This window comes from Pseudonocardia nigra (assembly GCF_019396355.1).
GTDB classification, from domain to species: Bacteria; Actinomycetota; Actinomycetes; order Mycobacteriales; family Pseudonocardiaceae; genus Pseudonocardia; species Pseudonocardia nigra.
In genome coordinates, this window is the sequence record NZ_JAHKRK010000027.1 from 1 (window position 1) to 54,740 (window position 54,740).

Annotated in this window: 46 protein-coding genes; 16 read left to right on the top strand and 30 right to left on the bottom strand. The window is 73.5% G+C overall.

What is annotated here, in order from left to right; translation table 11 throughout:
• Positions 1-84: 84 nt before the first annotated feature.
• The 3 genes from cydD to KME75_RS09780 are packed head-to-tail and all read right to left on the bottom strand — an operon-like array spanning position 85 to position 4,239.
• On the bottom strand, positions 85-1,785 hold the full coding sequence (gene cydD, locus KME75_RS09770; RefSeq protein WP_219414263.1) for a thiol reductant ABC exporter subunit CydD: 1,701 nt from the start codon (positions 1,783-1,785) through the stop codon (positions 85-87).
• A 10-nt stretch (positions 1,786-1,795) separates the two neighbouring features.
• The gene (gene cydB, locus KME75_RS09775) at positions 1,796-2,785 is read right to left on the bottom strand and encodes a cytochrome d ubiquinol oxidase subunit II (protein WP_219414264.1); all 990 of its coding nucleotides are present in this window, start codon (positions 2,783-2,785) and stop codon (positions 1,796-1,798) included.
• 14 nt (positions 2,786-2,799) lie between these two features.
• On the bottom strand, positions 2,800-4,239 hold the full coding sequence (locus KME75_RS09780) for a cytochrome ubiquinol oxidase subunit I (RefSeq protein ID WP_219414265.1): 1,440 nt from the start codon (positions 4,237-4,239) through the stop codon (positions 2,800-2,802).
• 326 nt (positions 4,240-4,565) lie between these two features.
• Between KME75_RS09780 and KME75_RS09785 the strand changes: the two genes are divergently transcribed.
• The 5 genes from KME75_RS09785 (at position 4,566) to KME75_RS09805 (ending at position 11,554) form a co-directional block, all read left to right on the top strand.
• Positions 4,566-6,488 carry a methylmalonyl-CoA mutase family protein gene (locus KME75_RS09785; RefSeq protein WP_219414266.1) on the top strand — a complete coding sequence of 641 codons (1,923 nt, stop codon included), beginning with the start codon at positions 4,566-4,568 and terminating at the stop codon, positions 6,486-6,488.
• Positions 6,485-8,659 carry a methylmalonyl-CoA mutase gene (scpA, locus tag KME75_RS09790; RefSeq protein WP_219414267.1) on the top strand — a complete coding sequence of 725 codons (2,175 nt, stop codon included), beginning with the start codon at positions 6,485-6,487 and terminating at the stop codon, positions 8,657-8,659. The genes KME75_RS09785 and scpA overlap by 4 nt, the downstream gene beginning before the upstream one ends.
• Entirely contained in the window at positions 8,659-9,645 is a 987-nt protein-coding gene (gene meaB, locus KME75_RS09795; protein WP_219414268.1) for a methylmalonyl Co-A mutase-associated GTPase MeaB, read from the top strand. Before scpA ends, meaB begins: the two co-directional genes overlap by 1 nt.
• Positions 9,646-9,820: 175 nt before the next feature.
• On the top strand, positions 9,821-10,624 hold the full coding sequence (locus KME75_RS09800) for a metal-dependent hydrolase (protein ID WP_219414269.1): 804 nt from the start codon (positions 9,821-9,823) through the stop codon (positions 10,622-10,624).
• Positions 10,625-10,696: 72 nt separating this feature from the next.
• On the top strand, positions 10,697-11,554 hold the full coding sequence (locus tag KME75_RS09805; protein ID WP_308282670.1) for a DUF1932 domain-containing protein: 858 nt from the start codon (positions 10,697-10,699) through the stop codon (positions 11,552-11,554).
• Between the two features lie 17 nt (positions 11,555-11,571).
• Here the strand turns inward: KME75_RS09805 and KME75_RS09810 are convergent, their stop codons facing one another.
• The 23 genes from KME75_RS09810 to KME75_RS09920 form a co-directional block, all read right to left on the bottom strand.
• Complete coding sequence (locus KME75_RS09810; RefSeq protein WP_219414270.1) at positions 11,572-11,766, bottom strand: hypothetical protein; 195 nt, start codon at positions 11,764-11,766, stop codon at positions 11,572-11,574.
• A gap of 162 nt (positions 11,767-11,928) precedes the next feature.
• On the bottom strand, positions 11,929-13,137 hold the full coding sequence (locus KME75_RS09815) for a CehA/McbA family metallohydrolase (RefSeq protein ID WP_219414271.1): 1,209 nt from the start codon (positions 13,135-13,137) through the stop codon (positions 11,929-11,931).
• Position 13,138: 1 nt separating this feature from the next.
• Positions 13,139-14,248, bottom strand: coding sequence for an ABC transporter ATP-binding protein (locus KME75_RS09820; RefSeq protein WP_219414272.1), 1,110 nt, complete (start codon positions 14,246-14,248; stop codon positions 13,139-13,141).
• A complete protein-coding gene (locus KME75_RS09825; RefSeq protein WP_219414273.1) occupies positions 14,248-15,069 on the bottom strand; it encodes a carbohydrate ABC transporter permease in 822 nt (273 codons plus the stop codon). The genes KME75_RS09820 and KME75_RS09825 overlap by 1 nt, the downstream gene beginning before the upstream one ends.
• Complete coding sequence (locus KME75_RS09830) at positions 15,066-15,989, bottom strand: carbohydrate ABC transporter permease (protein ID WP_219414274.1); 924 nt, start codon at positions 15,987-15,989, stop codon at positions 15,066-15,068. The genes KME75_RS09825 and KME75_RS09830 overlap by 4 nt, the downstream gene beginning before the upstream one ends.
• On the bottom strand, positions 15,961-17,379 hold the full coding sequence (locus KME75_RS09835; protein ID WP_219414275.1) for an extracellular solute-binding protein: 1,419 nt from the start codon (positions 17,377-17,379) through the stop codon (positions 15,961-15,963). The genes KME75_RS09830 and KME75_RS09835 overlap by 29 nt, the downstream gene beginning before the upstream one ends.
• A 67-nt stretch (positions 17,380-17,446) precedes the next feature.
• Positions 17,447-19,528 (bottom strand): alpha-mannosidase, encoded by a 2,082-nt coding sequence (locus KME75_RS09840; protein WP_219414276.1) that lies wholly within the window; start codon positions 19,526-19,528, stop codon positions 17,447-17,449.
• Positions 19,465-20,202, bottom strand: a complete 738-nt coding sequence (locus KME75_RS09845; RefSeq protein ID WP_219414277.1) for a glycoside hydrolase family 38 N-terminal domain-containing protein — start codon at positions 20,200-20,202, stop codon at positions 19,465-19,467. The genes KME75_RS09840 and KME75_RS09845 overlap by 64 nt, the downstream gene beginning before the upstream one ends.
• Before the next feature lie 98 nt (positions 20,203-20,300).
• Positions 20,301-21,590: a TRAP transporter large permease gene (locus tag KME75_RS09850; RefSeq protein ID WP_219414278.1), complete on the bottom strand. Its 1,290-nt coding sequence runs from the start codon at positions 21,588-21,590 to the stop codon at positions 20,301-20,303.
• The gene (locus KME75_RS09855; protein ID WP_219414279.1) at positions 21,590-22,153 is read right to left on the bottom strand and encodes a TRAP transporter small permease; all 564 of its coding nucleotides are present in this window, start codon (positions 22,151-22,153) and stop codon (positions 21,590-21,592) included. Before KME75_RS09855 ends, KME75_RS09850 begins: the two co-directional genes overlap by 1 nt.
• Positions 22,150-23,232 carry a TRAP transporter substrate-binding protein gene (locus tag KME75_RS09860; protein WP_219414280.1) on the bottom strand — a complete coding sequence of 361 codons (1,083 nt, stop codon included), beginning with the start codon at positions 23,230-23,232 and terminating at the stop codon, positions 22,150-22,152. The genes KME75_RS09855 and KME75_RS09860 overlap by 4 nt, the downstream gene beginning before the upstream one ends.
• A gap of 59 nt (positions 23,233-23,291) precedes the next feature.
• Positions 23,292-24,509 carry a CaiB/BaiF CoA transferase family protein gene (locus tag KME75_RS09865; protein ID WP_219414281.1) on the bottom strand — a complete coding sequence of 406 codons (1,218 nt, stop codon included), beginning with the start codon at positions 24,507-24,509 and terminating at the stop codon, positions 23,292-23,294.
• Complete coding sequence (locus tag KME75_RS09870; RefSeq protein ID WP_219414282.1) at positions 24,509-25,699, bottom strand: acyl-CoA dehydrogenase family protein; 1,191 nt, start codon at positions 25,697-25,699, stop codon at positions 24,509-24,511. Before KME75_RS09870 ends, KME75_RS09865 begins: the two co-directional genes overlap by 1 nt.
• Positions 25,700-25,795: 96 nt before the next feature.
• The gene (locus tag KME75_RS45750; protein WP_219414283.1) at positions 25,796-26,524 is read right to left on the bottom strand and encodes an IclR family transcriptional regulator; all 729 of its coding nucleotides are present in this window, start codon (positions 26,522-26,524) and stop codon (positions 25,796-25,798) included.
• Positions 26,525-26,683: 159 nt separating this feature from the next.
• Complete coding sequence (locus KME75_RS09880; RefSeq protein WP_219414284.1) at positions 26,684-27,412, bottom strand: ferredoxin reductase; 729 nt, start codon at positions 27,410-27,412, stop codon at positions 26,684-26,686.
• A 29-nt stretch (positions 27,413-27,441) separates the two neighbouring features.
• Complete coding sequence (locus KME75_RS09885; RefSeq protein ID WP_219414285.1) at positions 27,442-28,050, bottom strand: sulfite oxidase-like oxidoreductase; 609 nt, start codon at positions 28,048-28,050, stop codon at positions 27,442-27,444.
• Between the two features lie 28 nt (positions 28,051-28,078).
• Entirely contained in the window at positions 28,079-29,050 is a 972-nt protein-coding gene (locus KME75_RS09890) for a hypothetical protein (RefSeq protein WP_219414286.1), read from the bottom strand.
• 24 nt (positions 29,051-29,074) lie between these two features.
• Positions 29,075-29,584, bottom strand: coding sequence for an NUDIX hydrolase (locus KME75_RS09895; protein ID WP_308282671.1), 510 nt, complete (start codon positions 29,582-29,584; stop codon positions 29,075-29,077).
• Positions 29,560-30,336: an LLM class F420-dependent oxidoreductase gene (locus tag KME75_RS09900; RefSeq protein ID WP_219414287.1), complete on the bottom strand. Its 777-nt coding sequence runs from the start codon at positions 30,334-30,336 to the stop codon at positions 29,560-29,562. Before KME75_RS09900 ends, KME75_RS09895 begins: the two co-directional genes overlap by 25 nt.
• Before the next feature lie 69 nt (positions 30,337-30,405).
• Positions 30,406-32,550 carry a putative bifunctional diguanylate cyclase/phosphodiesterase gene (locus KME75_RS09905; protein ID WP_308282672.1) on the bottom strand — a complete coding sequence of 715 codons (2,145 nt, stop codon included), beginning with the start codon at positions 32,548-32,550 and terminating at the stop codon, positions 30,406-30,408.
• A 133-nt stretch (positions 32,551-32,683) separates the two neighbouring features.
• Positions 32,684-33,073: a hypothetical protein gene (locus tag KME75_RS09910; RefSeq protein WP_219414288.1), complete on the bottom strand. Its 390-nt coding sequence runs from the start codon at positions 33,071-33,073 to the stop codon at positions 32,684-32,686.
• Positions 33,074-33,164: 91 nt separating this feature from the next.
• A complete protein-coding gene (locus tag KME75_RS09915; RefSeq protein WP_219414289.1) occupies positions 33,165-33,545 on the bottom strand; it encodes a nuclear transport factor 2 family protein in 381 nt (126 codons plus the stop codon).
• Positions 33,546-33,555: 10 nt separating this feature from the next.
• Complete coding sequence (locus KME75_RS09920; protein WP_219414290.1) at positions 33,556-36,114, bottom strand: DEAD/DEAH box helicase; 2,559 nt, start codon at positions 36,112-36,114, stop codon at positions 33,556-33,558.
• A 152-nt stretch (positions 36,115-36,266) separates the two neighbouring features.
• Between KME75_RS09920 and KME75_RS09925 the strand changes: the two genes are divergently transcribed.
• From KME75_RS09925 to KME75_RS09955, 7 genes are all read left to right on the top strand, one after another.
• On the top strand, positions 36,267-37,769 hold the full coding sequence (locus KME75_RS09925; RefSeq protein ID WP_219414291.1) for an ATP-dependent DNA ligase: 1,503 nt from the start codon (positions 36,267-36,269) through the stop codon (positions 37,767-37,769).
• Between the two features lie 75 nt (positions 37,770-37,844).
• On the top strand, positions 37,845-38,606 hold the full coding sequence (locus tag KME75_RS09930; protein WP_219414292.1) for a beta-phosphoglucomutase family hydrolase: 762 nt from the start codon (positions 37,845-37,847) through the stop codon (positions 38,604-38,606).
• Positions 38,603-40,963: a glycoside hydrolase family 65 protein gene (locus KME75_RS09935; RefSeq protein WP_219414293.1), complete on the top strand. Its 2,361-nt coding sequence runs from the start codon at positions 38,603-38,605 to the stop codon at positions 40,961-40,963. Before KME75_RS09930 ends, KME75_RS09935 begins: the two co-directional genes overlap by 4 nt.
• A gap of 96 nt (positions 40,964-41,059) precedes the next feature.
• A complete protein-coding gene (locus tag KME75_RS09940) occupies positions 41,060-41,416 on the top strand; it encodes a TraR/DksA family transcriptional regulator (protein WP_308282673.1) in 357 nt (118 codons plus the stop codon).
• A 73-nt stretch (positions 41,417-41,489) separates the two neighbouring features.
• Complete coding sequence (locus tag KME75_RS09945) at positions 41,490-42,551, top strand: DNA topoisomerase IB (RefSeq protein WP_219414294.1); 1,062 nt, start codon at positions 41,490-41,492, stop codon at positions 42,549-42,551.
• 78 nt (positions 42,552-42,629) lie between these two features.
• A complete protein-coding gene (locus tag KME75_RS09950; RefSeq protein ID WP_219414295.1) occupies positions 42,630-43,211 on the top strand; it encodes a type 1 glutamine amidotransferase domain-containing protein in 582 nt (193 codons plus the stop codon).
• A gap of 39 nt (positions 43,212-43,250) precedes the next feature.
• Entirely contained in the window at positions 43,251-43,805 is a 555-nt protein-coding gene (locus KME75_RS09955) for a DUF6328 family protein (RefSeq protein WP_219414296.1), read from the top strand.
• Positions 43,806-43,815: 10 nt separating this feature from the next.
• Here KME75_RS09955 and KME75_RS09960 read toward each other — a convergent pair whose 3' ends face one another.
• Together KME75_RS09960 and KME75_RS09965 are read right to left on the bottom strand one after the other, a co-directional pair.
• A complete protein-coding gene (locus KME75_RS09960) occupies positions 43,816-44,298 on the bottom strand; it encodes an SRPBCC family protein (RefSeq protein ID WP_219414297.1) in 483 nt (160 codons plus the stop codon).
• Between the two features lie 40 nt (positions 44,299-44,338).
• Positions 44,339-45,106, bottom strand: coding sequence for an RNA polymerase sigma factor SigF (locus KME75_RS09965; protein WP_219414298.1), 768 nt, complete (start codon positions 45,104-45,106; stop codon positions 44,339-44,341).
• Positions 45,107-45,238: 132 nt separating this feature from the next.
• On the opposite strand from KME75_RS09965, the gene KME75_RS09970 reads away from it, so the two are divergent.
• A complete protein-coding gene (locus KME75_RS09970; RefSeq protein WP_504739505.1) occupies positions 45,239-47,590 on the top strand; it encodes a HelD family protein in 2,352 nt (783 codons plus the stop codon).
• A 16-nt stretch (positions 47,591-47,606) separates the two neighbouring features.
• Here KME75_RS09970 and recQ read toward each other — a convergent pair whose 3' ends face one another.
• A complete protein-coding gene (gene recQ, locus KME75_RS09975) occupies positions 47,607-49,496 on the bottom strand; it encodes a DNA helicase RecQ (RefSeq protein ID WP_372452577.1) in 1,890 nt (629 codons plus the stop codon).
• Between recQ and KME75_RS09980 the strand changes: the two genes are divergently transcribed.
• On the top strand, positions 49,489-50,667 hold the full coding sequence (locus KME75_RS09980; RefSeq protein ID WP_372452578.1) for an acyl-CoA dehydrogenase family protein: 1,179 nt from the start codon (positions 49,489-49,491) through the stop codon (positions 50,665-50,667). The two genes, recQ and KME75_RS09980, sit on opposite strands and share 8 nt — an antisense overlap.
• A gap of 45 nt (positions 50,668-50,712) precedes the next feature.
• Positions 50,713-51,699: a helix-turn-helix transcriptional regulator gene (locus KME75_RS09985; protein ID WP_219414299.1), complete on the top strand. Its 987-nt coding sequence runs from the start codon at positions 50,713-50,715 to the stop codon at positions 51,697-51,699.
• On the opposite strand, the gene KME75_RS09990 is transcribed toward KME75_RS09985, so the two are convergent.
• Complete coding sequence (locus tag KME75_RS09990) at positions 51,602-52,915, bottom strand: HNH endonuclease signature motif containing protein (RefSeq protein WP_219414300.1); 1,314 nt, start codon at positions 52,913-52,915, stop codon at positions 51,602-51,604. The genes KME75_RS09985 and KME75_RS09990 overlap by 98 nt on opposite strands.
• 764 nt (positions 52,916-53,679) lie before the next feature.
• On the opposite strand from KME75_RS09990, the gene fgd reads away from it, so the two are divergent.
• Positions 53,680-54,684 (top strand): glucose-6-phosphate dehydrogenase (coenzyme-F420), encoded by a 1,005-nt coding sequence (gene fgd / locus KME75_RS09995; protein WP_219414301.1) that lies wholly within the window; start codon positions 53,680-53,682, stop codon positions 54,682-54,684.
• The last annotated feature ends 56 nt before the right edge of the window (positions 54,685-54,740 follow it).

The following is a 54,740-nucleotide window of genomic DNA, read 5'->3' on the forward strand; positions in this document are numbered from 1 at the left end:
CCGTGAGGGGCGGGGGCGTGGCCGCCGCACACACCGCCGGCGGTGTGTGCGGAGGCTCCACGATGTGTGCCGTGCCCGTGTCCTTCATCGCGACGCCCCCTCCGCCACCCGGCCCGCCTCCAGGTGCACCGTCTCGTCGGCCAGCTCGGTCCAGCCGGCGTCGTGCGCGACGATCACGCCGGTGCGCCCGCGCAGCAGCCGGGCGACCCCGGCGCGGACGGCCGCGGCGTGTTCCGGGTCGAGGTGCGCGGTCGGCTCGTCGAGCAGCACGAGCGGCGCGTCCTCGTGTTCCTGGCGCAGGAACGCCCTCGCCAGGGCCACCCGCTGGCGCTGCCCGGCCGAGAGCCGCCCGCCGCGCTCGCCGAGCCGGGTGGCGTAGCCGTCCGGCAGCGCCATGATCATCTCGTGGGCCCCGGCCAGCCGGGCGGCGCGCTCCACGGCGGCGTCGGAGGCATCCGGCGCGCCGAGCCGGATGTTGTCGGCCACCGACGTGTCGAACAGCGCGGGCCGCTGGGGCAGCCAGGCGATGCGGCGGCGCCAGTCGTCGGGGTCGAGCTCGCGCAGGTCCACCCCGTCCACGAGGATCCGGCCCGCGGTGGGCTCGGCGAACCGCAGCAGCAGCGTCAGCAGGCTCGACTTGCCCGCTCCGCTGCGCCCGGTGACGACCGTGGTGGCGCCGGGCCGCAGCGCCAGGTCGACGCCGGACAGCGCGGGGCCCGACCGGTCGGGGTAGGTCAGCGCCACGCGGTCGAACCGGATCGAGGGCGACGCGGGCACGGGCACCGGGTGACTCGGGGCCGGGGCCCGGGTGGGGCGTTCGAGCCGGGCGAAGACCTGCTCGGCCGCGGCCACCCCCTCCATGCTCGCGTGGAACCGCGCACCCACCTCGCGCAGCGGCAGGTAGGCCTCCGGGGCGAGGATCAGCACAAGCAGCGCCGTCTCCAGGTCCAGCTGCCCGTACAGCAGGCGCAGCCCGACCTCCACGGCCACCAGCGCCACGGCCAGCGTCGCGAGCAGCTCCAGCACGAACGCCGACAGGAACGCCACCCGCAGCGTCGCCATCGTCGCGGCGCGGTGCTCGTCGGTGACGCGGCGGATCAACTCGGCTGTGCTTACCCACCCCGCCGGCTCCGCCGTCTGCCGTCCCCCTTGGGCCTTGGCCCGGCGGAAGATCGCCAGCGTCGGCAGGCCCTCGACGACGTCGAGGAAGTGGCCGCCGAGCCGCTCCAGCAGCCGCCACTGCCGGCGCGTGCGGGCCTGGGTGTGCCAGCCGACGAGCGCCATGAACAGCGGGATCAGCGGCAGCGTCACGGCGATCACGGCCGCGGAGATCCAGTCGGCGCGGGCCACCACCACGAGCGCGGCGACCGGCACGAGCGCGGCCAGCACGAGCTGCGGGAGGTAGCGGGCGACGTAGTCGTCGAGTGCGTCGAGGCCGCGGGTCGCCAGGGTGACGAGCTCGCCGGCGTCGGTGCCGGTCGGGTCGCTCGCGGCCACGTGCCGGACCAGTCGGCGGCGCAGGTCGGACTTGACGGCGGCGGCGCTGCGCAACGCCGCGGTCTCGGCGCCGTACGCGAGTGCGGTCCGGGCGAGCGCGATGAGCGCGACGGCCCCGATAGCGGCGCCCACGGCCTCGCCCGCCGTCGCCCCGGCGACCACCCGGGCGACGAGCCACGCCTGCGTCAGGATCAGCGCGGTGAGCCCGGCGCCGCAGGCGACCGTGACGACCAGGTGCACGCGCACCGCGCGGGTGCTGCGGACCAGCCGCGGGTCCAGCGGCTTCACGATGCGGCCCTCATGACGCGACATGCTCGCGGGTGACGCGCTTGCGGAACACCCAGTAGCTCCACGCCTGGTACGCGATCACCAGCGGCAGGAACGCGGCGCCGATCCAGCTGAGCACGCCGAGGGTGTACGGGCCCGACGCCCCGTTCGCGATCGTCAGGTCGAACGCCGGGGACGTGAGCGAGGGGAGCACCGCCGGGAACAGCGACCCGAACAGCGTCACGGTGAACGCCGCGATCGCGACGGCGGTGGCGACGAACGCCCACCCCTCCCGGCGCCGCGCGGCGAGGACCGTGCCCGCGAGCAGCGCGGCCACGGCCACCGCGGCTGCCGCCCAGGGGCCGCCGTGCTCGGCCTCGGTCCAGAACAGGAACCCGGCGACGGCCGCGAGCGCGACCGGCCCGGCGGTGCGCGCGATCGCCCGGGCGCGGTGCCGGACGGGGCCGTCGGTCTTGAGCCCGAGGAACACCGCCCCGTGCAGGGTGAACAGGGCGAGCGTCGCGAGCCCGCCGATCAGGGCGTAGGAGTTGAGCAGGTCGGTCAGGCCCGAGGTGACCACGCCGTCGGCGCCCAGCTCCACGCCGCGCACGATGTTTCCGAACACCACGCCCCAGGCGAACGCGGGCACCGCGCTGCCGGCGAGGATCGCGACGTCCCAGCGGGCCCGCCAGCGCGGGTCGTCGACCTTGCCCCGGTACTCGAACGCCACGCCGCGGCCGATCAGCGCCAGGATGATCAGCAGGATCGGCAGGTAGAAGCCGCTGAGCGTGGCGGCGTACCAGGCGGGGAACGCGGCGAACATCGCGCCGATCGCGGTGATCAGCCAGACCTCGTTGCCGTCCCACACCGGGCCGATCGCGTTGATCATCACGCGCCGGTCGGCGTCGTCGCGGCCGAGCACGGGCAGCAGGATCCCGACGCCGAAGTCGAAGCCCTCCAGGACGAAGTAGCCGGTCCACAGGACCGCGATGGCGACGAACCAGACGGTGGGCAGGTCCACGGCGGGCTCCCTGGCTAGTAGCTGAAGGACGGGACGCGGTCGGGGTCGGCCTCGCGGTCGTAGGGCAGGACGTGGCCGGGGCCGGCCTTGACGTAGCGCCACAGCAGGCGCGCCTCGACGACGGCGAGCACCCCGTAGATCACGGTGAACGTCGTCAGCGAGAAGGCCACCTCGCCGAGGCTCACGCCGGGGGAGACGCTCGCCGCGGTGAGCAGCTCGCCCACCACCGTCCAGGGCTGGCGGCCCATCTCGGTGAGGATCCAGCCGGCGATGTTGGCTGCGAGCGCGGCGGGCAGGGCGGCGACGGCGACCCGGTACATACAGCGCTGCTCCGGCAGCCGGCCTCGGCGGGTGAGCCATAGCCCGGCGACGCTCACCGCCACCCCGGCCAGCCCGAGGCCGATCATCAGCCGGAACGCCCAGTACAGGACGGCGACGTTGGGCACGTAGTCCCCGGGCCCGAACTGCTCGGTGAACCGCTCCTGCAGCTCGACCACGCCCTCCACCTCGCCCGAGAAGGAGTCGGTGGCGAGGAAGCTGAGCAGGTAGGGGATCTGCACGTTGACGTGGTTGCGGCTGCCCTCGACGTCGCCGACGGCGAACAGCGAGAACCCGGCGGGCTGCTCGGTCTCCCACAGCGCCTCGGCCGCCGCGAGCTTCATCGGCTCGTACTCGGCCATGAGCTGGGCCTGGTGGTGGCCGGACAGCGCGACGAGCACGCCGGCCACGGCGGTCGTGACGAACCCGGCGCGCAGGGTCCGCCGGAAGAGCTCGTGCTCCTCGGCCGGACCGTCGTCCTTGCCGTCCCGGGCCCGCAGCAGCTTCACCGCGCTCACCGCCACGACGAACAGCCCGGCCACGACGAAGGACGCGCCGATGACGTGCAGGTAGGTCGACCACGCCTGGTCGTTGGTGAGCACCGCCCAGATGTCGGTGAGCCGCGCCCGGCCGGCTGTGTTGTGGACAGATGATGGCTCGTCGACGGTGAACCCGACCGGGTGCCGCATCCAGGCGTTGGCGGCGAGGATGAAGTAGGCCGAGAGATTCGAGCCGATCGCGGCCGCCCAGATCGTCGCGAGGTGCACGCGGCGCGGCAGCTTGTCCCACCCGAAGATCCACAGCCCGATGAACGTGGACTCCAGGAAGAACGCCAGCAGCGCCTCGAGCGCGAGCGGCGCGCCGAATACGTCGCCGACGAACGTGGAGTAGGTGCTCCAGTTCATCCCGAACTGGAACTCCTGGACGATGCCGGTGACCACGCCCATGGCGAAGTTGATCAGGAACAGCTTCCCGAAGAACTTCGTGGCGCGCAGGTACTCGACCTTGCCGGTGCGGTGCCACGCGGTCTGCAGCGCGGCGACGACCACCGACAGCCCGATCGTCAGCGGCACGAACAGGAAGTGGTAGATCGTCGTGATCCCGAACTGCCAGCGAGCCAGATCCAGGGCGTCCAAGCAGCGCCTCCGCTCAGCGAACTTCTACGGCCTGTAGTAGTTCTACCGTATGTAGAACATTGATGGGGGGTGGGGTGTTCCGGATCTCGCCCCCGGGGGCGCACTGCGGCGGCCCCCTCGCGCACCTCGATTCGCCGGACGCACCCAGTCGACGGGGAGCGCGCGCCCGGAAATGGCACGTGAGCCGAGAAGTGGTGCGGCCGGCCGCCGGAGGTGCCTGGCATCACGTCCGCGAGCCGGGGTGATCAGCTGCCTCCCTCACTAAACTCCCCGGCAACCTGACCCGCACGGGCAAAGCAGCCGCGGGGGCGCGGAGGAGTCTCGGCATGAACACGGCGAAGGTCGACGGCGCGGCACTCGACGACACCGCGCCTCCCGAACCGGAGGAGCTGGCACTGGCGAGCGGGTTCCCGCCCGCCACCCGGGACGCGTGGGCCGGCCTCGTCGACACGGTCCTGCGCCGGTCCCGCCGCATCGGCGAGGACGCCCCGGCCGGGGCGGGCGTCGAGGCGCTCACCAGGTCCACCCCGGACGGCATCCGCGTTGCGCCGCTCTACACCGCGCAGGACGTCCCACAGGTCGCCACCGGCGTGCCGGGGCAGGCGCCGTTCGTGCGCGGTGGCCGGGCGAGCGGCGCCGCGCCCGACGGCTGGGACGTGCGGCAGCGCCATGCCGAGCCCGACGCCGAGGCCGCACGGCGGGCGGTGCTCACCGACCTGGAGAACGGCGTCTCCTCGATCTGGCTCGCCGTGGCCGACGGTGGCACGGCGGTCGCCGACCTGCCCGCCGTGCTCGACGGCGTGCACCTGCAGATGGCGTCGGTCGTGCTCGACGCGTCCGCGGCTCCGGCGGAGGTCGAGACCGAGGCGGCCGGGGCGTTCCTCGCCCTCGCCGCCGACCGGGGGATCCCCGCGGCCGAACTGCTCGGCACGCTCGGGCTCGATCCCATCGGCCGCCGCGCGCGCACCGGCACCGGCCCGGACGTCGACGTCGTGGTGCCGCTCGCCCGGCGCGTCGCCGCGGAGTTCCCGCAGGTCCGCGCGATCGTCGTGGATGCGTTGCCGGTGCACGGCGCCGGGGCCTCCGACGCGCAGGAGCTCGGCTGGTCGCTGTCGGCGGGGCTGGAGTACCTGCGCGCGCTCATCGGTGCCGGGCTCGACGTCGCCACCGCCGCCCGGCTGCTGGAGTTCCGCTACGCCGCGACGGCCGAGCAGTTCCCGACGATCGCGAAGCTGCGCGCCGCGCGGCGGCTGTGGTCGCGGGTCACCGAGGTCTGCGGCGGCACCCGTGGACCGGGAGCACAGCCCCAGCACCAGCACGCCGTGACCTCGCCGGTCATGCTGAGCCGCCGCGACGCGTACGGGAACCTGCTGCGCGGCACGGTCACCGGGTTCGCCGCCGGGGTGGGCGGCGCCGACGCCGTCACGGTGGCGCCGTTCGACGCCGCGATCGGGGCGTCCGAGCCGTTCTCCCGCCGGATCGCGCGCAACACCCAGAGCCTGCTGGTGCAGGAGTCGCACCTGGCGCGGGTCATCGACCCGGCGGGCGGGTCCTGGTACGTCGAGTCGCTCACCGCCGAGCTGAGCGCGGCGGCGTGGGCGTTCTTCCAGGAGATCGAGGCCGCCGGCGGCGCGGTCGCGGCGCTGGACGCCGGCCTCGTCGCCGAGCGGGTCGGTGCCGTGCGGGAGCGGCGCGCACGTGCGGCCGCCACGCGGAAGGCGCCGGTCACCGGGGTGAGCGAGTTCGCCGACCTCGACGAGCCGGGCGTGCCGCGCCGCCCGCTGCCGGAGGCGCCCACGGGCGGGCTGCCGGTCTTCCGTCCCGCGGCGGCGTACGAGGCCTTCCGCGACCGGTCCGACGCGATCCTCGCCGCGACCGGGGCGCGTCCGCGTGCGTTCCTCGCCACGCTCGGTCCCCTGTCCGCGTACAGCGCGCGCGCGGGCTTCGCCCGCAACGTGCTGCAGGCGGGCGGGATCGCCGCGCCCGAGGCCGGTCCGACCGAGACGGCCGGGGAGGTCGCCGCCGCGTTCGCCGCGGCCGACACCCCCGTCGCCGTCCTGTGCGCCACCGACTCCCTGTACGCCGAGCGCGCCGGGGAGACCGCGGCCGCACTGCGCGAGGCCGGGGCGCGGCTCGTACTCCTCGCCGGGAAGGCGGAGGTCCCCGGCGTCGACGGACATCTCTTCGCCGGCTGCGACGCCCTCGCGGCGATCGGCACCGTGTACGACGCTCTGGAGGACCGGTCATGACCGACACAGGACGACTGCCGGACTTCACCCAGGTGCCGCTGCTGGGCGAGCGGACCCCGTCCCAGGAGTGGGCGGGCGGCCCGCCGACCTGGGAGTCGCCGGAGGGCATCGCGATCCCGCCGCTCTACACGGCGGCCGACCTCGCGGGGCTCGACTTCCTCGACGGCTACCCGGGGATCGCCCCGTACCTGCGCGGGCCGTACCCGACGATGTACACCTCGCAGCCCTGGACCGTGCGCCAGTACGCCGGGTTCTCCACCGCGGCGGAGTCGAACGCGTTCTACCGGCGCAACCTCGCGGCCGGGCAGAAGGGGCTGTCGATCGCGTTCGACCTCGCGACGCACCGCGGCTACGACTCCGACCACCCGCGGGTGGCGGGCGACGTCGGCATGGCGGGTGTGGCGATCGACTCGATCTACGACATGCGGCAGCTGTTCGACGGCATCCCGCTGGGCGAGATGTCGGTGTCGATGACGATGAACGGCGCCGTGCTGCCCGTGCTCGCCCTCTACATCGTGGCGGCCGAGGAACAGCGCGTGCCGCACCAGAAGCTCACGGGGACCATCCAGAACGACATCCTCAAGGAGTTCATGGTCCGCAACACCTACATCTACCCGCCGCAGCCGTCGATGCAGATCATCTCCGACATCTTCGCGTTCACCTCGCGCGAGATGCCGAAGTTCAACTCGATCTCCATCTCCGGCTACCACATCCAGGAGGCCGGGGCGACCGCCGACCTCGAGCTCGCCTACACCCTCGCCGACGGCGTGGAGTACCTGCGGGCGGGGATCGACGCCGGGCTGGAGATCGACGCGTTCGCGCCGCGGCTGTCGTTCTTCTTCGGCATCGGCATGAACTTCTTCATGGAGGTCGCGAAGCTGCGGGCCGCCCGGCTGCTGTGGGCGAAGCTGGTGAAGCAGTTCTCGCCGCGCGAGGACAAGTCGCTGTCCCTGCGCACGCACTGCCAGACGTCCGGCTGGTCGCTGACCGCGCAGGACGTCTACAACAACGTGATCCGCACCTGCGTCGAGGCGATGGCCGCGACGCAGGGCCACACCCAGAGCCTGCACACCAACGCGCTCGACGAGGCGCTCGCGCTGCCCACGGACTTCTCCGCGCGCATCGCCCGCAACACGCAGCTGCTGCTGCAGCAGGAGTCGGGCACCAGGGACGTCATCGACCCGTGGGGCGGCAGCTACTACGTCGAGCGGCTCACCTACGACCTGGCGCGGCGGGCCTGGGCCCACATCGAGGAGGTCGAGCGCGCGGGCGGGATGGCGCAGGCGATCGACGCGGGCATCCCGAAGCTGCGCGTCGAGGAGGCCGCGGCGCGCACGCAGGCCCGGATCGACTCCGGGCGCCAGCCCGTGATCGGGGTGAACACCTACGTCGTCGACTCCGACGAGCAGATCGAGGTCCTCAAGGTCGACAACGCCGGCGTGCGGCGCGAGCAGCTGGAGAAGCTGGAGCGGCTGCGCGCCGAGCGGGACGCCCGCGAGGTCGAGGACGCGCTGCAGGCACTCACCGATGCGGCGGCGCTCATCGCGGAGGGCTCACCGCGCTCGCAGGAGCAGAACCTGCTGGCGCTGTCGGTGGCCGCGGCGCGCGCGAAGGCGACGGTCGGCGAGATCTCCTCGGCGCTGGAGAAGGTGTTCTCGCGCCACTCCGGCCAGATCCGGATCATTTCCGGGGTGTACTCCTCCGAGGCCGGGTCGAGCCCGGCGATCGACCGGGCCCGCGAGCTGGTGGACGCCTTCGCCGCCGAGGAGGGCCGCCAGCCGCGGATCCTCGTGGCGAAGATGGGCCAGGACGGGCACGACCGCGGCCAGAAGGTGATCGCCACCGCGTTCGCCGACCTCGGCTTCGACGTCGACGTGGGCCCGCTGTTCTCCACGCCCGCCGAGGTGGCGCGTCAGGCCGTCGAGGCCGACGTGCACGTCGTGGGCGTGAGCTCGCTGGCCGCGGGGCACCTCACGCTGGTGCCGGAGCTGCGGGAGGAGCTCGCGACACTGGACCGCCCGGACATCATGATCGTCGTCGGGGGCGTGATCCCACCCGCCGACCACCCGGCGCTCGAGGAGGCGGGCGCGGCGGCCGTGTTCGGCCCCGGCACGGTGATCGCCGAGGCCGCGGTGGACCTGCTCGGCAAGCTGCTGGCCCAGGCCGGCTAGTGGCACGCGAGGTCGACATCCCCGCGCTCGTCAAGGGCGTGCTCGACGGGTCGCGAGGGGTGCTGGCGCGGGCGATCACGCTCGTCGAGTCGCACCGGCCCGACCACCGGGTGGCGGCGCAGCAGCTGCTGATGGAGCTGCTGCCGCACTCCGGTGGTGGGAAGCGGGTGGGGATCAGCGGGGTGCCCGGCGTCGGCAAGTCCACGTTCATCGAGGCGCTCGGCACCAGGCTCACCGGGGACGGGCACCGGGTCGCGGTGCTCGCCGTCGACCCGTCGTCCAGCCGCACCAGGGGCTCGATCCTGGGTGACAAGACCCGCATGGCGACGCTCGCGAACGACGAGAACGCCTTCGTGCGGCCCTCGCCCAGCGCGGGGACGCTCGGCGGGGTCGCCCGGGCCACCCGGGAGACCATCGTGCTGATGGAGGCCGCCGGATACGACGTCGTGCTCGTCGAGACCGTCGGCGTGGGGCAGTCCGAGGTCGCCGTGGCCGGGATGGTCGACACGTTCCTGCTGCTCACGATCGCCCGCACCGGCGACTCGCTGCAGGGGATCAAGAAGGGCATCCTCGAGCTGGCCGAGGTCGTCGCCGTGAACAAGGCCGACGGGCCGCACGAGGGCGACGCGCGCGCCGCGGCGCGGGAGCTGCGCGGCGCCCTGCGGATGATCACACCGGCGGGCGCGTCGTGGCAGCCACCGGTGCTGCCGTGCAGCGCGCAGACCGGCGCAGGCATGGCGGAGGTGTGGGCGGCGGTGGAGGAGCACCGCGCCACGCTCGACGCGGCGGGGGAGCTGGCCGCGCGCCGCGCCGACCAGCAGGTGCAGTGGATGTGGGCCACCGTCCGCGACCTGCTGATGGACCGCCTGCACGCCGACGGCGCGGTCCGCGCCGCGATCCCCGACCTGGAGCGCGAGGTCCGCGGCGGCGAGCTCACCCCGACCCTGGCGGCGCAGCAGCTGCTGTCGCACCTCGGCCTCGTCTGACGCGCCGACGCGCCGACGCGTCGCTCGCCGTGCTCGGCCGGGGCCGATCGAGTGCCAGGAAAGCCACGTTCCTGTCACTCGACGACAGCAACGTGGCTTTCCTGACATCTGACGCGCTCACCCGCCCGGCGCGGCGCGCGCTCACTCGAACAGTTGATCGTTTACGGTCCGTCGTGTGCTCGGGGTCAGTCATGCCACGTCCGGGGCGGCCCTGGGGCTCGCCGTCGCCGGGTTCCTGCCGCACCTGGTGGCCGTGCAGCCGAGCGCCGGGAGCGTGCTGACGTTCGCGGCGGTGTCCGCGGGTGCGGCGCTGTTGCCCGACCTCGACCACCCGTCGTCGGTGGCGACCCGCCGCTTCTCGGTCGCCTCGTGGGTGGCCTGCCACGCCGTGCGCCCGCTGTCCGGGTTCGTCTACGACCTGACGCGGGCCCGCCGCGACACCGGCAAGGGCACCCACCGCGGGCTGACCCACACGCTGGTCGCCGCCGTGCTGCTCGGTGCGGCCATCAGCCTCGCCTCCGCGCGATGGGGCACCCCGGTGGTGGTCGGCACGCTGTTCGTCTGCCTCGCGTTGGCGATCAAGGGCCTGGACGCGCTCGTGCCGGGTCCGCCGTCGCTGGTGATCGCCGCCGGGCTGACGTATGCGGTGGAGGAGTTCGTGCCCGGCGGCACCGCGGGCACGGCGGGCTGGCTCGGGACCGCCGTCGCCCTGGGCATGATCGTGCACTCCCTCGGGGACGCGATCACCGAGTCGGGCGCCCCGCTGCTGTGGCCGATCCGCATCCGGCACCGCCGCTGGTATCCCATCGGCAGCCCGCGGCCGCTGCGGTTCCGCACCGGTGGCTCGGTGGAGGCGTGGGTGGTGGCGCCGGCGCTCACGGTCGCCACGCTGGTGCTCTCCGTCGTGGCGGTGCCGGGGGTGTGGCCGTTCGTGCTCGACCTGCGCGCCCACGTAGAACGGCTGCTCGCCGGGGCATGATCGCGGTGACGCCCGGTCGGCCCTCGGCGCGGTGCGGACCACGATCGGTGGCGGTTGACGCAGAATGGCCGGGTGATCAGCGACGCCCCCGTGCCGTCCCGTCCGGTCATCGGGGTACTGCACCCCGGCGCGATGGGGGCCGCGCTCGGCGCGGCCCTGAAGCCCCGCGCCGGTGGGGTGATCTGGGCGGCCGCCGGGCGCAGCGTCACCACCTCCAAGCGCGCTGAGCTGGCCGACCTGATCGGCGTGCCGGACGTCGCCGAGCTCGCCCGCCGGGCCCACGTGATCATCTCGATCTGCCCGCCCCATGCTGCCCGCGACGTCGCCGAGCAGGTGGCCGCGGCGCTCGCCGACCGGCCCGACCGCCCGCTGTACGTCGATGCGAACGCGGTCAGCCCGGCCACCGTGAACGGCATCGGCGAGCTGCTCGGCGCCGACCGGGTCGTCGACGGCGCCGTCATCGGGCCCCCCGCGTGGGAGCCGGGGCGTACCACGCTGTGGTTGTCCGGGGCGGCTGCGGAGACCGTTGCCGGGCTGTTCACCGGGTCGCCGTTCACCGCGGAGGTGCTCGGCGCGGAGCTCGGCGCCTCGAGCGCGCTCAAGGCCTGCTTCGCGTTGCAGAGCAAGGCGATGCCCGCCGTGTGGCTCGCGATCGCGGCCGCGGCACAGGCCCACGGTGTGGAGGACGCGCTACGCGACCAACTGGCCCGCGAGGGCGTCGACTACGCCGCCGCAGTGGACACCGTGACGGCGCGCGCCGGCGCGAAGGCGTGGCGCTGGGCGGGGGAGATGGACGAGGCGGCCGACGCGATGGCCGCCGTCGGCGTGCCGGACGGGTTCTCCCGGGCCGCCGCGGCGATCTACCGGAGGCTGGCCGAGGACGACCCGACCGACCGGGCGAACCCGTGGGGGCTGCGCGGCGGGCGGTGAGCCGCCGGGCGAGGGCCTCAGTCGGCGGTGGAGTGGCCGGCGGGCTCGGAGTGCTCCCAGCCGCGGTTGCCGGTCTCCCAGCCGCGGTTCGTGCTGCCCCAACCCCGGTTCGACGTGGGGTCCTCGGCGGCCATCGCCGCCGATGCGCCGGCGACGAGCACGGCGCCGACGACGGAGACGAGGACCGCTGCTACGACTGACCTGCGCTGCATGCCGACAGCTTGGCGGGCCGGTGCCGGTTCGTCGCCGGATCGCGCCGGAAGCCACCCGAACGTGTCACGCAGCACCACCTGATCGCGAGAGGTGACTACGGCGAGCCGTGCGCCGCCCCCGCGTCGTGCCGGGTCGCGCAACCCACCCACCCGGCCCGGGGCTCACGCCGTCAGGGCGACCACCGCGTTGTCGGGGGTCTCCAGCCGGTGCGGGCCCGGCCGGGCCGGGAACGACCGGCGGTCGCCGAGCACCACGCGGCGCGCGCCGTCGGGGTCGACGAGGTAGGTGCCGTCGGCGTCGACCGCGACCAGTTCGTCGCCCACCCGCAGCAGCACGGGGGCGTCCCGTCCGGCGCTGATCGCGACCCGGCCCGCGGCAATCCCGGCGAGCACGTGAGCGCCGCCGTCGCCGTCGTCCCCGCACTGCACCCACGTCGTCGGCCCGCCGAGGGGTCGGCCCTGGGCGGGGGAGTGGAAGTCGCTCCCCCCGAGCGGGACGAGCGCAGGGTCCCAGGCGAGCCACCACGCGAGCGGCCCGCCCCACCGGCGGTCGAGCCACGTCCAGTGCCAGACCTCGGCGAACCGCGGCCGCCGGGTCATGGGCTGGCGCCACGCGTAGTCGCTCGCGAGCGGGTGGTTGACCGACAGCAGCCCGCCGCGGCGCTCGGTCTCGGCCAGCCAGTCGTCGGCGGGAGCGCGGAAGTCGATCCAGCCGATGTCGCCGAACGCGTTGGCGTGGCCGGTGTCGCGGGTGACCTCCTGGCCCGCCAGCAGCGCCACCCCGGCCCGCCGGGCGGCCGCGGGCAGTTCGGGGTGGTGGCTGACGGTGTTGTGGTCGGTGACCGCGAGGAAGTCGAGCCCGGCAGCGGCGGCGCGGCAGGCGAGCTCGTCGACGGTGAGGGCGCCGTCGGAGTGCACGGTGTGACTGTGCAGGTCGCCCGCGAGCCACCGCAGGCCCGGCTCGGCGGGCAGCGCCCGCTGCGGCGGCCGCGCGGGGACCGGCGGGGCGACCGGCGGCTCCGGTGGGGTCGCGGGCACGGCGTCCACGACCACCTCGTAGGGCAGCCCGTCGGCCGGGACGCGGTGCAGCCCGAGGCACACGTGCCAGGTGCCGGGCTCCAGCGGCCCGGGCAGGTAGCCGGGCGTCGCCCAGCCCGCTGCCACGGTGAACGTCTCGCGCGCGCCACCCGACCAGCCGCGGAACCCGGTCGGTCCGAAGCACCCCAGGTCGAGCACCCCGTCGGTGCGGTCGAAGTCGAGCCGGACGGTCAGCGCGTCGGTCCCCGCGGGCACCTCCACCGGCAGCAGCGGGTAGAGCTGGGCGGCCCGGTCGTCGACGGTGAACCGGCCGCGATGGACGGCGAGGGCCATGTCAGCTGCCGGTCAGCGCCGGCTCGGGCTGCGCGCTGCCCACCAGCTCGCCGTCCCCCGCGCGGTAGAGCAGCACCCGCTCGGGGGCGGCGACGGCCCACCCGCGCGTCCCGGGCTCCGGCTCCTGCCCCTCCGGCACCGTGACCTGCACGATGACGTCGTCGCCCGCGTCGAGCGACACCAGAGCCCCTACGCCCATGTTCTCCACGATCGCGACGACGCCCTCGATCCCGCCCGCCGTGGGCTCGGCGCGCAGGGTCAGATACTCCGGGCGCGCGGCGAACACGACCTTCTCCCCGTCCCGGACGTGCCCGCGGGCGGAGTCCGGCAGCGGCAGGACCGCGCCGGCCACCGTCACGGTGTCCCGGTCGACCGCCGCGTCGAGGAGGTTCATCGGGGTGGAGCCGATGAAGCCCGCCACGAACGTGCTGGTGGGCCGCTGGAAGACCTCCTTCGGCGTGCCGATCTGGCGGATCCGGCCCGCCTGCATCACGGCCATCCGGTCGGACATGGCGAGCGCCTCGGCCTGGTCGTGGGTGACGAACACCGTGGTGACGCCGAGGTCGCGCTGCAGCCGCTTGAGGAACGTGCGGGCCTCCAGCCGCAGCCGGGCGTCGAGGTTGGACAGCGGCTCGTCGAACAGGAACACCTGCGGGTGGCACGCCACGGCCCTGGCCAGCGCGGCGCGCTGCTGCTGGCCGCCCGACAGCTGTCCCGGGCGGCGCTCCAGCAGACCGCCGAGGCTCAGCCCCTCGGCGGTCTCGTCGGCCTTGGCGTGGCGCTCGGCCTTGGCGACCTTCTTGATGCGCAGCGGGTAGGCGATGTTGTCGCGCACGGTCATGTGCGGGAACAGGGCGTAGTCCTGGAACACCATCGCGACGTCGCGGTCCCCCGGAGCCAGCCGGGTCACGTCGCGGCCGCCGATGGTGATGCTGCCGCCGGTCACGGTCTCCAGGCCGGCGATCGACCGCAGGAGGGTGGTCTTCCCACAGCCCGACGGCCCGAGCAGCGCGAAGAACTCGCCGTCGGCGATCGTCAGGTCGAGGGAATCGACCGCCCGGACCCCGCCCGGGTACTCCTTGACCAGCTGGTTCAGCACGATGTCGGCCATCAGCGCTTGATCCCTCCGTGGAAGCGGAACCCGTAGCGCCGGTTGACGAAGACGTACATCGCGACGACCGGGATCGAGTACAGCAGCGAGAACGCCGAGATGAGGCCGAGGTTCGCCTGGCCGCCCTCGGTGTAGAAGGTGTAGAGCACCACGGCGGCCGGGGACTTCTCCGGGCTGCGCAGCAGGATGAACGGGGTGAGGAAGTTGCCCCACACGTTCACGAGCGTCCACACCGCGATGGTCGCGAGCCCGGGCCGCACGGTCGGCAGCACGATGTCGCGCAGGATCTGCAGCGGCCCGGCGCCGAACACCCGCGCCGACTCCTCGTACGAGCGCGGCGTGCCGTCCATGAAGTCCTTCATGATGAAGATCGCTGCGGGCAGCAACCCGCCGGACAGCACGAGCACCACGCCGAGCTGGGAGTCGATCATGTTCAGCTCGAACATCAGCAGGAAGATCGGCACCATCGCCGCCGTGCCGGTGACGATCGACGACAGCAGCAGCAGTACGTAGAGCAGCCCGTCGCGGCCCGGGATCCGCACCCGCGACAGCGCGTACGCCGCCAGCGCACCGAGCGCGGTCACCAGCACCATGCTGGCCACCGCGAGCAGCACCGAGTTGGCCAGCGACGTGAGCGCGTATGGGTTCTCCAGCAGGCCCGCGAAGTTCTCCAGCGTCCACTCCGGCAGCGACGCGGTGAGTGTCGGGGTGCGGTCGAACGGGGCGAACAGCAGCCACAGCACCGGGATCGCCATGAACGCCGTGATGAGCGCGATCAGCACGTAGAACGCGATGCGGCCGACCATCTGTCGGGGCGTCACGAGGAGCGCTCGCGCAGCAGCCGCAGGTACACCACGGCCATCACCAGGTTGATCAGCAGCATGATCAGCGAGATCGCGCTGCCCAGGCCGAGCTCCCCGTTGGAGATCGCCGTCTGGTAGACGAACACGGGCAGGATCTCGGTCTGCCCGTTCGGCCCGCCCGCGGTGATGAGATACGGGCCGAAGTCGTTGAACGTCCAGAGGCTGATCAGCAGCAGGTTGGTGAGGATGTGGCCCCGGATGTGCGGGAACACCACGTCCCGCAGCTGCTGCCACCCCGATGCCCCCGACATCCGCGCCGTCTCCAGCTGCGAGGGCGGCACCGCGTTGAGGGCGGCGCTGAACAGCAGCATCGAGAACGCCGTGCCGCGCCAGGTGTTGAAGATGATGATCGACAGCATCGGGTACTCGAGCAGCCACGCCATGCCGGGCGTGCCCAAAAGGGCGTTGAGCGTGCCGGAGTCGCGGTCCAGCAGCGCGATCCACAGGAACGCGATCACGGAGCTGGGCAGGATCCACGCCAGCATCACCAGCGACTCCACGACCGTGCGCACGGTGCGGGGCAACCCGCGCATCGTCCAGGCCAGCACGAAGCCCAGGACGGTCTGCCCGATCACGGCCGAGCCGATCACGTAGATCAGCGTCAGCCACAGGGAGTGCAGGAAGTCCGGGTCGGTGAGCGCGGTGGCGTAGTTGTCCAGCCCGACGACCTCGGGCCGGGCGGCCGCGATGCCGGTGAGCCGGTAGTTGGTGAGCCCGAGGTAGAGCGTCCACAGGGCCGGGAAGACGAGGAAGACGCCGACGAGCGCCAGCCCCGGCGCGACGAACGCCGTGGCCCGGATGCGGCCCAGGCCTGCGGCGTCCGTCGCGACGGAACGGGCGGGGGGAACCTCAGCCGGAGGTGATGTCGTCAGCGCCACCGAGCGCACCTTCCAACGCCGTGCGGTACTGCTGCGCCGCCTGCTCCGGTGCGGTGCCCGAGACGACTGCGGCCGTCGCCTCCTGCAGCGCCTGCGACACCTGCGGGTACACCGCGAGGCCCGGCCGGTAGGCGGTGATCGGCAGGACCTCCTCGGCGACGAAGCTCAGCATCGGGTCGCCGCTCAGCACCTGGGCGTTGACGTCGTCGCGCTGCGTGATCCGGGCGTTGTCGCCGAGCAGGGCGGTCGTGGCCTCGGCCGAGTTCATGAGCTCCAGCAGCCGCCAGGCCTGCTGCGGGTACTCCGTGCCCGGGTTGATCGCCCGCATGCCGCCACCGGACATGCTCACGAAGTCCTGGCCGTCCAGGCCGGCGCCGGGCTGCTGCGCGGGGATCTTGGCGTAGCCCACGACCTCGTCGCGGTTCGGCATCGGCGCGATCCCGGCCGTCGGCTCGACGACCGATCGCCAGAAGTAGTCGCTCTCCAGCAGGATCCCGATCCGGCCCGCGGCGAACTCCTGGAAGGACTTGTCGCGGCCCTGCGCCTCCTGCTGCAGCAGCGGGTCGCCCAGGCCCGTGCTGTAGATCTGCTGGTAGAGCCCGAGCACGTCGCGCAGGGCGGGGGTGTCGCCCAGCCACTTCCCGTCGGCGTAGAGCGGCGAGCCGGTACCGGCCAGCAGCGGCAGCACGCCCTGCATCGTCGTCGCCTCGCCCATCGCGGTGCCCGCGTTGAGCTGGATCGGGGTGACGTCGGGCAGCTGCCCGAGCGCCGTGGCGGCGTCGAGGATCTCCTGCCAGCTGGTGGGCTGCCAGTCGGTGGGCAGGCCGGCGCGGGCGAACAGCTCCTTGTTGTAGAACAGCACCCGCCCGTCGGTGCCGGTCGGCACCCCGTAGCGGGTGTCCTCGAACGAGGCGAGCTGCTCGACGGCGTCGGGGATCTGCTCCCAGCCGTCCCACGACGTGGCGGCCTCGCCCACGAGCTCCTCGAGCGGCTGGATGTAGCCGGCCTGGGCGAACTCGCCGACCCAGATGCCGTCGAGGGAGACGACGTCGGCGCCGCCGCCGGTGCGCATGTCGAGGGCGAGCTTCGTCTTGAACTGCTCGTCGTCGACGCCGGAGGGCTCGAACGTGACGGTGGCCTGCACCCCCTCGTCGGCCATTCGTTTCGTGAACTCCGGGATCACGTAGTTGACGATCCAGTCGGCCTCGGTGGCGTTCTTGCCGCCCTGCGCCGCATTGGCCGCGATCGTCAGGGTGACGGTCTCGGCGTCAGCGTTGCGCTGCGGATCGCCGCCGCCACCCGCGGAACCGCCGTCGGCGCAGCCGGTGAGCGCGAGCGCGGAGACGGCGCCGAGCGCGAGGATGGATCGTGCTGTTCTGCTGGGTGACATCACAGGTCCTCGTTGACGAGTATGTACTGGCGCGATCATGTCATGACGTACTGAGGAGCGATAGCGCCTATCGCTCCAGCCGGACGGTGGCGATCTCCCACGGCCGCAGCGGTAGGGCAACGCGGCCGTCGGCCGCATCGAGTACGGCGCCGGGCCGGCCCAGCAGGTCCACCGAGCTCGCCGCGCGGAACGGGCCGTGCAGCACCGCCGTGGTGGGCTCGGGCGTCTGGGCGACGACGCGGGCCTCCAGGGCGTCGCCGCGACGTCGCAGGCTGGTCAGCCGGGCGCCCTCGACGGTGACCCCGCGGTGGCTTCCCAGCGCTCCGCGCGGCGCGGCGAGCCCGGGCACCACGTGCAGGGGGTGCAGGAAGCGCTCGGCCGCACCGACGAGGTCGTCGTCCGCCCAGTCCCCGGCGTGCGGGAGCACGGCGAGGGAGACGGTGGTGGTGCCGATCATCTGGGCCAGCGGTGTGGGGAACTGCCCACCGGCCGGCTCCTCGCGGTAGGGGTGCACGTTGCGGCTCATGAGGCCGGTGCTGCGCAGCACGGTGAGCGCGAGCGCGCCGTCCAGCAGCTCGTACTCGCTCGCCTGCGCGAGCAGCAGTCCGGCGCCGCCCGCGTCGACGAACCCGTGGGCCGGGAAGGTCGGGATCGGGTGCTCCCCGGACGGTCCCCCTTCCGCCGTCGGGCCGCGCTCGACCACCGCGAACTGGCCTTCGGCGTGCGAGACGGTGGCCGGGCGGGCGGTGGGGACGTGCAGCCGGACGCGGTGGTCGGCACTGCGGTTGTCGATCGTGAGGTCGAGGCGGACGAACGGCTCGCCCGCGCGCAGCTCGACCCGCATCGCGACGCGGGCGGGCTCGGTGGCCGCGGAGCGGGCGTCGCGGTCCCAGTCCATCCCCGCGGGCCACGCGTACGCCCGGTCGACGCTGATCGCGGCGCGCAGCGGCCCGCCGTCGGCGGCGCCGATCGCCACCGCCGTGGGGGAGTCGACGAGCGGGTCCGTGCCGGGCGGGCCGTAGTTGTAGGTGTCGCCGCGGTCGCCGCCGTCGACGATCCGCCCGACGCCGTCGAGCCCGGTGCCGTCGGCCGCTGTCACGCGCAGCGTCCCGTCGTCGTGCACGGCGACGGACACGAGGCCGTTGTCGAGCGTCCGGCCGTCGACGCGGACGGGGTGAGGCACCGGCTCGTCGGCTGCATCATCGGCGGGGACCGGCCGCACGGACGCCCAGCCCAACGCGGGCGCGTCCACGAGCCCGGTGAGCACCCGGCTCTCCCGGGCGAGCAGCCGGACCGTCCACGTGCCGGTGTCGGTGACCGCAGCGAACGCAGCCCGCACCGCGTCCACGTCGAAGGGCTCGTCGCCACCGTGACGGGCGAGGTCGAACTCCAGCAGCCGCCGGTCCCCGTCCACCCGCCAACTGGCGATCTCGCTGCCGAACAGTTCGCGCCCGTGGATGCGCGGGAAGAACGTCGGCAGCGCCGCCGCGTCGATCTCCTCCTCGTGCAGCAGCTCCGCCGTGCGGCTCTCCACCTGCGCGGGCAGCCGGCGGCCGTCGGGCAGCTCCAGGGCCACGCCGCTCCAGCCGGCCGGCACCTCGACGTCGAGCGTCACCAGGTCGGTGCGGTCGGCGGGCGTCGGGTTGACCACGACCACCGCGTCGCGAGGCACGGTCCGGGCGAGCCGGCCGACGACCCGGTCGCGCACGGCCTGGCCCAGGTGCTCGGCCTCGGAGATCCGGGCGAACACCTGCACCGCGGTGTCGTCGACCCCGCAGCCGGTCACCGAGTCGTGCCCGGAGGCGTCGACCAGCCGCCACCACGCCATGTCGAGGAACCGGGAAGCGGAGCTTGCGGAGCGCTCATCAGCACCGTGCCACTCGGCCGACCACAGCGCGGCGAACGGCTCGGCATAGCGCTCCACCATCCGCTCCGCGCGGGCCATGGCCTGCTTGAGGTGCGGCCGCACCGAGATCACGCCCGGGAGGATGTTGGCGGCGGCGTGGCTGCGCAGCTCGCCGCGGACCTCGACCAGGCCGGTGGTGCCGGGGTCGCGCCCGGCGATGTGGTCGGCGAGCGTGGTGATCAGCATGCGGACCGGGGCGTCGTCCTCCTCCAGTCCGGCGACGAGCGCGACCAGCGAGCGCACCGGGGCGGAGTGGTCGGTGCGTACATGCCGAGCACCGGCTGGTCGCCGAACCGCGGCCGCAGCGCCGCCTCCAGCGCGGCGGCCCGTTCGGCGAACCGGGCCGGGTCGGCGAAGAGCGACGCGGCGTTGCCGTAGCCGCCCGCGAGGTACTCGACGCGCACCGCGCTGCCGTCCGGCGCGGTCCAGGCGAACGCGTGCCCGTCGACACCCGCCGGGACGCCGCGCCACAGGCACGCGTGCGCGAGACCGGCGCGGGCGAGGATCTGCGGCATCTGCGCGCAGTGCCCGAACTCGTCGGGCAGGTAGCCGACGGGCATGACGCCGCCGAGCGCCTCCGCGCGGGCCCAGCCCAGCTCCAGGTTGCGCACGATGTTCTCGCCGGAGACGAGGAACTCGTCCAGCAGGATCTGCCACGGCCCGACGGCCAGCTGCCCCCGCCGCACGAGCGCGGCGACCCGGTCGCGGTTCTCCGGGCGCACCTCCAGGTAGTCGTCGACGGCGGCCATCTGCCCGTCGAGGGTGAAGTGGAACCGCGGGTCGGACTCGGCCCGGTCGAGCACCTCGTCGAGCAGGTCGACCAGCCGGATTCGGAAGCGCTGGAAGGGCTCGTACCACTCCCGGTCCCAATGGGTGTGCGGGACGAGGTGGATGGTCGGCTCGGTCGTCCGGGTCATGGCTCCGGGGCCCGCCTCTCGACGTGATCACTAGGTCAGGACAAACCTAATGATCAGTCAGAGCCGTGTCGATGGCGCCGTGTCGATGGCGTCGGACGTCAGCTCGTCATCGTCTGCGGCAGCCACAGCACCAGCTGCGGGACGAACGTGAACAGCAGGACCACCACGAGCATCGCCACAACGAACGGGACGACCCCGCGGAACACCTGGTCGGTGGGGTGGCGGGTGGCCCGGGCGACGATGAAGACGTTGAGCCCGAGCGGCGGGGTGACCAGGCCGATCTCGGCGAGCAGCACGACCATCACCCCGAACCACACCGGGTCGTAACCCAGCTGCTCGATCACCGGCAGCACGATCGGCACGGTCAGCGCGAGGATCGCCATCTGATCCATGAACGCCCCGAGCACCAGGTAGACCAGGGCGATCCCGAGGAACACGACCGTGGCGGGCGCGGGGATCGCGGCGACCGCGTCCACCACCGTCTCGGTGATGCGGGTCAGCGTGAGCACGTAGCCGAAGACGTGCGCCGCGGCGATGATCAGCAGGATCATCCCGCTGGAGCCCAGCGCGTCCAGCAGCGCGGCCTTGATCCGGGCCGCGTCGAGCCTGCGCCGCACGAGCCCGATCGCGAGTGCCCCGGCCGCGCCCAGGGCTGCGGCCTCGGTCGGCGTCGCCAGGCTGAGGTAGATGCTGCCCGTGACGAGCGCGAACAGCACCGCCACCGGGCCCACCGTCGTGAGCGTGCGCACCTTCGTCAGCACCGGGTGCCGCTCGCCGCGCGGCGCCAGCTCCGGCCGCAGGCGCACGAGCAGCAGCGTGGTGACGACGAGCGCGACGGTGACGAGCACGCCCGGGAGGAAGCCCGCGATGAGCACCTGGCCCACGCTCTCCTCGGCGAGCACGGCGTAGAAGACCAGGATGATGCTCGGTGGCACCATCGCCGCGAGCGTGCCCACCACCGCCACGAGGCCGCCCGCCAGCCGCGGGTCGTAGCCGCGGCGGGTCATCTCCGGCACCGAGGTGGACGCCAGGGTGGCCGCCGCCGCGGTGCTGGAGCCCGAGATCGCGGCGAAGACCGCGCCCGAGACCGTGGTCGCCACCCCGAGCCCGGCGGGCGTGCGCCCGACCCAGATCCGCGCCGCGTCGAACAGCTCGCCCGCCACCCCGCTGCGCAGCACGAACTGCGCCATCAGGATGAACAGCGGGATCGGCGCGAGCGAGTAGGCCGAGATCGCGGTGTGCGGGGTGGTCTCCATGACCCCGAGCACCAGCTCGGGGCCGCCGTGCAGCAGCAGGCCCACCACCCCGGCGATGCCGATCGCGAAGCCGACCGGGACCCGGACCAGCAGCAGCACCAGTAGCAGGGCGATGACGAACGCCGCGAGCATCAGACGGTCTCCTTCACGGCGTCCGCGGCCGGGTCATCGGCGGTGTCCGGGTCCTCGGGCGGCTCGGTGGGGCGCACGGCCAACGTGTGCAGCAGGCGCACGAGCAGCACGATCCCGCCCAGCGGGACCATCACCGTCGAGGTCCACACCGCCCAGGACAGCTCGGCCCCGCCGGGTGGGGGGACGTCGCCCCCGGCCCACGCCCGGTAGGTGAGGACGATGCCGCCCCAGGTGAGCGCGGCGACGAACAGCAGCGACAGCACCGTGCCGGCCGCGGTGCACCAGCGCTGCGCCGCGGCCGGCAGCGCCCGGTACAGCACGTCGATCCGCACGTGCGCTCCCGCGCGCACCGTGTAGGGCAGGCCGAGGAAGAAGAACCCGATCAGCAGGTAGTCGCTGATGAACCCCAGCCCCCAAGACAACGGTGCGGAGAACACGTAGCGCAGGGCGACCTCGAGCACCATCAGCGCACCCAGCAGGAGCAGCGCGGCCGCGGCGACCGCGGCGAGCGCGTCCTCCACGCGGCGCAGGCCCGCGTCGACCACGTCCCGGGCGGGCGTCATCGCGGGTCCTCCGGCAGCTCCCGCAGCGCGGCGAGCATCGCGTCGAGCACGGCGCGGCCGGGCAGGCCCAGCCGTTCCATGTCGGCCACCCACTGCTCGCGGACCGGTGCGACCGCCTCCTGCCATCGCTGCTGCTCCTCGGGTGTCAGGGTGTGGAACCGCATGCCGCCCGCCGCGAGCTCCTCGCGCGACCCCGCGTTCTCGTCGTCGATCGCGCGGCAGAGGTGCCGGGTGGTGTCCCGGCCGGCCTGGGCGAGCGCCGCCTGCAGGTCGGCGGGCAGCTCGTCCCACGCCTGCGTGCCGATGGAGTAGGTGATCGTGAAGCTGCCGAGCTGCGCGCCCTCCGTGGAGTGCGTCGCGGCCTCGTCGAGCCGGTAGGGCAGCGCGCTCATCGGGCCGAGCACGGTGCCGTCGACCGTCCCGCGGGAGATCGCCTCGTACATCTCGGTCACCGGCATCGCCACCGGGGCCGCACCGAGCATCCGGACCGTGCGGTCGATCGCCCCGCCGGAGGAACGCAGCTGCAGGCCCGCGACGTCCGCCGGCTCGGTCACCGCCCGTCCCCCGCCGGTCATCACCTCGTAGCCGGGGATGACCCCGACCAGCAGGGGACGCAGCCCGTCGGGGGCGAACTCCACCTCGTGCAGCACCCCGCCCTCGGCCAGCAGCGACTCGACGGCCAGCGAGCCGCGGCAGGACGTGCTGCTCATGCCGGGCAGGTCCGCCACCCCGGACAGCGGGAGCTGGGAGGCGACGTAGCCGGGGGAGACCATCGCGACGTCGACCACCCCCGACCGCGCCAGGCTCACGAAGTCCTCCGCGGCCCCGAGCTGCTCGGACGGGAAGTACTCGAACCGCACCCGGCCGCCGGTGAGCTCCCCGACCCGCTCCATGAAGAAGCGGGCGCCCTCCCGGGAGACCGGGTGTGTCGTCGGGAACGAGTCGGCGAGCACGAGCATGACGCCGCCCGGCGGCCCCTCCCGGCCGCCGCCAGCCGCGCACGCCGTGGCCAGCGCGAGGGTGACGGCGCACAGCGCCGCGCCCGCGCGGGCGCGCCATGCGGTGCGGGGACGGGCCATCGTCGGCTCTCCTTCGAACGGACGTCGTCGCGGGTGCTGCTCAGGAGCCCCGGTGCTGCTCAGGTACCCGCGCCCGGTTCGGACGGCAGTGGCGCCAGCGCGATCCCGTCGCGCACGAGCGCGTCGATCTCGGCGGCGTCGTACCCGTGCCGGGTCAGCACCTCGATGGTGTCGGCGCCGTGGTCGGGGGGTGCGGAGCGCACCGAGCCGGGCGTGCGGTCGAGCTTGATCGGGATGCCGACGCCGCGGTAGCCGTCGTGCTCGACCACCATCTCCCGGTGGCGCACCTGCGGGTCCTGCAGTGCGGTGGGGACGTCGTGCACGGCCCCGGCGGGGACGCCGCGCGCGAGCAGCGCGGCCCCGAGCGCCGCGCACTCCCACCGCGCGATCGGGACGGACAGCAGCGCCCGCAGCTCGGCGACCGCGGTCACCCGGTCGGCGTTGCTGCGGAACCGCGGGTCGTCGGCGAGCGCGGGCAGCCCGAGCACCTCGACGAGCGCCCGGAACTGCCGGTCGTTGCCGACCCCGATGAACAGCGGGCCTTCCTGCGCCGCGAACGTCTCGTACGGGGCGACCGTCGAGTGCGCCGACCCGGTGCGGCGCGGCACGGTGCCGTCCGCGAGCCAGGCCGTCGAGTGCGGGTGCAGCAGCGTCACTGCGGTGTCCAGCAGCGCGCAGTCGACGAGCTGGCCGCGGCCGGAGCGCTCCCGCTCGCGCAGCGCGAGGAGCACGCCGCCGAACGCGTGCAGCCCGGTGACGATGTCGGCGATCGGGACCCCGATGCGCAGTGCGGGCCCGTCCGCCTCGCCGTTGACGCTCATCAGCCCGCCGTGGGCCTGCGCCACCGCGTCGTACCCCGGCGCCCCGCCCAGCGGCCCGTCCGTGCCGAACCCGGTGATCCGGCACCGGACCAGCCGGGGGAAGCGCTCGGCGAGCAGCTCGTCGGGGAACCCCCAGCGGGCGAGCGTGCCCGCCTTGAAGTTCTCGATCATGACGTCGGCGTCGGCGAGGAGCCGCTCGAGCACCTCGTGGGCCCGCGGCGAGCGCAGGTCCAGCGCGATCGCCGACTTGTTGCGGTTGATTCCAGTGAAGTACGCGCTGGTGCCGGGGCGCACGAACGGCGGGCCCCAGGCGCGGGTGTCGTCGCCGGCGGGCGCCTCGACCTTGACCACGTTGGCACCGTGGTCGGCGAGCAGTTGGGCGCAGTAGGGGCCGGCGAGCACGCGGGACAGGTCGACGACCCGCAGACCGGCGAGCGCTCCCGTCTCCCCGGCCATCAGTACGACCTCGGCAGGTCGAGCACGTGCTGGGCCACGTAGTTCAACACCATCTCCTGACTGACCGGCGCGAGCCGGAGGATCCGGGCCTCCCGGAAGTAGCGCTCCACGTGGTACTCCCGGGCGTAGCCCATGCCGCCGTGGGTCTGGATGGCCTGGTCGGCGGCCTGGAAGCCGGCGTCGGCGCAGAGCCACTTGGCCATGTTGGCCTCCCGCCCACAGGGCAGTCCGCGGTCGTAGCGCCAGGCCGCCTGGCGGGCCATGAGCTCGGCCGCGTCGAGCCGGGTGACGGCCTCGGCGAGCGGGAACGCCACGCCCTGGTTCTGCCCGATCGGCCGCCCGAAGACCACGCGCTCGCGGGCGTAGCGCGCCGCCCGCCGGATCGCGGCGCGACCGATGCCGAGTGCCTCGTGGGCGAGCAGGATGCGCTCCGGGTTGAGCCCGTCGAGCAGGTAGCGGAAGCCCTCGCCCTCCTCGCCGACGCGGGCCCGCGCCGGCACCCGCAGGTCGTCGAGCAGCACCTCGAAGGAGGCGACGGCGTTGCGGCCCATCTTCGGGATCGGGCGCAGCTGCACGGTCCCGGCGTCGCGCCCGGAGTCGAGGTCGACCAGGAATAGCGACATCCCATCGGTCGGCTTCGCGACCTCGTCGCGGGGGGTGGTGCGGGCGATGAGCACCATCTTCTGCGAGTCGCCCGCCTTGGTGATCCAGACCTTCCGGCCGCGGATCACGTAGTCCGCGTCGTCACCAGCGCCGTCGCGGCGGGCGAACGTGGAGATCCGGGTGGTGTCGGTGCCCGCGTCGGGCTCGGTGACGCCGAAGCAGACGTGCAGCGAGCCGTCCGCGGCGGCGGGCAGGATCTCCCGGCGCAGCTCCTCGCTGCCGTGCTTGACGATCGTGTTCAGCCCGAAGATCGTCAGGTGCATCGCGCTGCACCCGTTCATGCCGGCCCCGGACGCCGCGACCTCCTCCAACAGCAGTGACGCCTCGAGGATCCCGAGGCCCCCGCCGCCGTACTGCTCCGGGATCGCGATGCCGAGCCAGCCGCCCTGGGCGAAGGCGTCGTAGAACTCGCGCGGGAACTCGCCGCGCGCGTCCCGCTCGGCCCAGTACTCGTCGGGGAACCGGGCGGCGAGGTCGCGCACCGCCTTGCGCAGGGTCTGCTGGTCCTCGGTCAGCGCGAAGTCCATCCATCCACCGTCCGTATATACGAATAGCAACGCGTATTTACGCACGCCGAGGGTAGTCGGCGACGCGGCCGAGTCAAGGGCACGCGACTGAGGCCGCTAACCGCGGAGCTCGACGGCGAGCTCCGCGACGACGCCCGGCAGCAGGGCTGCGACCTCGTCCAGCCGCCCGCCCAGCCGCGCGGACGGGCCGGCGACGGCGACGCACCCCACCGCGTGGCCGCCCACGAGCACCGGGGCGGCGGCCGCGCTCACGTCGGGCACCGTCTCCCCGCGGTTGAACGCCACCCCGTCGCGCCGGACCCGATCCAGCTCCGCGCGGACGCGCTCGACGTCGTGCGCGGGCAGGTGCTCGGCGAGGTAGCGGCGCAGGGCCGCGGGGGCGCTGTGGGCGAGGAAGCACTTGCCCGAGCTGGTCGGGTAGAGGGGGCGGCGGGTGCGCAGCGGCGCCGAGTACCGGATCAGCTGCGACGACTCCGCCACGTCGGTGTAGACCACCGAGTCGCCGACCCGGGTGCACCACATGACGGTCTCGTCGAACGCCGCGCGCAGCCGCTGGATCCGCGGCCGCACCACCTCGAGCGCCGTCGTGGCCGGCGGGGCCAGCAACGCCGACACGGCGGGCCCGAGCCGGTAGGTGCCCTCCTGCTCGCGGAGGTAGCCGTCCGCGACCAGGCCCTTGACGAGCCCGAACACCGACGACTTCGGCGCGTCGAGCAGCTCGGCGAGCGCACCCAGCCGCACGCCGTCGCGCTGGCGGGCGACGGCCTCCAGGATCGAGGTCACCCGGCGGACGGTCCGGTGCTCCTTCGGCGCCGAGCCGGTCACAGCTGTTCCTTCCGCGGGCACGCCGCGACTCTAGAGCGCGGGGCGCCGGTCGGAAGCGGGCGACTTGCACGCGGATTCCCGGCGACTCGCGGAACTTCCGCGAGTCGCCACACCTCGACACGCGAGTCGCCCGTTCTGGACGGGTGAGTCGCCCGTCGCCTACCCGGACGGGCCGAACCGCTCGACCCGAATGGACTCGACCGGCACGCCGACCTCCTCCAGGGCGGCGGTGGCGGCGTCGGCGAAACCCGGCGACCCGCAGACGAAGACGTCCTCGCCGCCGCGGACGAACGGGGCGAGGTCGGCCGCGGCGAGGCGCCCGACCGCGCGGCCCGCCCCGGGCGGGGCCTGGCGGGTGTAGACGACGAGCGTCTCGGGGCCGGGCAGCTCGTCGGCGTAGTACAGGTCGGCGGGGGAGCGGGCGGACACGACGAGGCGGACGAGGTCGGGCCGGCCGGTGCGGCGGGCGTGGCGCAGCATCGCCATCAGCGGCACCACGCCCGATCCGCCGCCGACGAGCAGCGCGGAGCTCGTGCCGTCCCACGCGAAGAAGCCGCCGATCGGGCCGCGCACCTCCAGCTCGTCGCCGGGGACGACCACCTCGTGCAGGAACTCCGACACCTCGCCGTCGGCGAGCCGCTCGACGGTCAGCTCGATCTCACCCGTCTCCTCCGGGGCGGAGGCCACCGAGTACGAGCGGGTCGCGGAGTAGCCGTCGGGCGCGGTGAGGCGCAGCGCGTAGTACTGGCCGGGCAGGTGCGGGCGCGGCTCGGGCAGCGCGAGGCGGAACGTGCGCGCGGTCGGCGTCTCGTCGCGCACGGCCAGCACGCGCGCGGTCTGCCAGCGCAGGGTCCTGCGGTGGGTGGCGCCGCCGGGGGTCAGGGTCATCGGTCTCGGTCTTCGCTTCGCAGCGTCGCTCAGTCGCCCTGGTAGCGCTGCTCGGCCCACGGGTCCCCCCGGTCGTGGTAGCCGTTGCGTTCCCAGAACCCCTGCTCGTCGTGGTCGAGCAGGCGCAGCCCCGACACCCACTTCGCGCTCTTCCAGAAGTACAGGTGTGGCACGAGCAAACGGGCCGGGGCGCCGTGCTCGGTGGTGAGCGGCTTGCCGTCGGCGTTCCAGACGACCCACGCCTTCCCGCCGGTGACGTCGGCCAACGGCAGGTTCGTGGTGTAGCCGGTGTGCGAGACGGCCACCACGTGCGTGGCGCTCGGCAGCGGGCCCGCGGCCGCGAGCAGGGTGTCGACCGACACGCCGTCGAAGGTCATCCCGAGCTTCGACCACGTCGTGACGCAGTGGATGTCGCCCTCGTACCGGGACGGGGGCAGGGCGTGGATCTCGTCCCAGGTCCAGGTCACCTCGCGCTCGACGAGGCCCTCCACGGTGAACGTCCAGCGGTCGGTGGGGATCCGGGGAGTCGCCTCGGCGTGCAGCACGGGCCACTCGTCACGGGCGTCGTACTGGCCGGGCGGCAGCCGCGGGTCGCGGTCGCGGCCCCGCCCGACGAAGCCTCGGGTGATGGGGGACATGATCTCGTGAAGGTCGCGCCGGCGCCTTTCATTCCCGCCGCGTCGGACGCCGGGCGCCGAGCCAGCCGAGCGCGGCGGCGATCGCGTCCTCGGCGAGCGCCCCCGGCCGGTCCGATCCGAGCCGGCGCTCCGCGGCGGCGCGCAGCCGGACGCCCAGCACCGAGGTTGCGGCGGCACCGGCGACGCCCACCAGCGCGGGGAGCCCGGGATCGTGCCCGTCGCGCCGGGCGACGGCGGCGGCGGACGTCGCGCCCAGCGCCACACGCGGCAGCACCGCGGGTGGACTCAGCCTGCTCGGCGTGGCCGGGTGCTTGTCGACGGCCACCTCGCCCGCCGCCGCGAGGCCGGTGAGCGCCTTACCCGGGCCCGTGCCCAGCCGGGAGGCCACGGGCCCCCGGTCGTCGCGGTCGGAGGTGAACGCGACGGCCGTGATTCCCGCCGTGCCGCGCGACCCGGTGGCCGCCCCGAGCGCCGCCGCCCGCAGCAGCATCGCCGGGCTGGTGGCGGGCACCGGTTCCCGGCTCTCGGCTACCCGGGACACCGCGACGAGCGTGGCGTGGGTCGCGCAGCCGTAGACCAGGTGCGGGACGGCGTCGGCGAGCCAGTCGGTCGCGCTCCAGCGGCGCGGATCGGCGATCCGCAGGGCGGCGAGCGGGCCGTTCGTGGCCGCCATCGCCGCCATGCCGAGCAGCGGTCCGCCGACCGTGGTGGGCAGCCGGACGCCGCCGGCCCGCAGCAGCCCGGCGACGCCGCCGATCGCGACACCGGTGAGCGCCCCCGACAGCGTCCCGAGCGCGGACAGGCGCCGTCGGCGTTCCCGACGCCCGCCCGGCACGTCCACCCCGGTCGCGTCGGCGAGCGCCGCCACCATGCGCTGCGGGGTGTCGCTCTCCTCGCGGGCGCGCACGGCGATGTCGAGATACGTGGTGGCGTTCAGGGCCGTCGTGCCGGCGGCCCCGGCCGCCGCACCGCGCACCAGGCCACTCCAGATCGAGCTCACGCGGGGCCCGTACCCCGAAGGGCCCTACGGCGAACCCGCGCGATCGAGGGAAACCAGCAGGCGGTCGAGGAACTCGACCTGACCGCGCACCAGTTTGCGCCGAGCGGTGCCGACGTCGAACCAGGCGGCGCGGTCGATCTCCGGGAACGCCTGCATCCTGCCCGAGCGCGGCGGCCATTCCAGCTCGAACGTGCCGGGCGTGATGTGGTCGGCGTCGAAGTCCGCGCCAGGCCCGAGGCCGAGGGCGAACACCGTGATCAGCTTGCCGCCGCGCTGCCGGACGGTGCCCAGCTCATGCAGCGGCCCCGGGGGCGGCGGCGAGCCCAGCTCCTCGGTGAACTCCCGCGCAGCCGCCAGGCGCGGGTCCTCGTCGGCGTCGTGCTCGCCCTTCGGGATCGACCACGCCCCGTCGTCCTTGCGCGCCCAGTAGGGCCCGCCCATGTGCCCGAGCAGCACCTCCGGATCGCCGGTGCCGCCCGGGCCGGGGCAGTGCAGCAGCAGGCCGGCGCTCAGTCGCGCTGCGCGTCCCGCCACGACACCCACTCCTTGACCAGGCCGAGGTCGTAGTCGGGACCGCCGACCCCGATGGTGAACAGGGACGCCCCGGCGGCGACGAGGCCGTCGGCGACCTCGCCGGGGGAGGCGCTGACGCCGATCGACCGCTCGATCTCCGCCGGGTCACGACCCACGTCGGCGCAGTGCCCGTCGAGAATTCCGCTCTTGCGCGTGAACGTGTCGACGTTGCCGAAGCTGTGCCAGATGGTGGCGTGCTCGGCGGTGTACCGAAGGGTCTTCTTCTCGCCCCCGCCGCCGATCAGGACGGGGATGTCGCGGGTCGGCGCCGGGTTGAGCTTCTCCCAGCGGTTCCGGATCCGCGGGAGGGCCTGCGCGAGGTCGGCCAGGCGGGAGCCCGCGGTGCCGAAGTCGTAGCCGTACTCGTCGTAGTCGCGCTCGAACCACCCGGCGCCGATACCGAGGATGAGCCGGCCGCCCGAGATGTGGTCGACGGTGCGGGCCATGTCGGCCAGCAGCTCGGGGTTGCGGTAGCTGTTGCAGGTGACGAGCGCGCCGATCTCGACGCGGCTGGTGGCCTCGGCCCAGGCGCCGAGCATCGTCCAGCACTCGAAGTGCTCGCCGTCGGGCTCGCCGTAGAGCGGGAAGAAGTGGTCCCAGTTGAACACGACGTCCACGCCGGCGTCCTCGGCCGCGGCCACCGCCTCGCGGATCTGCGCGTAGTCGGCGTGCTGGGGCTGGATCTGGACACCGATCCGAATGGGGTGGGTCATGTCCCCGATCCTGGCAGCCGGCGGCTCGGCGTGCTCACCGGTCCGCACCGGCAGGCTCAGGCCCGTGGCTCAGGCCGGGCCGACAGGGCCGCCCAGCAGGTCCGCGACGGCCCCCGCGTCGACCGCGGGGGCGAAGTACCACCCCTGCCCGGTGTCGCAGCCGAGCTTGCGCAGCCGCTCGAGCTGCACCGCGGTCTCCACGACCTCGGCGGTGACCGACAGGCCGAGCGTGTGCGCGAGCTCGATGAGCAGGGCCAGCACCTCGTGGTCGACCTCGTCCGACCCTCCGGCACCGTCGCGGCCGGCCCCGCCGGTCATGAACGGGCCGGCCAGCTTGAGGGCGTGGACGGGCAGGGAGCGCAGGTAGGCCAGGTTCGAGTAGCCGGTGCCGAAGTCGTCGATGGCGATCCGGATGCCCATGTCGGCGAGCGCGTGCAGTGCGTCGAGCGGCTCGCCGGTGGTGCCCATCAGGTCGCTCTCGGTGAGCTCCAGCTGGAGCGCCTCGGCCGGCCACCCGGTCTCGGCGAGCACCTGGGCGACGTCGTCGACGATCCCGGGCTCGCGCACCTGGCGGGCCGCCAGGTTCACGCTGACGAACAGGTCGGCGTCGGGGTGCTCCGCCCGCCACCGCACGGCCTGCCGGCAGGCCTCGGCGAGCACCCAGCGCCCCAGCGGGACGATCAGCCCGGTCTCCTCGGCCACCGGGATGAACCGGTCGGGCCCGAGCCGTTGGCCGTCGGGCAGCTGCCAGCGGACCAGCGCCTCCACTCCGACCAGCCGCTGGTCGGTGAGCCGCACCAGCGGCTGGTAGTCGACGACGAACTCGCCGCCCTCGAGCGCCTCCGGCATCCGTGCCGACAGCGCGTAGCGCCCCACGTCGGCGCGGTGGCGTTCGGCGTCGAAGAGCGCGATCCGGTTGCGGCCGTCCTTCTTCGCCCAGTACAGCGTGGTGTCGGCGGCCTTCATCAGCTCCGCGGAGCCCGCCCCGCCGTCGTCGCGCTCCACCACGCCGACGCTGGCGGACACGACGACGCGGTGGGCGCCGAGCCGCATCGGCGTGCCGACGGCCTCGAGCGCGGTGCGCGCCACCCGGTGCAGCTCGTCGCGGCCCACCGCGTGGTCGGCGCCCCCCTCGACGAGCACGACGAACTCGTCGCCGCCCATGCGTGCGACCAGGTGGCCGGCCGGGCCCAGCTCGCCGGTGAGTCGCCGGGCCACGGTCTGCAGGAGCCGGTCGCCGACGTCGTGGCCGAGCGTGTCGTTGACGGCCTTGAACCCGTCGAGGTCGAGATAGCAGACGCCGAGGTGGTTGCCGTCGGCGGCGAGGGCCGCGTCGAGCCGCTCGAAGAACACCGTGCGGTTGGGCAGCCCGGTGAGCGGGTCGTGCTGGGCCTGGTGCCGCAGCGAGGTCTCCAGCCGGTGGCGCTCGGTGACGTCCGCGATCATCCCGACGATGTAGCGCGGGTGGCGGTCCTGGCCGCGCACGAGCGACAGGACGAGGTCGACCCAGATCCGGCTGCCGTCGGTGCGCGGGTAGGCGCGCTCGAGCCTGGTGTGGTCGAGGGCCCCGGCCTGCATCCGTTGCACCAGGGTCCACAGCTCGGCGTCGGGCCGGATGTAGGGCGCGATCGGCTGTCCGTCGAGCTCGGCGGGGGAGATGCCGAACATCTCCCCGAGCGCGCGGTTGACCTCGACGATGCAGCCGTCGGCGCCGAGGATCGCGATGCCGATCGCGGCGTCGGCGAAGATCGCCTCGAAGCGGGCCTCGCTGGTCCAGCGCGCCTGCTCGGCCGCCGCACGCGCCGCGAACGCGGCGCTGCTGACGCGCTCCTGCTCGGTGCGGGTGCGCTCCTGCATGGCACGGGCGTATCCCGCCGCCACGGCGCCCTGCAGCGCCGCCAGCCGCCGGGGCTCGATGTCGGCCAGGTGCTCGCCGAGCACCGCGAGGGTCTGCTCGAGCGACACCGGGTCGGTGAAGTGAGCGGCCACCAGCCACGCGCCGACGGACTCCGCGCCCCCGCGGTCGACCGGCTCGGCGCTGACGGCCGCCAGCACGACGGCCGCCCGCTCGACCAGATGCGCCAGCAGCGCGGTGCGCTCCATCGGTACGAAACTGCGGCCCTGCACCGCGTGCAGCCAGGAGCGCCCGAGCGCGTCCGCGCTCGGCAGGGTCGGGGCGGGGAAGCTCGACCCGGGGGAGGTCGATCCGTCCACGATGCCCCCGCTCGGACTCCGGCCGTCCGCGACGCGGACGATCTCTGCGGCGGCAGCGTACCGCCCCCCGGCGGCGCACGCGGGAGTTGATCACGGCGGTCGGGACGCGGTGTCCGGTACCCCGTTCCGGAGGTCAGGACGGGGTGCCGGGGCCGGTCTGCTTGCGCCGCCCGCCGCGCTGCATGTCCCCGGTGGTGATCCGCCGGCCCGGGTCGATGAGCCGCTTCCACTTGGCCTGCGCGGCCTGGCGGCTGCTGAGCTGGGCCTGGACCGCGTCGGCGACCTGGGCCCAGGTGAGCCCGTCGGCGCGGAGCCTGCGGATCAGGTCGCGCTCGTAGTAGTCGGCGAGCCTGCGCATCTCGTGGACCATCGCGTACCAGGCGGCGGCCGCGTCCCGGGTGACGCCGCCGTCCTTCGACTGCTCCTTGAACCAGTCGAGCTGGCGGGTGATCGACCAGTCGGGGCCGCGGGCCACCACGGGGTCGACCCGTTCCATCCAGCGCTTGGCCTGCTCGTAGTCCATCTGTCGTTGATACATTGACGCCAGCTGATCGTCAACGGTTCGACGACGGCGCGGCGCGCCCGGGGGCCCGGCGCCTGCGGGGGAGGTGGGGTCAGCCGGCGCTCGGCAGCGGCGCCGCGGCCAGCGCGTCGCGCATCAGGCCCACGGCGGTGCGCAGGGCGGCGAGCGGCCGCAGAAGCAGTGTGGCCTCGGCGAGGAGGCCGTCGGCGTCGATCCGCTGGATCAGCACGCCGTCCACGGCCTGGTCACCGACCCGGCCGGTGAACTCGGTGGCGCTGCGCCCCCCGTCGAGGAAGCCGTGGCCCTCCCGCACGTCGTGCACGCAGCGGGCGATCGTCGCCAGCAGGTGGGCCACGTCGGCGCGTCCGGTGTAATCGGCGACCGGACTGTGGAAGACGACGTCGGCGCTGAGCAGTCGCTCCACCGCGGCCGGGCTGTCGGCGGCGAGCACATCGGACACGGCGAACCCCACGGGCGCCACGCTACCGTCCGCCGAGCGGCTCCACCCCGGTCACCCACACCACCGGCGCCCCCTCCTCGTCCGACCCCGCGAGGTCGACCTCGGCCGTGATCGCCCAGTCCCGGTCGCCCGCCGGGTCGTCGAGAACCTGGCGCACGAGCCAGCGCTCCGGCTCCTCGGTGATGGTGATGAACTGGGGGCCGCGCGCGTCCGGGCCGGTTCCGATATCGGTGTGGTCGGCGAAGTAGGGCTCGAGAGCCTCCCGCCAGGCCTCCGCGCCCCAGCCGGCGTCGGAGTCCAGCTCGCCGAGCAGGTCGAAGCGGCGCAGGGCGGCCAGCTCGACGCGGCGGAACATCGCGTTGCGCACCAGCACCCGGAACGCGCGCACGTTGCGGGTGACGCCCGCCGGGCCCTCGTCCAGCGACGGCGGCTCGGGCTCCTCGCCGGTCCCGGCGCCCGCGGCGAGCGCCTCCCACTCGTCGAGCAGGCTGGAGTCGACCTGGCGCACCAGCTCGCCCAGCCACTCCTCGACGTCGGTGAGCTCCTCGGTCTTCGCCTCGTCCGGCACGGTCTGGCGCAGCGCCCGGTAGGTGTCGGCGAGATAGCGCAGCACCAGGCCCTCGGAGCGGGCCAGCTGGTAGTGCGAGACGTACTCGACGAACGTCATCGACTTCTCGAACATGTCCCGGGCCACCGACTTCGGCGCGAGGTGCGCGTCCTCGACCCACGGGGAGCCGCGCCGGTAGGTCTCCAGGGCGGCGTGCAGCAGCTCGTCGAGCGGCTTCGGGTAGGTGACGTCCTCGAGCAGCGCCATCCGCTCCTCGTACTCGATGCCCTCGGCCTTCATCGCCGCGACGGCCTCGCCGCGCGCCTTGTTCTGCTGCGCGTAGAGGACGGGGCGGGGGTCGTCGAGGGTCGCCTCGATCACCGACAGGACGTCCATCGGGTACCCGGGCAACTCGCGGTCCAGCAGCTCGATCGCGGCCAGCGCGAACGGCGAGAGCGGTTGGTTGAGCGCGAAGTCCAGCTGCAGGTCGCCGACGACCCGCACGCGGCGGCCCTCCGCGTCCGGCTCCGGGAGCTCCTCGACGACGCCCGCGGCGCGCAGCGCCCGGTAGATCGCGATGGCGCGCAGGATGTGCTTGCGCTGGCGCGACCGCGGCTCGTGGTTGTCCTCCAGCAGGTGCCGCATCGCGGCGAACGCACTCGGCGGAGCGTCAGCGGAGCCGACATCGACTCGGCCCGGGCGGGAGATCACGTTGAGCAGCATCGCGTGGGTGACGGCGAAGTGGCTGGTGAGCGGCTCGGGCTGGGCGTTCTGCAGCTTCTCGAAGCTCGTCTGCGACCATCCGACGAAGCCCTCGGGTGGCTGCTTGCGCACCACCCGGCGGCGCTTCTTGGGGTCGTCGCCCGCCCTGGCGAGCAGCCGCGCGTTCTCCACCTCGTGGTCGGGGGCCTCGGCCACCACCGTGCCGACGGTGTCGTAGCCTGCGCGCCCGGCCCGCCCGGCGATCTGGTGGAACTCGCGCGCCTTGAGCGGCCGGGTGCGCTGGCCGTCGTACTTGGAGAGCGCGGTGAACAGCACGGTGCGGATCGGCACGTTGATCCCGACGCCGAGCGTGTCGGTGCCGCAGATGACCCGCAGCAGCCCGGCCTGGGCGAGGGTCTCCACCAGCCGCCGGTAGCGGGGCAGCATCCCCGCGTGGTGCACCCCGATGCCGTGGCGCACCAGGCGGGACAGGGTCTTGCCGAACCCGGCGGTGAACCGGAACTTCCCGATCAGGTCGGCGATCGCCTGCTTGTCGTCCTTGGAGGTGACGTTGACGCTCATCAGCGCCTGCGCCCGCTCGACCGCCGACTGCTGGGTGAAGTGCACGACGTAGACCGGCGCCTCGTGGGTCTGCAGCAGCTCGGAGATCGTCTCGTGCAGCGGGGTGAGCACGTAGCGGTAGTGCAGCGGCACCGGCCGCTCGACCGAGGTGATCACGGCGGTGTCGCGGCCGGTGCGGCGGGTGAGGTCCTCGCGGAAGAACGAGACGTCGCCGAGGGTGGCGCTCATCAGCAGGAACTGCGCCTGCGGCAGCTCGACCAGCGGCACCTGCCACGCCCAGCCGCGGTCCGGGTCGGCGTAGAAGTGGAACTCGTCCATCACCACGGAGCCGACGTCGGCGTGCGGCCCGGAGCGCAGCGCGATGTTGGCGAGGATCTCCGCGGTGCAGCAGATGATCGGCGCCTTCTCGTTCACCGCGGCGTCGCCGGTGAGCATCCCGACGTTGTCGGCGCCGAACACCTCGATCAGCGCGAAGAACTTCTCGCTGACCAGCGCCTTGATCGGCGCCGTGTAGAAGGTGCGCTGTCCACGCACCATCGCGGCCGCGTGCGCCGCCACCGCCACCAGTGACTTCCCGGAGCCGGTGGGCGTGGAGAGGATGACGTTGGAACCCGTGACCAGCTCCAGCAGCGCCTCCTCCTGCGCCGGGTAGAGCGACAGGCCCTGCTCCTCGAAGGCCCAGTCGGCGAACGCCTCCACGAGGGCGTCGGGGTCGTCGGGCGTCGGGGGCAGCCGGTCGGTGAGCGTCATGATGCCCCCGATGGTCCCCCACGGCCCGTACGGAGCCGTCGCGGGATGCCGGCAAGGTGGCAATACTGCCACTGGACGGCAGCAAGGCCACCTTGCTGCCACTGCCCGGGCAGCGGCGGACGCAGCGCACCCCGCCAGCTACCGTGAGTGCCGTGACCGGGAGGGCGACCGCGAGCGGGCTGCCCGATCTCGTGCCCCCGATGCTGCCGGCCGCAGGCTCCGGCGACCCGCCCACCGGCGCCGACTGGGTCGTCGAGGTGGCCTGGACCGGGCACCGGTGCATCGCGTACGTCCAGCCGGGCCGGCGGGTGCGGCTGCTGTCGGGCGCCGCCAACTCGATGAGCGCCGCCTACCCCGAGCTGGCCGAGCCGCTGCTGCGGCGCTGCCCGCCGGGCGGGATGGTCCTCGACGGCACGCTCGTGGCGCGCGGGGAGGAGCACGCCGTGCGGCCGCGGTTGCTCAAGCGCCGCAGCGGCCTGCACCGCCCGTCGGACGACACGATCCGGCGCATCCCCGTGGACTTCCAGGTGGCCGACCTGCTGTGGCTCGACGGGCACAGCGCCATGGACCTGCCCTACGCCGACCGCCGCACGCTGCTGGACGGGCTGGGGTTCGCGAGCCCGCCGGTGTGGACGACGTCGCCGCTGCCCGCCAGCGAGCTCGACGCGCTGCTCGACATCGCCGAGCAGAAGGGCGCCGACGGCCTGCACGCCCGGCACCTGCGCGCCCGCTACCGGCCCGGAGGCCGCTCGCGGTTCTGGTTGCGGCTGCCGCTGAAGCGGACCCGGCAGGTGCTGGTGGGCGGGTGGACGGCTGCCCAGCGGCAGGGGAGCCGGGCAACGGTGGGCACGCTGCTGCTCGGAGCGCCCGTGGACGGGCGGCTGCACTACGTCGGGCGGGTCGGCGTGTCGTTGGAGGAGGGCCGTCTGCTCGCCGCGGAGCTGGCCGGCCGGGAGCCCGCGGCGCCGCCGTTCGGGGACGGGGTGCCGGCGGACGCCGCGCGCGATGCGCACTGGGTCGAGCCGGACCTGGCCGGGCTGGTCGAGTTCACCGGCTGGATCGGCGGCGGACGGATGCGGCGGCCGCACTGGCGCGGTGCGCTGGAGCCCGGCGCCGTCCGGGCGGACCGGTGGGCGCACCCGCCCGCCCCGGCGCCCGTGGTGGAGCCGCCGGCGCAACCGGCGGTGGCCGAGCCACCCGCCGTCGAGGCCCGCCGGCTGGAGCAGCACTTCGTCTACAACACGCTGAACACCATCGCGTCGCTCATCCGCACCGACCCCTCGCGAGCCCGTGAGCTGCTCATCGGGTTCGCCGACCTCTCCCGGGCCGCCGATCAGGCGGGCACCAGCACCCTGGGGCGCGAGCTCGCCGCCGTCGCCGACTACCTGCGGCTCGAGCAGGCGCGCTTCGGCGCCCGCCTGCAGGTGGTCGTGGACGTCGAACCGGCCCTGCACCCCACCCCGGTCGCGCCGCTGCAGGTGCTCGCGGTCGTGCGCGAGGCCGTGCAGCGCGGCATCGAGCCTCGTCCCGACGGAGGACTACTCACCGTGCGCGCACGGTCGGTCGCGGGGGGATGCGTGGTGGAGGTGACCGCGGGGGAGGAGCGGCCGACGGAGATCCCGCTCCCGGCCGCCACCGGGAGTTCTGCCCGGTAGTTCCCCCGGACGCGCCGGTCGCCGGGAGGGTCGGCCGGGGGCAGAACGTGATCTTGGGCTCGGTACCGTGCACACATGCTCGGCCTCCCCGACGGCACGCGCGCGTGCCTCTTCGACCTCGACGGCGTGCTGACCGACACCGCCAGCGTGCACGCCGCCGCGTGGAAGCAGATGTTCGACGACTACCTCCGCGCCCGCGCCGAGCGTGAGGGCGCCGCGTTCCGGCCGTTCGACCTCAAGGCCGACTACGGTCCGTACGTCGACGGCCGCCCGCGTCTGGAGGGCACGGTCACGTTCCTGCGGTCCCGCGGGATCGAGCTGCCCGCGGGTGGACCGGGGGACGACCCGGACGCCGAGACGGTGTACGCGCTGGCCACCCGCAAGAACGCCCTGGTGCAGGAGAAGATCACCACGGTCGGGGTGGACGTCTACCCCGGCTCGGTCCGCTACCTGCAGGCGGTCAAGGACGCCGGCCTGGCCACGGCCGTCGTCTCCTCGTCGGCCAACGCCGAGCAGGTGCTCGACGTCGCCGGCCTCACCGGGTTCGTCGACCACCGGGTCGACGGCGTCACCGCCAAGGAGCGGAACCTGCCGGGCAAGCCGGCCCCCGACACGTTCCTGGCCGCCGCGGCCGACCTCGGAGTCGACCGCACACAGGCCGTGGTGTTCGAGGACGCGCTCGCCGGTGTCGCGTCGGGAAGGGCGGGCGGCTTCGGGTACGTGATCGGCGTCGACCGGCTCGGGCACGCGGACGCGCTGCGCGAGCACGGCGCCGACGTGGTCGTGGCGGATCTCGCCGAGCTGTTGGAGAACGGGCTGCTGGAGGAGGACTCATGAGCCCCGATCCGGGACGCGCCTTCGCCGTCGAGCCGTGGGTGGTGCGGGAGCCGCGGCTGGACCTGGACGCGCTGGGCCAGGTGGAGTCGGTGTTCGCGTTGTCGAACGGGCACATCGGGTTGCGCGGCAACCTCGACGAGGGTGAGCCGCATGCGATGCCGGGGACGTACCTGAACTCGTTCTACGAGCGGCGGCCGCTGCCGTACGCGGAGGGTGGGTACGGGTATCCGGAGTCGGGGCAGACGATCATCAACGTCACCAACGGGAAGTTGATCCGGCTGTTGGTGGAGGACGAGCCGTTCGATCTGCGGTACGGGCAGCTGCGTCGTCATGAGCGGGTGCTGGACCTGCAGGCGGGCACGCTGACGCGGGAGGTCGAGTGGACCTCGCCCGCCGGTCGGGCCGTGGCGGTGCGCTCGACGCGGATGGTGTCGCTGACCCAGCGTGCGATCGCCGCGATCTGCTACGAGGTCGAGGTGCTGGATGCGCCTGCGCTGATCGTGGTGCAGTCCGAGCTGGTGGCCAACGAGCAGCTCCCGGCCCGCAACGAGGCCGACCCGCGCGTCGAGGCCGCGCTCACCGACCCCCTGGTCGCCGAGCAGCACCGCAGTGACGAGGCCGGGGCCACGCTGATCCACCGGACGCGCCGGTCGGGCCTGCGCGTCGCCGCGGCCATGGACCACGAGGTGCACGGCCCGGAGGGCAAGAAGGTCACCTCGGAGGCCACCGAGGACATCGGCCGGACGACGGTGATCGCCCGCCTGGAGCCCGGCCAGACGCTCAAGATCGTCAAGTACCTGGGGTACGGGTGGTCGTCGCGGCGGTCGCTGCCGGCGCTGCACGACCAGGTGCGGGCGGCGCTGGCGGCGGCCCGGTACACCGGCTGGGACGGGTTGGTGGCCGAGCAGCGGCAGTACCTGGACGAGTTCTGGGAGACCGCGGACGTCGAGATCGACGGGGACGCGGAGCTGCAGCAGGCGGTGCGGGTGGCGACGTTCCACGTGCTGCAGGCCGGGGCGCGGGCGGAGCGGCGCGCGATCGGGGCGAAGGGGCTGACCGGCGAGGGGTACGACGGGCACACCTTCTGGGACACCGAGACCTTCTGCCTCCCGGTGCTGAGCCATCTCGCCCCCGACGCGGCCGCGGATGCGCTGCGGTGGCGGCAGTCGATCCTCCCGCTGGCCTACGAGCGGGCCGAGCAGCTCGGGTTGCAGGGCGCGGCCTTCCCGTGGCGGACGATCCGCGGCCAGGAGTGCTCGGGCTACTGGCCGGCGGGCACGGCGGCGTTCCACATCAACGCCGACATCGCCGACGCCGTGCGCCGCCATGTCGCCGTCACCGGGGACGTGGAGTTCGAGCGGGAGGTCGGGCTGGAGCTGCTGGTGGCGACGGCGCGGCTGTGGCGGTCGCTGGGGCATCACGACTCGGCGGGGGAGTTCCGGATCGACGGGGTGACCGGGCCGGACGAGTACACCGCGATCGTGGACAACAACGTCTACACCAACCTGATGGCCCAGCTGAACCTGCGGGTCGCCGCCGACACCGCAGCGCGGCATGCGCGGGCCGCGGCGAAGCTCGGGGTGAACGCCGAGGAGATGGCCAGCTGGCGGGACGCGGCCAAGTCGATGCGGATCCCCTACGACGAGGTGCTGGGGGTGCACCCGCAGGCGGAGGGGACGACCCACCACCAGGTGTGGGACTTCGAGCACACCCCGCGCGAGAAGTACCCGCTGCTGCTGAACGTCCCGTACTTCGACCTGTACCGCAAGCAGGTGATCAAGCAGGCGGACCTGGTGCTGGCGATGCAGCTGCGTCCGGATGCGTTCACCCCGGAGCAGATGCGGCGCAACTTCGCCTACTACGAGGCGCTGACGGTGCGGGACTCGTCGCTGTCGGCGTGCACGCAGGCGGTGATGGCGGCCTGGACGGGCCATCTGGACCTGGCCTACGACTACCTCGCCGAGGCCGCGCTGGTCGACCTGCACGACCTGGCGGGCAACTCCGACCACGGCGTGCACATCGCGTCGATGGCCGGGACGTGGACGGCGATCGTCGTCGGGTTCGGCGGGATGCGCGGTGACGAGGGCGTGCTGCAGTTCGCGCCGCGGCTGCCCGCCGCGTTGTCGCGGATCTCGTTCGGGCTGAAATGGCAGGGCAGGCAGCTGCGGGTGGAGATCCGGCCCGACGAGGTGGAGTACCGGCTGGTGTCCGGGCCGCCGATGCGGCTGCGCCACCACGGGGAGCCGATCGCGCTTGCCGAGGAGCCGCAGGTGCGCGCGATCCCGGCGGCCGAGCCGGTGGAACCTGTCGAGCAGCCCTACGGCCGCGCTCCCCGTCCCCGCCACCCCGGCAGCTGAGCTCACGCGTACCGGCTCACGGGTGCGGGTATGCGAGGGCGCTGATGTTTCTCGCGCCGACGAGAACGCTTCCCGCACCTGACGAGAGGACGGACCGTGAACCCCGATCGCGCCCGTGAACTGCTGACCACCGAGCTCGCCGACCTCGACGAGCGCGCCCGCTTCGCCTCCGAGACCCGGGAGATGAACACCGCCGACCCGAACGAGGAGGGCGCGCTCGGGCAGCACCCCGGCGACTACGGCAGCGAGGTGAACGCGACGATGGACAGCGAGCTCCTGGTCGACACCGTCGGCGAGCAGCGCCGCCGCGTCGTCGAGGCCCTGGAGCGGCTCGACGACGGCAGCTACGGCCGCTGCGCGGTGTGCGGCCGCGACATCGACGACGAGCGGCTGGAGGCGCGGCCGGAGGTCGCCACCTGCCGCGAGCACGCCGACACCCCGGTGGTGAGCTGAGACAGCGGTTCGCCGACCACGGTCCGGGTAGTGGATGCGCTGTGACGTGGATGCGCTGTGAGCGGGATGCGCCGTGAGTGAGGCACCCGAAGGGCTGACCCGCGTCGACCCGGCGACGCCGGGCCTCACCCGGCGCCGCCGCGGCCGCGGCTTCAGCTACCTCGACGCCGACGGCAGGCCGATCACCGATCCCGCGGAGCTCGCCCGGCTGAAGGCACTGGTCATCCCGCCCGCGTGGCAGGACGTGTGGATCTGCCCCGACCCCACCGGGCACATCCAGGCGATCGGCACCGACGTGGCGGGGCGGCGCCAGTACCGCTACCACGAGGAGTGGCGCCGCAGCCGCGACCGCGAGAAGCACGACCGCGTCCTGACGCTCGGCGCGCACCTCGCGGACGTGCGCTCCGAGGTCGCCGCCCGGCTGCAGGCGCCGGGCCTGGGCCGCGACCGGGTGCTCGCGGCGGGCGTGCGCATGCTCGACATCGGCGTCTTCCGTGCGGGCGGCGAGGAGTACGCCCCGGGCGACGACGACGAGGACGGCACGTTCGGGCTGGCGACGTTGCGGCGCGAGCACGTGCAGCTCAAGCGCGGCGCGGTGCTGTTCTCCTATCCGGCCAAGGGCGGGATCCCGCGGACGCTGGCGCTGCGCGACCCGCTGCTGCACAAGGTCGTCAACTCCCTCCTGCGCCGCCGCGGCGGCGGCGAGGACCTGCTGGTCTACCGGGTCGGCCGCAAGTCCTGGCACGACGTGCGCGCCGAGGACCTCAACGCCGTGGTCAAGGAGCTGATGGGGGAGCCGTACACCTGCAAGGACCTGCGCACGTGGAACGCCACGGTGCTCGCCGCCGTGACGCTTGCCGCCGGCGTGGCGCAGGGCGGGGTGCCGGAGAAGGAGCGGGCCCGCAAGCGCGTGGTCAACCGGGCGATCAAGGAGGTGTCCGAGCACCTGGGCAACACGCCCACGGTCGCCCGCAGCTCCTACGTGGACCCCCGGGTGCTGGAGCGCTTCGAGGAGGGCCGCACCGTGCTGCGGGCGCTGCGCTCGCTCGAGTCCGGGTCGGCGGTTCCGGACCTGACCGACGACTCCACCCGCGCCGCCGTGGAACGGGCGGTGGTCCGGCTGATCGCGTCCTGACCGTCGGCCCGCCGGCCCGGGTATAGCCGCACCTTCGTCGGGTACGCCCAGGGACGTACGCACGACGAAGGGACGCTCATGGCAGGCAAGCTGGACGGCAAGCGCATCGCGATCCTCGCCACCGACGGCGTGGAGCAGGTGGAGCTCACCCGCCCCTGGGACGCGGTGACGCAGGAGGGCGCCCGGACGGAGATCATCTCGCTGTCCGACGGTGAGTTCCAGGCGATGAACGGCGACATCGAGCCGGCCGACATCTTCACCGCGGACAAGTCCGCTGAGCAGGCCTCGGCGGACGACTACGACGCCCTGATCATGCCGGGTGGCACCGTGAACGCCGACCGGCTCCGGATGGACCCCGACGTGCGCGCGTTCGTGCAGGAGATCTTCCGCGCCGGCAAGCCGGTGGGGGTGATCTGCCACGGCCCCTGGACCCTGGTCGAGGCCGACCTGGTGCGCGGCCGCACGCTGACGTCGTTCCCGAGCCTGCGCACCGACATCCGCAACGCGGGCGGGAACGTCGTGGACGAGGAAGTGGTCACCGACAACGGCCTGGTCTCCAGCCGCAAGCCCGACGATCTGCCGGCGTTCTGCGCCAAGATCGTCGAGGAGTTCGCGGAGGGGACGCACCGGGCCCACGACCAGGGCGCCACGGTCGCCTGATCGGCGGTGCCCCGCGCGCTGTCCGGGTACGCTCCGCGCATGACGGGCCCGGACACCGCCGTGTCGGCGGCGCAATCCAGCGACGGACGGGGCGAGGGGCCCCTGCAGCGGGCCGATCGGAACATGGTCGAGCTGCTGCAGGAGCTGCGCGTGGCGCAGACCGGCGTGCAGATCCTCTTCGCGTTCCTGCTGTCGCTGTCGTTCACCCAGCGGTTCATCGAGATCACGGCGACGCAGAAGTGGATATACGTCGTCACGTTGCTGCTGTCCATCGTGACCACCGGGCTGCTCGTGGCTCCGGCCGCGGCGCATCGCATGACGTTCCGCCGAGGGGTCAAGGCGGAGACCGTGACACTGGGACACCGGTTGTTCACGGCGGGGCTGGGCACGCTGGCACTGACCCTCACCGGGGCGGTGCTGCTCGTGCTCGACGTCGTGATGGGCCGCGTGTTCGCCGTGGCGTCCGCTGTGACAGCCGCCGCCGTGCTGTTCGGGCTGTGGTTCCTGATGCCGGTGCCGCTGCTGCGGCGGGCACGCGCCCGTTCCGACAACGGCGAAGGCCCGTCCCCCGGAGACCAGGGGACGGGCCGCTGAGCGATCGGGGCTAGGTCGCGCTCTCACCCGCCTGCGGGCTGCGGCCCACGTCGCCGCGCCAGCCGCCCTCCTCACGACCGCGCGACTCGATGAACTCCTTGAAGTTCGCGAGGTCGCCCTTGACCCGGCTCTGCACGAGGCCGAGCGCGTCACCCGCCTTCTCGGTGAGGCCCTCCGGGTCGTGGTCGAGCTGCAGCGTCACCCGGGTGTTGGTCTCGTCGAGGCGGTGGAAGGTGACCACCCCGGACTGGTGCGTGCCGTTCTCGGTCTTCCACGCCACGCGCTCGTCGGGGTGCTGCTCGGTGATCTCCGCGTCGAACTCGCGCTCCACCCCGGCGATCTTGGTGACCCAGTGCGTCCTGGTCGGCGTGACCTGGTCGATGCGCTCGACCCCGGACATGAACCGCGGGAACGACTCGAACTGGGTCCACTGGTTGTAGGCCGTGCTCACGGGCACGGCGACGTCGATGCTGTGCAGGACGTTCGTGGTCATGCGCCGGGCGTACCCCGTACGGCGGCCGTTACCCGGCCCGTCACCCGTCGTCGGTCATCCGCCTGCGCAGCTGCGCCACGGTCTGGGAGAGCAGCCGGGAGACGTGCATCTGGGAGATCCCGACCCGGTCGGCGATCTGGGTCTGGGTGAGGTTGCCGAAGAACCGCAGCAGCAGGATCGTGCGCTCGCGCTCGGGCAGCTCGTCGAGCAGTGGGGCCAGCGTCTCCCGGTACTCGACCTTGTCGAGCTCCGTGTCGACCGACCCCAAGGTGTCGGTGAGGGTGGTGTCGGCGCCCGCGACGAGCTCGTCCAGCGAGCTGCTGCGGTAGGCCTGCTGGGCGTCGAGGCCCTCGACGACCTCCTCGGTGGCGATGCCCAGGCGCGCGGCGATCTCACTGGGCTTCGGCGCCCGCCCGAGCTCCTGCGACAGCGGCCCGACGGCACCGTTGATGGCGCTCTGCAGGTCCTTGAGCCGGCGCGGCACCCGCATCGACCACGTGCGGTCGCGGAAGTGCCTGCGGATCTCGCCCGTGATCGTGGGGACCGCGTAGGACAGGAAGTCGATGCCCCGGTCGGGCTCGAACCGGTCGACCGCGTTGAGCAGGCCGACGGTGCCCGCCTGCTCCAGGTCGTCGACCGGTTCGCCGCGGCCGGCGAACCGCCGGGCGATGTGCTGCACCACCGGGAGGTAGCCGGTGACGAGCTTGCTGCGCAGCGCGGTCCGGCCCGGGTCGTCGGGCGGCAGCGCCGCGAACTCGGCGAACAGTGGCGCGAGGTGCGCGTAGTCGGAGTCACGGGTCTCAGACACGGCACGCCCGGCACGGGGAAGAGGGGACGAAGCGCACTCCGGAACCTACCCGCGGTCCGGCGATCGGAAACTCGGCCGCTGGTACGTTCGTAAGTCCGCCGTCACGACCCCTGCCTTGAAGGTGAACCGCCGGTGTCCCACAGCACGTCCCCCTCCGCTACCGATGGCGAGGACGGGATCGACCACGAACGCCGCTACGTCGGCATGCTGTACGACCGTCTGGACGCCCGCCGGGCCGAGACGGCGCGCAGGCTGCAGGGCGTTCTGCACGACGAGACGGTGGGCACCCCGCAGGCGCTCACCGAGCGCGACGCCGCCGCGGCCATGTACACCGACCGTCTCGCCGCCCTGCGCGCCGCGGAGCACGGCCTGGTGTTCGGGCGCCTCGACGTCACCGACGGCGAGCGGCGCTACATCGGCCGGCTGGGGCTGCTCGACGAGGAGAACGAGTACGAGCCGCTGCTGATGGACTGGCGCGCCCCGGCCGCGCGCCCGTTCTACACGGCCACGGCCGCGTCTCCTGAGGGCATCCGCAGGCGGCGGCACCTGCGCACCCGGCGCCGTCAGGTCCTCGCCGTCGACGACGAGGTGCTCGACCTCGAGGAGGCCGGCGCCGCCGCCCAGAACCAGAGGGCGCAGGCGAGCGGGCTCACCAGCGAGGCCGCGCTGCTCGCGGCGGTCGACGCGCGGCGCACCGGCCGGATGTCCGACATCGTCGCCACGATCCAGGCCGAGCAGGACGCGGTCATCCGCTCGAAGCCCTCGGGCGTGCTGGTGGTGCAGGGCGGGCCGGGCACCGGCAAGACGGCGGTGGCGCTGCACCGCGCCGCGTACCTGCTCTACACCCACCGCGACCGGCTGGCGCGCCGCGGCGTGCTCGTGGTGGGACCCAACCCCACGTTCCTGAGCTACATCGGGCAGGTCCTGCCGTCGCTGGGGGAGACGGCGGTGGTGCTCGGCACCGTCGGGCAGCTGCACCCCGGGCTCGACGCGCGCCGCCCCGAGCCGGTCGAGACGGCGGCGGTGAAGGGCCGGGCCGAGATGGCGGCGGTGGTCGCCGCGGCGGTGCGCGACCGGCAGCAGGTGCCGCGGCGGCCGATCACGCTGGTGGTGGAGCAGCAGCCGGTGCGGCTGGACCGGGAGATCGCCAACGCCGCCCGCACCCGGGCGCGGCGCTCCCGCAAACCGCACAACGAGGCGAAGCGGACCTTCCACAAGGAGGCCGTGCGGCTGCTGGCCGAGCAGGTGGCGCGCACCCTGAGCGGGGGCATGGGCACGCGCGGCCTGCTGGACGCGGGCGACCTCGCCGACATCCGGGAGGAGCTGTCGGAGAGCGCCGAGCTCACCCGCGAGCTGAACGCGCTGTGGCCCACCCTGTCGGCCGAGCAGCTGCTCACCGACCTGTTCGCCGACTCGAAGCGGCTCAACTCCGTGGCCCGGCGGCTGCCGGCGGAGGACCGCGCGCTGCTGGCCCGTCCGGCGCCCGGCGACGACGTCCCGAACGACCTGCGGTGGACGCCCGCGGACGTCCCGCTGCTCGACGAGGCCGCGGAGCTGCTCGGCGACGACGGCTCGGAGGCCGCGGCCCGCGAGGCGGCGGCGCTGCGGGAGGAGGTGCTCTACGCCCAGGGCGTGCTCGACGTGCTCGACCTGGAGGAGGACCTCGACCCGGAGCTGCTGCGCGCCACCGACGTCGTCGACGCCGACCGGCTCGCCGAGCGCCAGCAGGTGCGCCGCTACGACAGCACGGCCGAGCGCGCCGCTGCCGACCGCGAGTGGACCTACGGCCACGTGATCGTCGACGAGGCGCAGGAGCTGTCGCCGATGGCGTGGCGGCTGGTGATGCGCCGCTGCCCGAGCCGCTCGATGACGATCGTGGGTGACATCGCCCAGACCGGCGACCGGGCCGGCGCCGCGTCGTGGGGCGAGGTGCTGTCGCCGTTCGTGGCGAACCGGTGGCGGCTGGAGCAGCTCACCGTCAACTACCGCACCCCGTCGGAGATCGCGGCCGTGGCCGACGACGTGCTCGCCGCGATCGAGCCCGGCCTGGCCGCGCCGCGCTCGGTCCGCAGCACGGGGGTACCGCCCCGCGCCGTGGCGGTGGACTCCGGCAGCGTCGACGACGTCGTCGCCAAGGTGCTCGCCGAGGAGGCGGGCGCGGTGGGCGACGGGCGCACCGCGGTGCTCGCGCCGACGGCCCGGGTCGCGGCCCTGCGGGAGCGGCTGCTGGGCGACGCCGGCACCGATGGTGGCGCTGACGGGCTCACCGACGTGGACCTCACCGCCCCCGTGGTGGTGCTGCCGGTCAGCGCCGCGAAGGGCCTGGAGTTCGACGCCGTCGTGGTGGTGGAGCCCGCCGAACTGCTGGCCGAGTCGCCGCGCGGCGCCAACGACCTCTACGTGGCGCTCACCCGTTCCACCCAGCGCCTTGCGGTGGTGCACGCCCAGCGACTGCCGGCGATGCTGCACCGGCTGGAGGCGTAGACCACCGCTCGTCGGGTCACTCCGCCAGTACGGCGAGCACCTGCTCGCCGTACTTCGCGAGCTTGTTCTCCCCGACGCCGCTGACCGAGCCGAGCTCGGCCAGCGTGGCGGGCACGCGGGTGGCGATCTCGCGCAGCGTGGCGTCGTGGAAGATCACGTAGGCCGGCACGCCGTGCTCCTTGGCCGCCGCGCCGCGCCAGGCCCGCAGCCGCTCGAACAGCGGTGCCGCCTCGGCGGGGAGCTCGGCCTGCGGCGTGCGCGCCGACCGGCTGCGGCTGCGCGTCTGGCGTTCCGGGTCGCGCCGCAGCATCACCTGCTGCTCGCCGCGCAGCACGCCGCGGCTCGCGTCGGTGAGTGCGAACGTCTGGTAGGCGCCCTCGACCGCCAGCAGCCCGCGGGCGGTGAGCTGGCGCAGCACGCCGCGCCACTCCCGCTCGCCCAGCTCGGTGCCCACGCCGAACACGGTGAGGGCGTCGTGGCCGAACTGCTCGACCTTCGCCGTGCGCTTGCCGACCAGGATGTCGATGATCTGGCCGGCGCCGAACCGCTGGCCGCGCTCCCGGTCGAGCCGGAACACCGTGGAGAGCACCTTCTGCGCCGCGACCGTGCCGTCCCAGGACTCGGGCGGGGTGAGGCAGGTGTCGCAGTTGCCGCAGGGCGACGCACCGGACTGCCCGAAGTAGGCGAGCAGCTGCACCCGCCGGCACTCCACGGTCTCGCAGAGCGCGAGCATCGCGTCGAGGTGCTGGGCGAGGCGGCGCCGGTGGGCGAGGTCGCCGTCGGACTCGTCGATCATCTTGCGCTGCTGCACGACGTCGGCGAGCCCGTAGGCGAGCCACGCCGTGGACGGCAGCCCGTCGCGCCCGGCGCGCCCGGTCTCCTGGTAGTAGCCCTCCACCGACTTCGGCAGGTCCAGGTGGGCGACGAAGCGGACGTCGGGCTTGTCGATGCCCATCCCGAACGCGATCGTCGCGACCATCACCAACCCGTCCTCGCGCAGGAACCGGGCCTGGTTCCGGGCGCGGGTCTGCGCGTCGAGCCCGGCATGGTAGGGCAGCGCGGTGATCCCCTGCGCGACCAGGAACTCCGCGGTCTGCTCCACCGAGCGGCGCGACAGGCAGTAGACGATGCCCGCGTCGCCCGCGTGCTCGGTGTGCAGCAGGTCGAGCAGCTGCCGGCGCGGCTCGTTCTTCGGCACGATCCGGTACTGGATGTTGGGCCGGTCGAAGCTCGCGACGAAGTGCTTCGCGCCCCCCAGGTCCAGCCGCTGGGCGATCTCGGCGTGGGTGGCCTCGGTGGCGGTGGCGGTGAGCGCGATCCGGGGCACGTCCGGCCAGCGCTCGTGCAGCTGCGACAGCGTCAGGTAGTCGGGCCGGAAGTCGTGGCCCCACTGCGCCACGCAGTGCGCCTCGTCGATGGCGAACAGCGCGATGCGGCCGCGGTCGAGCAGCGACAGCGTGGAGGGCACCCGCAGCCGTTCCGGCGCCAGGTAGAGCAGGTCGAGCTCGCCCCCGAGGAACGCCGCCTCCGTCGCGCGGCGCTCGTCCGGGGTCTGGGTGGAGTTGAGGAACCCGGCCCGGACGCCGAGCGCGCGCAGGGCGTCGACCTGGTCCTGCATCAGCGCGATGAGCGGGGAGACGACCACACCGACGCCGTCGCGCACCAGCGCCGGGATCTGGTAGCACAGCGACTTGCCCCCGCCGGTGGGCATCAGCACGAGCGCGTCGCCGCCCCCGCAGACGTGGTCGACGATCTCCTGCTGGTCGCCGCGGAAGGAGTCGTAGCCGAAGACCCGTGGAGAACCTGCAGCGCGTCGGCCGTGCGGGGGACGGTCACGCCGCGACCCTACGGGACCGCCTCCGATTGCCGGGGCCGGTTCGCGCTGAGAACCTCGGGGCGTGAGCACCGAACCGCTGCCCGGCGACTTCTACCGCTTCGCCGATGCCTTGACCGACGACGAGCAAGCGGTCGTGGCGCGGGTGCGGGAGTTCCTGCGCACCGAGGTGGCACCCGTGGCGCTCGAGCACTGGAACCGCGCGGAGTTCCCGCACCACCTCGTGCCGGGCTTCGCCGCCCTGGACATCGCTGCACTGCCCTACGACGGGCTGCACGGTCCGGCCGCGCGACGGCTGCTGATCGGGTTCGTGTCGATGGAGCTGGCACACACCGACCCGTCGCTGAACAGCTTCTTCGGCGTCCACAACGGCCTCGCGATGGGCAGCATCGACCTCTGCGGTTCCGCCGAGCAGCGGGAGCGCTGGCTCCCGCCGATGGCGCGGATGGAGCAGATCGGCGCGTTCGCGCTCACCGAGCCGCACGGCGGGTCGGACGTCGCGCGCGGGCTGGAGACGACCGCGCGCCGCGAGGGGGACACCTGGGTGCTCGACGGCGAGAAGCGCTGGATCGGCAACGCCACGTTCGCCGACCTCGTGGTCGTCTGGGCGCGCGACGTCGCCGACGACTCGGTGAAGGGGTTCGTCGTCGGCAAGGACAACCCCGGCATGACCACGTCGAAGATCGAGAACAAGGTGGCGCTGCGGATCGTGCAGAACGCCGACATCGTGCTGCGCGACTGCCGGGTGCCCGAGGCCGACCGGCTGCAGGAGGCCAACTCCTTCCGCGACACGAACAAGGTGCTGCGCCGCACCCGCGGCGGCGTCGCGTGGGGCGCGACCGGCACGATGATGGCCGCCTACGAGACTGCGCTGGACTACGCGAAGGAGCGCGAGCAGTTCGGGCGGCCCATCGCCGGGTTCCAGCTGGTGCAGGACCTGCTCGTGCGGATGCTCGGCAACATCACCGCATCGCTCGCGATGGCGGCACGCCTCGCGGACATGCAGGACGCCGGCACGGCCACCGACGACCACGCCGCGCTCGCCAAGGAGTACACGACCACGAAGATGCGCGAGACGGTGGCGATGGCCCGCGAGGTCGTCGGCGGCAACGGAGTGGTGCTCGACTACGGCGTGGCCAAGTTCTTCGCCGACGCCGAGGCGCTGTACTCGTTCGAGGGCACCCGGCAGATCAACACCCTGGTGGTGGGGCGCGCGATCACGGGGCTGAGCGCGTTCGTCTGACGAACGTGCTCGCCGGGTGAGCACGTTCGCTGGGAGGATCGCGGCATGCGCGCCGACCGGCTGGTGGCCACCCTCCTGTTGATGCAGGCCCGCGGCCGGGTCACCGCGGCCGAGGTGGCGGCCGAGCTGGAAGTGTCGGTAGCCACCGCCCGCCGCGACCTGGAGGCGCTGTCCACGGCGGGCGTGCCCGTCTATCCGCAGCCCGGACGCGGCGGCGGGTGGTCGCTCGTCGGGGGCGCCCGCACCGATCTCACCGGCCTCACCTCGACCGAGGCGAGGGCGCTGTTCCTGCTCGCGGGCCCCGCCGCGTCCGTCGCGCCACCGGTCAGGTCGGCGCTGCGGAAGCTCGTGCAGGCACTGCCCGACGCGTTCCGGGCCGACGCGGAGGCCGCCGCCGACGCCGTCGTGGTCGACGGGGCGGGGTGGGGCGAGCGGGACCGCGCCCGCCCCGAGCTGGTCGACACGCTCCAGGACGCCGTCGTCCGTCGCCGCAAGGTGGCGCTGGCGTACGAGAACCGGGCTCATGAGCGCACGCGATGCGTCGTCGACCCGTGGGGCCTGGTGGCCAAGGACGGCGTCTGGTACCTGGTCGCCGGCACCGAGAAGGGGCAGCGGACGTTCCGCGTGGACCGGATCGCCGAGGTGACCGTCACCGACGATGCGGCGGAGCGACCCGCCGACCTCGACCTGTCGCGCGAGTGGGAACGCGTCGTCGCCGAGGTGGAGCGACGCCGGTCCCTCGTCTCCGCGACGCTGCTCCTCCCCGCGGGGCTGCTCCCGATCCTGCGGGACCGGTTCGGCCGGCACTGCGAGCCGTTGGAGACCCGCGACGACGGGCGGGTGCGCGTGCGGGTGGCGGCGCACATGCCGGTGGGGATCGCCCAGGAGCTCACCGGCTGGGGCAACGCCGTGGAGGTGCTCGAACCCGACTCGGTCAAGGCCGAGCTCGCGCGTCTCGGTGCGGAACTCGTGGAGCGCTACGCGGTTGTCGGCGCGGCTTCTGTTCCGGGTCCACCCATTTCGGGGGGATGAACTCGGGCGATCCGTCCGCGATCCGGACGATCCAGCCGGAATAATGGATCAGCCGGTGGTGCATTCTGCGCAACATCACCAGGTTGTTCAGCTCGGTGTGCCCGTCGTGTTCCCATTCGAGGACGTGGTGAATTTCGCACCATGACGGGGTTCGGTCGCATCCCGGATGGGCACATCCCCGATCCCGGACGGTCACGGCGCGGCGGAGTCCGTCCGGAATGGTGCGGGTGGACCGTCCCACGTCGAGCGGCTGCCCGGCGCCGTTCAGCACGATCGGGATCACGCCGGCGTCGCAGGCGAGCATCCGCAAGGATTCCGGCGTGAGGGTACCGCCGAAGTCGAGCACCGCCGACCTCGCCCGGTCTTCGAGGTCCTGGAGGCGGATGAGCACGTTGAGGTGCGGCCGACGGCCACCGGTGTCGGGGACGTCGCCGTGGTCGAGGACGTAGCCGCAGATGTCGGCCAGCGCGTCGGCCTGTCGCCGCTCCGCGCCGCGGCGGTCGTCCTTGTCCAGGGGCTTGGACTTGGCGTCGAGCAGGGTGGCGATGGTGTCGAACATGGCCGCGTCCTCGAACACGCCCTTCAACTCGCCGCCGGGCCGGTCGCGGAACCGCCGCACCTGCAACGTGTTCACCGGCACCGGTGGGCGGTCGTCGGCGGCGGGGCCGTCCTGGTCGAGCCGGTCGATCAGGTCCTTGCCGTAGGCGCGCAGTTGGGCGGGGGTGTAGTCGGCGGCGCGGGCGGCGAGTTCCTCCTCGACCCCGGCCCGCTGCTCCTCGCTCAGTCGCCCGGCGGCGGGGGTGGCGAGCAGGGTGACGATCACCTCGACGTGCCGCAGGCTCGCCTGCCCGGCCGCGAACGCCTTGCCGGTGGCGGGGAGCTTCGCCTCCAGCACCGTGCCGTCCAGCTCCACCCGCTCACACGTGTGCTCCGCGGCGGTGACCCGGCGGCGGGCCTCGAACCACTCCCAGCCCAGCAGGTCGGCCAACGCACCTTCGGGCTTCTTGTAGCCCCGCTCGGCGAACGTCCCCCGCCGCTGCAGGGTGGCCACGGTGGCAACGGTCAGATGATCCAGTCGACGCGAAAGACCCTCGGCGAGTGTGAGTACCGACAGCAACTCGTCGTCGGTGGTCGTCGACGATTCCGCGGCCGCGCGCAGTTCGTCGACCGCCGCCTGCAGGTGGCGGTACGCGGTGGCGACCGGGCCGTCGGACATGCCCCTGAGTTTAGTCGAACATGTTTTCGATTGGTGGAGCTATTCCGGTGACACTGGCGATTTGCGATAGTGAATAGATCATGGGGAGCGTTCCTGTTGTTTGCGCGAGCAACTCGGTGGTCGGCTTGGGCAAACTACTGATTACGTGGTCACCCTGCGAGATCCTCGTCATGCCTCCCGGACCAGTGCACGTGATCCTCTCGATTGGTCTCATACGCAACTATCCTGTGGTCATCTTGCGACAAAGGAACAGGACCACAGCCAGTTGAGCCGCTGCCCGGCAGTGACTCTCGTCGGATCCGCGGTGCCCCCGAGTCGGGGACGGCCGCCCGAGCAACCACGCCATTCGCTGTTCACCCAACCCGGCCACCAGCCCGACCGGCAGCCGAACAGGGCGATCCATCAGACCAACGAAGCCCTCCACGCCGATGCAGCAAGGCGGACTCCCCGCCCCCGCCAACAGCTCCGGACGGCCCATCGCGATGTTGTCGGCGTCGAACCGGAGAACCGGAACGCCTCCTGGCTGATCATCACCAGCGCGGCGCGGAGGTCGGCGTAGGGGGCGAGGCGGCGCAGCGACCCGAGGGTGGCCGGGGTGGGGCCGTCGAGGCTCATGGCTCGATCCACGGTGAACACTTTCCCAACCGACGCATGCGAGTTCTCCCACGAGTGAACCCTCGGACCTCGACGCGGGTGGAGGTCGAGAGCGAGGGTGTAGCAGTCTGGGGGCCGCAGGGATCATCGCCAGGGAAGGACCTGAGGACGTGGCATTGCGGATCGGCTACAAGGCGTCGGCGGAGCAGTTCGGGCCGCGCGAGCTGGTGGAGTACGCGGTGCGGGCCGAGGAGGTGGGGCTGGACAGCGCGGTCGTGTCCGACCACTTCCTCCCGTGGCGGCACGAGGGCGGGCACGCGCCCGCCGCACTCGCGTGGCTGGCGGCCGTGGGGGAGCGGACCTCCCGCATCCAGCTGGGCACGTCGGTGCTCACCCCGACGTTCCGCTACAACCCGGCGGTGCTCGCCCAGACGTTCGCGACGCTGGGGCTGCTCTACCCCGGCCGCGTGATGCTGGGGGTCGGCACGGGCGAGGCGCTGAACGAGATCGCGGTGTCGGGCCGGGAGTGGCCGGAGTTCAAGGAGCGGTTCGCCCGGCTGCGGGAGGCCGTCCGGCTCATGCGCGAGCTGTGGGCCGGCGAGGACATCTCGTTCGAGGGCGACCACTACCGCACCGTCGGGGCCACGATCTACGACAAGCCGGAGCAGCTGATCCCCGTGTACGTGGCGGCGGGCGGCCCGGTGGTGGCGAAGTACGCGGGCCGGGCAGCCGACGGCTTCATCTGCACGTCCGGCAAGGGGATGGACCTCTACACCGAGAAGCTCCTGCCCGCCGTCGCCGAGGGCGCGGCGGCGGCCGAGCGGGACGCCGGCGCGATCGACAAGATGATCGAGATCAAGATGTCCTACGACCGCGACCACGACACCGCGCTGGAGAACTGCCGGTTCTGGGCGCCGCTGTCGCTCACCCCGGAGCAGAAGCACAGCGTCGACTCGTCCGTGGAGATGGAGCGGCTGGCCGACGAGCTGCCCATCGAGCAGGTGACCAAGCGGTGGATCGTGGCCTCCGACCCGGACGACGCGGTCGCGCAGATCAAGCCCTACGTCGACGCCGGGCTGAACCACCTGGTGTTCCACGGCCCGGGGCACGACCAGGAGCGCTTCCTCGGCCAGTTCGCCGAGGACGTGCTGCCGAAGCTGCGCGCGCTGGCGTAGCTGGTTGCAGCAAAGCCACTTTCACGCAACCAGGTTGCGTGAAAGTGGCTTTGCTG

Coding starts and splice junctions, on each gene's coding strand:
- KME75_RS09935 (WP_219414293.1), top strand. CDS start 38,603: ATGAGCCCCGATCCGGGACGCGCCTTCGCCGTCGAGCCGTGGGTGGTG.
- KME75_RS09910 (WP_219414288.1), bottom strand. CDS start 33,073: ATGGACTACGAGCAGGCCAAGCGCTGGATGGAACGGGTCGACCCCGTG.
- KME75_RS09785 (WP_219414266.1), top strand. CDS start 4,566: ATGAACACGGCGAAGGTCGACGGCGCGGCACTCGACGACACCGCGCCT.
- KME75_RS09870 (WP_219414282.1), bottom strand. CDS start 25,699: ATGGACTTCGCGCTGACCGAGGACCAGCAGACCCTGCGCAAGGCGGTG.
- KME75_RS09820 (WP_219414272.1), bottom strand. CDS start 14,248: ATGGCCGACATCGTGCTGAACCAGCTGGTCAAGGAGTACCCGGGCGGG.
- KME75_RS09880 (WP_219414284.1), bottom strand. CDS start 27,412: ATGACCCTGACCCCCGGCGGCGCCACCCACCGCAGGACCCTGCGCTGG.
- KME75_RS09860 (WP_219414280.1), bottom strand. CDS start 23,232: ATGGCCCGTCCCCGCACCGCATGGCGCGCCCGCGCGGGCGCGGCGCTG.
- KME75_RS09960 (WP_219414297.1), bottom strand. CDS start 44,298: ATGACCACGAACGTCCTGCACAGCATCGACGTCGCCGTGCCCGTGAGC.
- KME75_RS09985 (WP_219414299.1), top strand. CDS start 50,713: ATGCGCGCCGACCGGCTGGTGGCCACCCTCCTGTTGATGCAGGCCCGC.
- scpA (WP_219414267.1), top strand. CDS start 6,485: ATGACCGACACAGGACGACTGCCGGACTTCACCCAGGTGCCGCTGCTG.
- KME75_RS09865 (WP_219414281.1), bottom strand. CDS start 24,509: ATGGCCGGGGAGACGGGAGCGCTCGCCGGTCTGCGGGTCGTCGACCTG.
- KME75_RS09810 (WP_219414270.1), bottom strand. CDS start 11,766: ATGCAGCGCAGGTCAGTCGTAGCAGCGGTCCTCGTCTCCGTCGTCGGC.
- KME75_RS09920 (WP_219414290.1), bottom strand. CDS start 36,114: ATGACGCTCACCGACCGGCTGCCCCCGACGCCCGACGACCCCGACGCC.
- KME75_RS09845 (WP_219414277.1), bottom strand. CDS start 20,202: ATGACCCGGACGACCGAGCCGACCATCCACCTCGTCCCGCACACCCAT.
- KME75_RS09855 (WP_219414279.1), bottom strand. CDS start 22,153: ATGACGCCCGCCCGGGACGTGGTCGACGCGGGCCTGCGCCGCGTGGAG.
- KME75_RS09950 (WP_219414295.1), top strand. CDS start 42,630: ATGGCAGGCAAGCTGGACGGCAAGCGCATCGCGATCCTCGCCACCGAC.
- KME75_RS09835 (WP_219414275.1), bottom strand. CDS start 17,379: ATGTCACCCAGCAGAACAGCACGATCCATCCTCGCGCTCGGCGCCGTC.
- KME75_RS09850 (WP_219414278.1), bottom strand. CDS start 21,590: ATGCTCGCGGCGTTCGTCATCGCCCTGCTACTGGTGCTGCTGCTGGTC.
- KME75_RS09900 (WP_219414287.1), bottom strand. CDS start 30,336: ATGACCCACCCCATTCGGATCGGTGTCCAGATCCAGCCCCAGCACGCC.
- KME75_RS09990 (WP_219414300.1), bottom strand. CDS start 52,915: ATGTCCGACGGCCCGGTCGCCACCGCGTACCGCCACCTGCAGGCGGCG.
- KME75_RS09930 (WP_219414292.1), top strand. CDS start 37,845: ATGCTCGGCCTCCCCGACGGCACGCGCGCGTGCCTCTTCGACCTCGAC.
- KME75_RS09815 (WP_219414271.1), bottom strand. CDS start 13,137: ATGGCCCTCGCCGTCCATCGCGGCCGGTTCACCGTCGACGACCGGGCC.
- KME75_RS09885 (WP_219414285.1), bottom strand. CDS start 28,050: ATGTCCCCCATCACCCGAGGCTTCGTCGGGCGGGGCCGCGACCGCGAC.
- KME75_RS09955 (WP_219414296.1), top strand. CDS start 43,251: ATGACGGGCCCGGACACCGCCGTGTCGGCGGCGCAATCCAGCGACGGA.